Source organism: Micromonospora sp. DT41 (assembly GCF_049841715.1).
GTDB classification, from domain to species: Bacteria; Actinomycetota; Actinomycetes; order Mycobacteriales; family Micromonosporaceae; genus Micromonospora; species Micromonospora profundi.
In genome coordinates, this window is record NZ_JBNCKU010000001.1 from 372788 (window position 1) to 429578 (window position 56791).

A 56791-nucleotide genomic window follows, 5' to 3' on the forward strand; every position below is an offset into this window, starting at 1 on the left:
CGGTGGCGACACCCGGCCGCGTCTCCAGCAGAGCCTCAACGACCCGCTCCGCCAAAACCCCAAACTCTTCCACCAACCCACAGTACCGACCGCCACCCCCACACCTCGTTGATCAACGCCGAGGCGGGTGGCGGTTCATCACCGCCGCGCGGTGCGATCAGGGTTTGGGTTCGGACGCGCGGATGGCGTCGGCAGTGGTCAGAGTCGTGTGGCGGAGGGCCTTCTCGGGGTCCAGGTTCGCCTCGCGGGCCGCGGCGACAGTGGCCAGGAGGCTGGCACCCAGGCGGGTTTCCTCGTCCGGCTGGGCGGCCGGTGGCGGAAGCGCGACCGGTAGGCCGGCGCGGGCGGCGCGGTCCAGGATCTGGGTGGCCAGGGCGAGGGCGGGCTGGCTCAGCGCGATGCCGTCCAGCACCGAGTCACGCGCCTTCTCGACCTTCTTGATCCGTTCCCAGTTCTCGGTGATCTCCTCAAGCGTGCCGGCCTCCACGCCGGCGAAGACGTGCGGATTGCGCCGGATCATCTTGTCGACCAGGCCACCGGCCACATCGTCGATGGTCCACCGCTCGCCCTCGGGCAACTCCTCCGCGAGCCGGGCGTGCAGCACCACCTGGAGCAGCACGTCGCCCAACTCCTCGCGCAGCGCGTCGGTGTCGTCGGCGATTATCGCGTCGTACGCCTCGTAGCTCTCCTCAAGCAGATAACCCGCGAGGCTGCGGTGCGTCTGCGCCCGCTTCCACGGGTCACCGCCCGGCGATGCCAGCCGGTCCAGCACGGCGACCGCGTCGAGCAGCCGGGCGCCCGGCGGATCCCACGAGCCGTACATCAGCTCCATCTCGGCCAGCCCCGGCTCCCGCGCCAGCCGCAGACCCAGCTCCCGGGCCAGCGCCTCATCGCCCGCAGGACCGGCCAGCCAGACCACAGTGCCGTGCGCCGCCACCGCGTCCAGCAGCGGCTGCGTCGCCGGACCGTCCACCACCGTGACGTCGGCGCCCGCCTGACGCACCGCCGTGACCGACTCGCACTCCGCGCCGGTCAACACCGGATGCCGACGTACGACGTCCCAGGCGGCGGCGGTGAGCAGACCGGCCGGCAGCCGTGGCGATGTGACAAGCAGGACGATCCGTGCCGTCATGCTCAGCTGGCCGTGCCCTCGCCATGCGAGTGCGAGTCCGAGTCCGGGTTCGCGTTCGACGGGTCCGTCGTCGGGGTGGAGACATCAGTGACCGCGCCGGAATCCGGCTCGCCCAGGGGAACACTCACCGCGGCCACGTCGCCGGAGAAGCTGAGCAGCGGGAACTCCAGCGGACGGTACCGGGGGCTGATCGTCACGTCGTACCGCTCGACCGCCTCGGCCAGGACCCGCTTGGTCCCCAGCGCACCGCGCAGCTGCTCGCCGTCGAGCTGACGGGCGGCGTCCTCATCGGACACCTCGGGCGGGATGTTGCCTCCCCCGCGGCCGGCGGCGATCACGTCGGCCATCTCCTGCTCGGTCGGCTCGACGGGCTCGGCCGGCAACCCGGACAGGCAGGTGAAGAGCTTGGCCATCTCCCGCACGTACCCGGTGTCGGGGGTGAGGCCGAGCTGCTGGGCGGCCTGGTCGGCCGAGACCTGGCTGCGCGGCTGGTAGCCCTCCTCGGCGGAGACCTTCTCGCACACGTTCGTCAGCACCAACACCCGGACCACGTCCGCCAACTCGGGCAGCTGCGGCCCCGGCGCCGCCGGCTGGCCGCTGGCATCCGGCGCCGCGGTCGGCGTCGGGTTCTTCGTCCGCAGGTCGTTCATCGCGGCGGTGACCTCGCTGTCGGTGATGCGCTGGTCACCGATGTAGGCGGCGGTACCCGGCTCAGCACGGCAACCGGAGAGGGCGACGAGGCCCAGCGAGACACTGGCGACGGCGACAAGACGGCGAGCACGCATGGCTGCCACTCTCTCACGCCGTCACCGGGTGTTGTGACACCCCCCACCTCCGTCCGCCCGCCGGCCAGGGCAAGTGTCGGAGCGACACCAGCCCCGGCCGGCAGGAGACCACAGGGTCAGGCGGTCGCGGGCCGGTGGTCGCGGCCCGGCCAGACGGTCGCGGCCCGGCCGGACGCCGCCCGGTCAGACACGGCCCGGTCAGGCGGGCGCGGCCACGGCCGGGGCGCCCAACACGTCGGAGAGCAACTGGGCACACCATTCGAGCAGCGCCTGGTCGCGCAGCGGCTCGCCCCCGATCCGGCGGGTGCTCGGCCGGGGCACGCTCACCTGGTCGGTGGCCTGCTTGTAGACCGCGTCCGGGTGGTAGCGCTTGAGCCGCAACTGCTTCGAGTCAGGCAGCGGCAGCGGACCGAACCGGACGTGCTTGCCCTGCATCGACACGTCGGTCAGGCCGTACCGGCGGGCCAGCAGGCGGAACCGGGCCACCGCCACCAGGTTCTGCACCGGGGCGGGCGGCTCGCCGTACCGGTCGGTCATCTCGGCCACGACCTCGCGCAGACGCTCCTCGTCGCGGGCCTCGGCGAGCTTGCGGTACATCTCCAGGCGCAGCCGCTCGACGCTCACGTAGTCGTGCGGCAGGTGCGCGTCGACCGGCAGGTCGATCTTGACGTCGACCTCATCCTCCGGCCGCTCACCCTTGAACGCGGAGACCGCCTCGCCGACCATCCGCACGTACAGGTCGAAGCCCACGCCCTCGATGTGGCCGGACTGCTCACCGCCGAGCAGGTTGCCGGCGCCCCGGATCTCCAGGTCCTTCATCGCCACGTACATGCCTGCGCCCAGCTCGGTGTGCTGGGCGATGGTGGCCAGCCGCTCGTGGGCGTGCTCGGTGAGCGGCTTCTCCGGCGGATAGAGGAAGTACGCGTACGCCCGCTCGCGACCCCGGCCCACCCGGCCACGGATCTGGTGCAGCTGGGCCAGGCCGAGCAGGTCGGCCCGCTCCACGATCAGGGTGTTGGCGTTCGGGATGTCGATGCCGGACTCCACGATCGTCGTGCAGACCAGGACGTCGAACTCCTTCTCCCAGAAGCCGACCATCACCTTCTCCAGGGCGTCCTCGCCCATCTGGCCGTGCGCCACCGCGACCCGCGCCTCAGGCACCAGCTCCCGCAGCCGGCGTGCCGCCCGGTCGATCGACTCGACCCTGTTGTGCAGGTAGAAGACCTGCCCGTCGCGCAACAGCTCGCGGTGGATGGACGCGGCGACCTGCCGGTCGTCCTGCGCGCCGACGAATGTGAGCACCGGGTGCCGCTCCTCCGGCGGGGTGGCGATGGTGGACATCTCCCGGATGCCCGTGATCGCCATCTCCAGGGTCCGCGGGATCGGGGTGGCCGACATGCTCAGCACGTCCACCGAGGCACGCAGGGTCTTCAGGTGCTCCTTGTGCTCGACACCGAACCGCTGCTCCTCGTCGACGATCACCAGACCGAGCTGCTTGAACCGGGTGGCGGTCTGCAACAGCCGGTGGGTGCCGATGACGATGTCGACGGTGCCGTCGGCGACCATCTCCAGCGTCCGTTCGGTCTCCTTCGCGGTCTGGAACCGGGACAGCTGCCGGATCTGCACCGGGAACTGGTTCATCCGCTCGGCGAACGTGTTGTAGTGCTGCTGCACCAGCAACGTCGTCGGCACGAGCACCGCCACCTGCTTGCCGTCCTGCACCGCCTTGAACGCCGCCCGTACCGCGATCTCGGTCTTTCCGTAGCCGACGTCGCCACAGATCAGCCGGTCCATCGGGACGGTCTGCTCCATGTCCCGCTTGACCTCGTCGATCGCGGCAAGCTGGTCGGGCGTCTCCTGCCAGGGGAACGCGTCCTCCAACTCCCGCTGCCAGGGGGTGTCCGGCCCGAACGAGTGCCCCTTGGACGCCTTGCGGGCCGCGTACAGCTGGATGAGCTGCGCGGCGATCTCCCGGACCGCCTTGCGGGCCCGCGCCTTGGACTTCTGCCAGTCCGAGCCGCCCATCTTGTGCAGGGTCGGCTGCTCACCGCCCACGTAGCGGGACAGCTGGTCGAGCTGGTCGGTGGGGACGAACAGCCGGTCACCGGGCTGGCCCCGCTTGCTGGCCGCGTACTCGATGACAAGGTACTCCCGGCTGGCGCCGTTGACGGTGCGCTGCACCAGCTCCACGTACCGGCCGATGCCGTGCTGCTCGTGCACCACGAAGTCGCCGGCCTTGAGCTCCAGCGGGTCGATGGTGTTGCGCCGCCGGCTCGGCATCTTGCGCATGTCCCGCGTCGAGGTGCCCCGACCGCCTGTGACGTCGTTGCCGGTGAGCAGCACGAACCGGGACGCCTCGTCGACGAACCCGCTGCCCAGCGCGCCGCAGGTGACGATCAGCTCGCCGGGCGCGGGAGCGGTCGGCACCTCCTCGGTCAGGCGGGCGCCAAGCCCCGCGTCGCGCAGCACCTCCACCGCCCGCTGGGCAGGGCCGTGCCCCTCGAAGACAAGCGCTACGGACCAGCCCTCACCGGCCCAGCGCTTGATGTCGTCGACCACCCGGGCGGTCTCGCCGTGGTAGAGCGGGGCCGGCTGGGCGGCGAGGGTCACCGCGATGGCGTCGTCCGGCGTGACGCTTGCCTGCTCGGGCGCGTCCTCCCAGGGCTGACGCGTCTCGGCCGTCTCGGCCTCCACCAGGCCGAACGGGGACAGCGTCCACCACGGCTGGCGGAGCCTGCCGGCTGTCGCGCGGACCTCGGCGAGGGTGCGGAAGGCAGCGGCGCCGACGTCCACCGGGGCTTGGCCGCCGACAGCGGCCGCGGCCCAGCTGGCCTGGAGAAATTCCTCCGAGGTACGCACCAGATCGTGCGCCCGGGTGCGGATCCGCTCCGGGTCGCACAGCAGGACGTGGGTGCCGGCCGGCATCGCGTCCAGCAGCAACTCCAGCGAGTCGGGGCCGACAAGCACCGGGGCCAGCGACTCCATCCCCTCCACCGGGATGCCCTCGGCCAGCTTGTCGAGGATCTCGGCCAGCTCGGGGTGTTCCTGCGCGAGCGCGGCGGCCCTGTCGCGCACCGCCGGGGTGAGCAGAAGCTCGCGGCAGGGCGGTGCCCAGAGCAGCGGGACCTGCTCGATGGTCCGCTGGTCGGCGACGGCGAAGGTACGGATCTCCTCCACCTCGTCGCCCCAGAACTCGACACGCGACGGGTGCTCGTCGGTGGGCGGGAACACGTCGAGGATGCCGCCGCGCACCGCGTACTCACCGCGCTTGGTGACGAGGTCGACCCGGGCGTACGCCATGTCGGTCAACCGGCGGGCGACAGCCTCCAGGTCGGCCTCCTCGCCCGCGGCGAGCTGCACCGGCTCCAGGTCACCGAGCCCCTTGAGCTGCGGTTGCAGCAGCGAGCGGACCGGGGCGACGACCACCCGCAGTGGGCCGGTCCTGCCGTGCGCGTCGGCCGACCCGGGGTGCGCCAACCGGCGCAGCACAGCCAGGCGTCGACCCACCGTGTCCGAACGTGGGGAGAGCCGCTCGTGCGGCAGCGTCTCCCAGGAGGGGAAGACCACCACCTGGTCGGCCGGCAGCAACCCGCCCAGCGCGGCGGCCAGGTCGTCGGCCTCGCGGGTCGTGGCGGTCACCGCCAGCACGGGTCGGCCGGCACCCTCGTTGTCGGCGGCGACCGCCGCGACGGCGAACGGACGCAACGCGGCGGGAGCGGTGATGTCGAGGCCGTCGACCTGGGCGGCACCGGAGCGCGCCAGGTCACGCGCCCGGGCCAGCCCGGGGTCGGCCAGGGCGGCGGAGAACAGACCGGTGAGCAAGGGAATCCTTCCAGGGGGGTCGACGCACACGACGGCTGCCCCTCGTCCGGTCGGACGGGGGGTGCACGACGACAAGCCTATCCCCGCGCACCGACAGACGACCCATTCCGCCCATGCCCAAGCCGCACGCGCCGCGCCCCGCGCCCCGCCCCGCATCTCGCCCCCGCCCCCGCACGCCGCGCACTGCAACCCGCGCCCCGCGCCGCGACCCGCGCCCCGCCCCTGCGCCCCGCGCCCGCGCCCGCGCCCCGCGCCCGCGCCCCGCGCCCCGCGCCCTGCAAGATCCGCACAACTACAGGGAAGGTGTGGGCTCAGGTCGCGTGGAGGCAACAGTTTCAGTGAAGTTGCACGGATCTTGCGGCCGCCGCCGTCTCCGGGCTCCAGTCCGCGGGTGTCGCCGACAGCGCCGGGCACCCCCGCAGGGCAGCGCGGAAAACGCGCGTACCGCCAGCTATCGCGCGTACCGCCAGCTATGAGGATCTTGACTGTTCGTCTTCGGGCATGGTCGGGTTTGGGGATGGGTGAGCAGTGGCGGGCGCAGTTCGACGCGGAGGTGAGCTTCGCCAACGGTGGCGGGCTGCGGACCGAGGGGTTCCGGCTCGACATCCCGGGTCGGGAGATCACCGACGAGGAGCTGGCCGCGCTCTTCGTACGTCACCTCGGGCTGTTGATGGTCGCCGAGGTGCGGATCAGCGCGAAGACGATCATCGAGGAGCGGCACAAGGGCGGGCGGGGCGTCGCCGGTGAGCCCCGCACCGGGCGTCGGCTCGTCGAGCTGAGCCATGTGATCAGCGATGGGATGACCACCCTGCCCGGCTGGCCGGCGCCCCGGATCGACGACTGGCTGACCTTCGAGGCGTCCCGGGCGAACTACGCGTCGGGCACCGAGTTCCACGTGTCCCGGATCGACATGATCGCCAACACCGGTACGTACCTGGATACCCCCGCCCACCGTTGGGCCGGCGGCGACGACCTGACCGGGGTCTCGCTGGACCGGCTCGCCGACCTGCCCGGCGTGGTCGTCCGGGTGCCGGCGGGGACCCGTGCGGTGGACCGGCTGATGCTGGCGCCGTACGAGGTGACCGGGCGCGCGGTACTGCTGCACACCGGGTGGGGTGAGCACTTCGGCACCGAGCGGTACAGCGCGCCGGAGGCGCCCTACCTGACCGGGGACGCCGCGCAGGCGCTTGCCGACGCCGGCGCCGCCCTGGTCGGCATCGATTCGATCAACATCGACGACATGAGCCCGCAGGCCGGGGGCGTACGTCCCGCGCACAGCACACTGCTCGCCGCCGGCATCCCGATCGTGGAGCACCTGACCGGCCTGGACGCGCTGCCGCCGAGCGGGTTCCGGTTCACAGCGGCCCCACCGATGGTGCGCGGCATGGGCACCTTTCCGGTCCGCGCCTTCGCCGCCGTCGACGCCTGACGTCGCCCGTACCCCGGTCGGTCGGCCTGAGCAGTGCCGACCGACGCCCGGCGCGTAGCGGGGTGGACGGGGGATCTACGAGTCGACGACCATCGGTACGAATGGCCGCTGACGAGCACGTCGCGAGCAAGGAGGAACGATGCCCGCCGAGGGAGTCGGCAGTGATCCGCGTCGGCGCACCACGCCCGCACGGTGGCGCGTGCTGGGGCACCCGGACGGGATATTGATCTACCAGGTGCGGTGCATCGTGGAGAACCACGGATGGACGAAGCCCGCCGTGGAGGACCGCCACAAGATCCTCCTGGGCCGCTCCGGGGCGTACCGTCGCCGGCTCAACGGCCGGGTCGGGCTCTCCGACGCCACCTCCGTGATCCTCACCCGACCGGGCGACGAGATGGCGGTGGCGCACCCGTTCGGCTGCGGCGACTCGTACACCTGCTTGGAGATCGATCCGGCGGCGCTCGCGGACCGGCCGGACGCGGAGCACTGGATGGACCGCAGCGGCTGGGCCGGGACGTCGGACGCCCCGCTGGACCTGGCGCACCGGCTGTTGGTGGCCGAGTTCCGGCGCGGGCTGGACGGCTTCGAGATGGCCGAGCGGTTGCACCGGTTCCTGGCTCGCCTGCTGAACTACAGCCCGCTCGACACCGGCGACGTGGGCGGCGATGTCGATCGGGCCGTACGCCGGAGGCCGGCGACGCTCGCCGCGCACCGCCGGCTGGCCGACCGCGCCCGGGAGGTACTGGCGAACTCCGGCTTCACGCTCGGCCTGGACGAGGTCGCCCGGGAGGTCGGCAGCTCTCCACACCACCTCAGCCGGGTGTTCCAGCGGATGACGGGCAGCAGCCTGACGGCCTACCGCAACCGGCTGCGGGTGCGGGAACTGCTGGACACCCTCGCCGAGTCCGACGGCCGTCCACTCGGCGCGCTCGCCGCCGAGTACGGCTTCGCCGACCAAGCGCACCTGACCCGGGTGGTCCGGGAGCAGGTGGGTCACCCACCGGCCCGGCTGCGCCGGCTGCTCACCGCGTCGGACGCGGCCTGACCGCTGCCGCCCCCACGGCGATGGAGGTGCCGCACGGGGAGCGCGCGGCACCTCCTCGAGCGCCAGGGGGGCGCCACGGGGCCCGGTGGGGCGTCGGGCCTCCCCGAAAAGGTCCGCATGCCCCGCTCCGGTGCTGCACTGGTTGGCAACTCCCGGACCCACGCGAACAATCCTCGCCGTGGGCGTTCCCAGCGTCTTGAAGAAATTTGCTCGTCTCGGACGGCCTCCCCACGACGGGTGAGCGCGGGCGGGGCGGGTCAGTAACGCACCGCGATGCGGCGGGCCCGCGCGTCGACGCGGATCTCTCCGCCGTACGGGACGATCAACTGTGGGTCGGTGTGACCGAGGTCGACGTCGAAGACCACCACCGCCTCCGGGTTGTACGGCGCGAGCGCGCGGGTGATCGCCTCCCGCTGGGCCTCGCCCCACGCCACCCGTTCCGGCACCGACAGCGGTTTGTCGAAATCCCACGCCTTGGGCCGACCGACAACGACCGCCGGGAAGCTGGCGAGCAGCCCGCGCTCCCCCATGTTCCGTACGATCCGGAACACCTCCTGCGCGGTGGGCAGCTCGTTGGAGGTCTCGACGACCAGCACGGAACCGGCCAGCTCGTCGGCGGTCGGCACCCGGTCGGCGGCCATCAGCCAGTGCAGAGTCTCCAGACAGCCGCCCCAGGTACGCCCGCGCACCTCCCGCTGCGGGCCCTGCCAGCGCCAGCCCTCGCCGGCGAGCATCTCCGGCTCGTACGCCAACGAGCCGGGGTCGGTCCACGGGTTGGGCCGGTCACCCCACTCGGGCGCGGGCGACAACTCGTACCAGCCGGAGGTGAACAGGGCGGCCCGCAGCGAGTCGAAGGTCAGTGGGTGCGGCGAACCGGGCCGGCCGAGGTGCACCAGGACCGACCCGCCGTGGTACGCGACGATGCCCAGCCGATACAGGTGGTTGAGCACGTTCGTGTTGTCGGAGTACCCGAAGTAGGGCTTCGGATTGGCCCGCAGCACGTCGTCGTCTAGGTACGGGGTGACCGTGATCAGGTCGTCCCCGCCGACGGTGGCGAGCACAGCGGTGATTGTCGGGTCGGCGAAGGCGGCGGTCAGGTCGCGGGCCCGCTCGCGCGGCTCGGCCCCGCTCGCCCGGGTGGTCGGATACTCCACCGGCTCCAGGTGGAACTCCTCGCGCAGCCGGCGCAGCCCCAACTCGTACACGTGCGGGAAGAGGGCCGGCAGACCGGCGGAGGGTGAGACGACCGCGACCCGGTCGCCCGGTCGCGGCTTCGGGGGGTAGCTCGGCAGCACCATGAACAGAAGCTAGCCGGGCCGTCGAACGGGTTTCGGCGACTGAGCGCACGGCCGAGGTTGGCCCGCAAACCGGCTCGACTTGTGCGCTGGTGTACGCCTTATAGGCTGAGCGCCGCCGAAGTGGATCGAGAAGCGGAGCGCCCGTGACCACCCCGACCGGACATCCCTCCCAGCCCTTCTACGCTGGCCCGCCGTTCCACCACCCGCACGGCGGATACCCGGCACCTTCCGCGCCGGTGGCCAAGCGCATCCCGGAGAACGAGCCCTTCGTCGTACGCCCCAACGTCGCGAAGCGGGGCCTGCTGGCCGCGGGGATCGTGCTCATCCTGGTCCTCCCGGTCGCCTTCCTCGCCGGCCTCGGCATCCTGAGCTCGGCGGACCCGGAGGTGCGCTCCGCGGCCGTCCTCGGCATCCTCGGCGTGCTTGTGTGCCTGCTGGCCCTGATCGCCCTGCCGCTGGGGATCCAGCTGTGGCTGATCGGCTCAGGCGGACCGGTGCTGGCACTCAACCCGGCCGGGCTCTGGATCCGTACCCGGCCCACCAGGGGCCAGGCGATCTGGCTGCCCTGGGAGGGCGTCGCGCAGATCTCCCGCCGCCGGTGGAGCCTGGAAAAGATGGTGGTGGTCACGCCCCGTGACTCCCGGGCGCTCCAGAACGTCGGGATCTTCACGCGATTGGACAGCGCCGCATTGAACACCTTCTACGGCTCGGGCCTGGCCGCCACGCTCAACTTCGCGGACCGGCAGGAGGCCGAGATCATGGGGGCGATCGTCCACTACAGCGCGGGCCGCTGCCCGATCACCTGATCAACAGGGCACGACACCGGGCACCGGGAAACGACCGACACGGACACGGGGCCGCCCTAGGCTGACGGCGTGCACCGGGAGCCGCGTGACAGGCCGTCACGCTCCGTTCGGTGGCCCAACGCCCGCCATCTCGTCGGGGACGGGGCGGCCGGACCGTCGCCACGCCCACCATCTGGACTCCGCACGGCGTGCCGGGTGTGGTCAGCGCCACGTTGTTCCGTTCCGCCCACCACCTGGAGTCCACCCCCACCAGCGCGGAAACGCGTCCTGCCGGCAGAAATGCCCGGTGGTGCCCGTGCACGTGTCGAACGTGTCGGGAAGGGCACTCTCCTTACCGCCGGGGGACGCGGATACCATCCAGGAAGTCGGACAGCGCTGTCCTTCGTACCAACGTAAGGAGCGCATCGTGACCGACCAGCACGACCACGACGGCCCGGACGCCGCGCTGCGCGCCGACATCCGCAGGCTCGGCACCCTGCTCGGGCAGACCCTGGCACGCCAGGAGGGCCGCCCGCTGCTCGACCTCGTCGAGGAGATCCGCGCCCAGGTACGCACCGACGCGCCAGCGGCCGCCCAGCGGCTCGGCGGGCTGGACGTGACCACCGGCACCAAGCTGGCCCGCGCCTTCTCCACCTACTTCCATCTGGCCAACATCACCGAGCAGGTGCACCGTGGCCGGGACCTGCGGCGTCGTCGCGCCGTGCAGGGCGGCTGGCTGGACCAGGCGGCCAAGATGATCGCCGAGCGGGGGGTGCCGGCCGAGGAGATCGCCGCCGCGGCCCGCCGGCTTGCGGTCCGGCCGGTATTCACCGCCCACCCGACCGAGGCGGCCCGCCGCTCGATCCTGTCCAAGCTGCGCGCCATCGCCGACGAGCTGGACACGGAGACCGCAAACGCCATCCTGTACGGCGCCAGCGACGAGGGCCCCGCCAACCGCCGGCTCGCCGAACTGCTGGACCTGATGTGGCAGACCGACGAGCTGCGGCTGGACCGCCCCGACCCGACCGACGAGGCCCGCAACGCCATCTACTACCTGCGTGACCTGTACGCCGAGGCCGCCCCGCAGGTGCTCGACGACCTGGCCGACACGCTGCGCACACTCGGTGTGGAGACGTCGCCGACGGCCCGCCCGCTGAGCTTCGGCACGTGGATCGGCGGCGACCGGGACGGCAACCCGTTCGTCACCCCGGCGGTCACCCGCGAGGTGCTGACCATCCAGCACGAGCACGGCATCGCGGCCACCGAGAAGGCGATGGACCACCTCATCAACGAGGTCTCGGTCTCCCGCCGGCTGCGCGGGGTGTCACTGGACCTCTCCGCGAGCCTCGCCGCCGACCTGGACGCGCTGCCCGAGGTGGCACCCCGCTTCCGCAGGGTCAACGCCGAGGAGCCGTACCGGCTCAAGGCGCGCTGCGTGAAGGCGAAGCTCGCCAACACCCGGCAGCGGCTGCGTCAGGGCACCGCGCACGTGCCGGGCCGGGACTACCGGGGCTCCGCCGAGTTGATCGCCGACCTGGACCTGCTGCGCGCCTCACTGGCCCGCAACTCCGGGCAGCTCACTGCCGTCGGCCGGCTCGCCTCCACCATCCGTACGGTTTCCGCGTTCGGCCTGCACCTCGCGACGATGGACGTCCGTGAGCACGCCGAGGCGCACCACGCGGTGCTCGCCCAGCTGTACGAGGCCATCGGCGAGGTCACCGACTATCCGGCCCTGAGCCGGCTGGAGCGCACCAAGCTGCTCGCCGACGAGCTGACCGGCCGCCGGCCCCTGTCCACGGTCGACACCCCGCTCTCCGAGTCGGCCCGCAAGACGTTCGACGTGTTCAGCACCATCCGTGAAGCGCAGGACCGCTTCGGCGGCGAGGTGATCGAGTCGTACATCATCTCGATGACGATGGGCGTGGACGACGTGCTGGCGGCTGTCGTGCTGGCCCGCGAGGCCGGGCTTGTGGACGTGCACAGCGGGCGGGCACGGATCGGGTTCGTGCCGCTGCTGGAGACCCCGACCGAACTGAACGCCGGCGGTGAACTGCTCGACCAACTGCTGTCCCTGCCTGCGTACCGGGCGCTTGTCGCGGCCCGGGACGACGTGCAGGAGGTAATGCTCGGCTACTCCGACTCCAACAAGGAAGCCGGGATCACCACCAGCCAGTGGTCGATCCACCGGGCGCAGCGCGCGCTGCGCGACGTGGCTGCCCGGCACGGGGTGCACCTGCGACTGTTCCACGGCCGTGGCGGCACTGTGGGGCGCGGCGGCGGGCCGACGCACGAGGCGATCCTCGCCCAGCCGTACGGCACGCTGGACGGCGCGATCAAGGTGACCGAGCAGGGCGAGGTCATCTCCGACAAGTACAGCCTGCCCTCACTGGCCCGGGAGAACCTGGAACTCACCCTCGCTGCGGTGCTCCAGGCGACGCTGCTGCACACCGCTCCCCGACAGCCGGCCGAGATGCTTGAGCGCTGGGACGCCACGATGGACGTGGTCTCCGAGTCGGCCTACCGGTCCTACCGGTCGCTCGTCGAAGACCCGGACCTGCCCGCGTACTTCTGGGCGTCCACCCCCACGGAGCTGCTCGGCGCGCTGAACATCGGCTCCCGGCCGGCCAAGCGCCCCAACACCGGCGCCGGGCTGTCCGGATTGCGGGCCATCCCGTGGGTGTTCGGCTGGACGCAGACCCGGCAGATCGTGCCGGGCTGGTTCGGCGTCGGCTCGGGACTGGCCGCCGCGCGCGAGGCCGGGCTGGCGGACGTACTGGCCGAGATGCACCGCAACTGGCACTTCTTCCGGACGTTCCTGTCGAACGTCGAGATGATGCTGACCAAGACCGACCTGAGCATCGCCCGCCGGTACGTCGAGACGCTGGTGCCGAAGAAGCTGCACCCGATCTTCGAACAGATCGAGCAGGAGTACGAGCTGACAAAGCGGGAGGTCCTCGCCGTGACCGCCGCACCGGCCCTGCTTGACAACTCGCCGGTGTTGCAGCGCACCCTGGCCGTTCGGGACACCTACCTGGAGCCGCTGCACCACCTTCAGGTGGCACTGCTGCGGCAGTACCGCGATTCCGGTGCGGCCGGACGGGCGGTGGCCACCGCACCGGGCGGCCGGCGCGCGCCAAGCGACGGCACAGCCCTGGAGCGGGCACTACTCACAACGGTAAACGGCATCGCGGCCGGCATGCGCAACACAGGCTGACCCGGCCCCTCGCCCCGCCCCAACCGACTCAGTCGATCATGGAGTTGTGGTGCCGCACAAAAGCCCCTTGCGGGTGCTGACCGGCCACCACAACTCCATGATCGACGCTGCCGTCCGGGCTCACCAGTCTCCGCCGCCGAAATCGCCGCCGCCGAAGTCACCGAAGCCGCCGCCGCCGAAATCGCCGCCGCCGAAGTCACCGCCTGCGTAGTCGCCGCCGCCGAAGTCACCGCCCTGGTCGCCGCCGCCGAAGTCACCGCCCTGGTCGCCGCCGCCGAAGTCACCGCCCTGGTCGCCGCCGCCGAAGTCGCCGCCCTGGTCGCCGCCGCCGAAGTCCTGGTCGCCGCCGTCCATGCCCTGGTCGGCACCGGCCGCGTCGGCGCCGTACCCCGGGTCGGCGAAGGCCGGCGAGAACAACGCGTCGGCGATCAGGATGCCGCCGAGCACACCCGCGCCTGCACCCAGCGCGGTCTTCCACCACGGCGTCGAGTACCAGCCAGCCGGCACCGGCCGGCCCTGGTAACGGCCGCCGGGGTAGTAGTAGGGCGTGCCCCGGCCGGGCTGCGGGCCGGCCCGGAACGTCTGGCCCTGCACCTGCACCTCACGCTCCTTGGTGAGCTGCCCGACGCCCCGGGCTGCGGCCAGCGCCGGCAGCTCCGGGCCGGGGTCGATCCCCAGCGCGGTCCGCGCCGCCCGGATGTAGGCGAGCCCTTCCAGCGCCGTCTCCCGGGCCAGCGCGAACTGGTGCGGCGTACGCGCCTGCTCCAGCTGCGAACCCGCCGCGTTGTACCGCTCACCCGCGTCGGAGAGCGCCTGACGGACCGCCGGCTCGTCGCCCTGGAGGGTCAACAGCTGACCACCGAGGCGCTCGTACCAGCGTTGCGCCTCCGCGCGGGCATCGCCCAGCTCGGTACGCCGACGGGCGGTGGACTGGGCGCGACCGAGCGCCACGGCGCCCAGCCCCCCGATCAGCACGATGGCGAGGCACAACACAAGTTCCATGTCATCGAACGTACCCCCGAGTGTCACGTCGTAGACGTCTGGCAAGCTCCGGTGATGGACGTCTCGACGCTGCTCGTGGTGATCGTGTGCCTCGGCACCGGCGGCGCGGTGGGCTGGCTCGCGGCCCGGTCCCGCTCTGCTGCCGACATCGCCCGGCTGGATGCCACCCTCACCGCGACCCGCGACGGCGAGGGGCGGCTTGAGCAGTCCATGCGGGCGTTGAGCTACGAGGCCACCGCGCAGTCGCAGGAGGCGGTGGCCCGTGCCGTCGCGCCGCTGCACGAGACCCTGCGCCGCTACGAGCAGCGGGTCGCCGAGCTGGAACACGACAGGGTCGACGCGTACGCCGAGCTGCGCGAGCAGGTGCGATCGATGACCGCCGTCTCCGGTGAGCTGCGCACCGAGACCAAGCAGCTGGTTGCCGCGCTGCGTGCGCCGCAGGTGCGGGGCCGCTGGGGCGAGCACCAGTTGCGCCGGATCGTCGAGGCCGCCGGCATGCTTGAGCACTGCGACTTCTCCGAGCAGGTCACCGCCGCCACCGACGACCACGTCGTCCGCCCGGATCTGGTGGTACGGCTGCACGGCGGCCGGTCCGTGGTGGTGGACGCCAAGGCGCCGTTCGACGCGTACCTCACGGCTATGGAAGCCCGTGACGAGCGCGGCCGGGACACCCACCTCGACGCGCACGCACGGCACCTGCGGGGGCACGTCGACGCGCTGGCCGCCAAGTCGTACTGGTCGGCATTCGACAGCTCCCCCGAGTTCGTGGTGCTGTTCGTGCCCGCCGACCCGTTCCTCGACGTCGCACTCCAACGTGACCCGACGCTGCTGGAGCACGCCTTCGCCCGCAACGTCGTACTCGCCACGCCGGCGACCCTTGTCGCGCTGCTCCGCACCGTGGCCTACTCATGGCGGCAGGAGGCGCTGGCCCGCAACGCGCTGGCGGTGCACACCCTCGCCCGGGAGCTGTACGGCAGGCTCTCCACCCTCGGCGATCACGTGGGCAAGCTCGGGTCGTCGCTTGCCGGGGCGGTGACGGCGTACAACAGGGCTGTCGGCTCGCTGGAGGCCCGGGTGCTGGTCAGCGCCCGCAAGCTCGCCGAGCTTGGCGTCTCGGACGAGGAGCTGGCTGCCCCGGCGCAGGTCGAGCTGACGCCCCGCCAGCCGCAGGCGCCCGAACTGCTCGACGGCGTCGAGCGCGACCGCTGATCCGGCGCCGCTGCCGGTCACCCCTTGCGGGCGCCCTCCACGACGAACGGGGTGCCCTGCTGGCAGGTGGTCATCATGCCCGCCTCCACCCGGCCGGTGACAGTGACCCGCGACCCTGCGGCCAGCACGTCCCGGGGGCCGCCGATCAGCAGGTACCCGTCGAGCAACAGGCAGTTCGGCTCCACCCCGGCGGTGACGGTGCCGGTGAGTTCGGTGGCGCCGACCGGCGGTGGGAGGCTGGGGCCACCAGGTGGCTTGGGCGTCTCCGTCGCAGTCGACGGGTCAGGTCCGGTAGGCGGCAGCGCGGTGGGCTGCTCGGTCGCCGTCGTGGGTGCACCGGGACCGGCGGGTTCGTCGGTCGGCGCACCGCAGGCAGTCAGCGCCGCGCAGACGACCAGGGCGGGGACGATGAGCCGAAGGATCCTCATGCCGACTTCGACGCACCGGGACGCCCCGGCGTTCCCACAGTGATCGCCGAAACGACGCTCAGCCGCGCGCGGCTGCGGCGGCCTTCATGTCCCGCTTCAACTCCTGCGGCAGCGAGAAGGTAAGCCGCTCGTTTGCGGTGGTGATCTCCTCGACGTCGGCGAACCCACGCTCGGCAAGGTACGCGAGCACGTCCTGGACCAGATCGTCCGGAACGCTCGCGCCGGAGGTCACGCCCACGGTGCGGGCGTCGACAAGCCAGGCGTCGTCGATCTCGTGGGCGAAGTCCACAAGGTGACCGGCGCGGGCACCGGCGTCCAGGGCCACCTCGACCAGCCGGACGGAGTTGGAGGAGTTCGTCGAGCCGACGACGATCACCACGTCGCACTCGGGGGCGATCTCCTTGACGACGTGCTGCCGGTTGCTGGTGGCGTAGCAGATGTCGTCGCTGGGCGGGGACTGCAACAGCGGCAGCCGCTGCTTGAGCCGGGCGACGGTCTCCAGCGTCTCGTCCACCGAGAGCGTGGTCTGGGAGAGCCAGACGACCTTCGCCGGATCGCGCACGGTGATCTTGTCGGCGTCGTCGGGGCCGTCCACCAGTTGGATGTGGGCGGGAGCCTCACCGGCGGTGCCGATGACCTCCTCGTGGCCCTCGTGGCCGATCAGGAGGATGTCGTAGTCCTCGGCGGCGAACCGCTTCGCCTCGTGGTGCACCTTCGTGACAAGCGGGCAGGTCGCGTCGATCGCCTTCAGCGAGCGCGCCCTGGCCTGCTCGTAGACCTCGGGGGCCACACCGTGCGCGGAGAAGATGACTGTGGCGCCCTCGGGCACCTCCTCGTTCTCCTCCACGAAGATCGCACCCTGGGCCTCCAGGGTCTGAACGACATGCTTGTTGTGCACGATCTGCTTGCGGACGTAGATCGGGGCGCCGTAGAGCTTCAGCGCCTCCTCGACTGTCTGCACCGCGCGGTCGACGCCCGCGCAGTAGCCGCGGGGCTTGGCCAGGAGCACGCGCTTGCCGGTCCGGGAAGTCGCTTCAGCCTGAGTCACCCACTCATCCTACCCACCACCACTCCCGCCTCACCTGACGCGCGTTGATCATGACGTTGCTGCTGCGACAGGCCGAGCGGGCACGCGCCGAGGGCTGACGGGGGTGGGCCTTAGGGTGGGCCTGTGAGTGATTCCGCGCGGGTGGGGGCCAGCACCGCCGAGGAGCCGTGGCCGGTTCGGGTGGTCAGCCAGAAGGTCGGGGCGTGGATCGCCAAGCTCGGCTGGGTCTGGGTGGACGGGCAGGTGGCACAGATCAGCCGCCGGCCGGGCGCCACCACGGTCTTCCTCACCCTGCGGGACCCGTCGGCCGACCTGAGCCTCACCGTCACCACCAATCGGGACGTACTGGACGCCGGCGCACCCGAGCTGCGCGAGGGCGCCCGCGTGGTGCTGCATGCCAAACCGGAGTTCTACGCCGCCCGGGGCACGTTGAGCCTGCGGGCCGACGAGATCCGGCAGGTGGGCCTCGGCGAGCTGCTGGCCCGGCTGGAGAAGCTCAAGAAACTGCTCGCCGCCGAAGGGCTGTTCGACAGGGCCCGCAAGCGCCGGCTGCCGTTCCTGCCCGGCCGCATCGGGCTGATCACCGGCCGCGCCTCGGCCGCCGAACGGGACGTGCTGACGAACGCCCGGCGACGCTGGCCGGCCGTGGAGTTCCGGACGGTGAACGTGGCGGTGCAGGGCCCGTCCGCGGTTCCGCAGATCATCGACGCGCTAAAGGTGCTGGACGCCGACCCGAGCATCGACGTCATCATCATCGCCCGGGGTGGTGGCGGCATCGAGGACCTGCTGCCGTTCTCCGACGAGGCGCTCTGCCGCGCGGTGTTCGGCTGCCGTACCCCGGTGGTCAGCGCGATCGGCCACGAGACGGACGCGCCGCTCATCGACTACGTCGCCGACCTGCGGGCCTCCACCCCCACCGACGCGGCCAAGCGGGTGGTCCCCGACCTCACCGAGGAGGTACGCCTCATCGGCCAGGCACGGCACCGCCTCCAACGGGCGGTCCGCAACCTGGTCGACCGCGAGACCCACCGCCTGGACAGCCTGCGCTCCCGGCCGGTGCTGGCCCGGCCGCAGGTGATGGTGGAGCACCGCGCGACCGAGCTGGCCGCGCTGCGCCAACGGGCCGGCCGCTGCCTCGACCACCGGCTCACCGGCGCCGAAGCCGAGCTGCGGCACACACTGGCCCGCCTCCGCGCGCTCTCCCCCGCCGCCACCCTCGACCGGGGGTACGCGATAGTGCAGCGCGCCGACGGCCACGTGGTCCGCGCGGCGACCGAGGTCGGCAAGGGCGACCCCCTGCGGGTACGCCTTGCCGACGGCGAGCTGGCCGCGACAGTGGACGGCTGACCGACGACTGCGCGAAAGCAGCGACAGGGCGGCGGTGGCGACACGCTGACCGCGGGAGAGGTGTGCTGAGATGGACGCGATGACTGACGACACGAAGGCCGGGCCGGACGAGCGGCTCAGCTACGAGCAGGCGCGGGCCGAGCTGGCCTCCGTGGTCGAGCGGCTGGAGGCCGGCGGCACGTCCCTGGAGGAGTCGCTGGCGCTCTGGGAGCGCGGCGAGGCGCTGGCGGTGATCTGCCAGCGCTGGCTGGACGGCGCCCGGGCGCGCATCGAGGCCGCACGCCAGGAACCCGCCTCCTGAGAGCGCTCCTGAACGCGCCAGGATCCGCCGGTGGGGCGACCGGAGCCGCCCCACCCGCGTACGTCAGTTGAACAGGCTGTAGAGCTCGGCCGGCGCCTCGACGACCTGGTCCGCCGGCGGCTTCTGCGCGGCCGTGGCGGCACCGTAGTCCGAGTACGTCATCTTGATCTCCTGGGCGGCGGTCTGACCGGCGGCCGGGAGTTGCAGCACCAGCTCGCTGAGCCGGCCCTGCGGGTCCACCTTCGCGGTGAACGGGACGGTCTTCGCCTGGGTGCCAAGCGCGGCGATCGTGGCGGCGTTGAGCGAGCCGGCCTCGGCCGCCTTTGTGATGTCGATGGTGCCGGCGTACGTGCCGGTGCCGGTGCTGCGTACCTCGGTGATGCCCTGGGTCAGCACCGCGCTGCCGGCCGGGTCGACCTTGTCGAAGTCGAAGCCGAGGTTCTTGTTGCCCTTGATGCGGGCTTGGTCCAGGTGCTGGTACTTGCCGAGGTTGAGCTGCTTGATGGCGGGCAGGCTGTCGGCGGCGGGGCCGGTCAGCTCCAGCTTGACCCAGCTGTCCGGCTTGGCGTGGATCACGTCGAGCTTCATGGCCAGGTCAGAAGACGGGCCGCCGATGGCGAACTTCAACGCCGCGCTCTGGCTCGGCTGGTGCACCTGCCCCTCGGCCGTGGAGCCGGCGCCGGAGAGGGTGAACCGGAAGTTGCCGTTGCTGATCTCCTTGGTGGAGTCGAGCAGTGCCTGTTTGGCGTCGCCGGCCACGGGGGCGCCGGACGCGCTGGGCGTGCCGGACGCGCTCACCGTCGGGGTGGCTGTCGATCCGGCGGTGCCTGTCGTTCCGCCGGCGCAGGCGGCCAGGGCGGGCGTGAACAGAGCGGCGGCTACCAGGCCGGCACTGAGTCGTCGAACAGTCATGTGTGTCTCCCAAGGGGGTCACCCGACGACCTGGTCGGCGCCGGAAACCGGGCGACGCGGCAGCACCGTCGGCCGCGCCGCGCGACCCGGGCCGAGCATCGCGCCCGGGTCACTCCCTCTTTGTTCCCTGCCGATGGGTCGGACAATCACCCTTCTACGGGGTGTATCGATGTCGGCCCGATCAGCGCAGCGCTCCGGCCAGTTCGCGCAGCTCGTTGTCCCGGGCATCGCCGACGATGAGCACCGTTCGGGTCGGCTCCAGCAAGACCAGCGCCTGCTGGTTTCCCCTGGCGGTGTAGCGCTGCCAGGTGCGCCCGGCCAGCTCCGTCTGGCCCTGTGGCTGGCTCTCGGCGGTCAGTTCGGCGGGAAGCAGCTGTTCCGCCGGCAGGCTGCTCTGCAACAGCTGCACGCCCCGCCCCTCCGGCGTCAGGTAGCCGAGTCGCAGGTTCGCGCCGCCCTCGACGGTCTGGTAGCGGGCGCTCACCGTCCGCCAGTCCGAGCCGAGCCCCTGCGGCTGGCTCACCGGGAAGGTGTTCGCCGACTGGGCCTGCTCGATCGCCGGGGCGGGGTCGATCTCGGTGGCCTGGTCGCCACCGAGGAAGCCCCTGTAGAACGCCAGCAGCAGCGCGATCGGGATCAGCAGCACAAGCAGTGAGATCGCCATGTCCTTCGGCGACCGCTCGGACTTCGCGGCCGTCGCCCTCGGTGGCGGCGTGGGCCGCCCGCCCGCGCCAGCACCGCCGCCGGCTCCGGGCGGGGTCGGCCGGTCCACCGGAGGTTGCTCCGCCGTCTCCGAGGCGACCAGGGCAGGCTCCCCGGCGGCCGGCGTCGCCGGCCCAGTCGCGCCGGGCACCGTACCGGCAGGGGGGCCGGCCGGCGGCTGGCCGTCGGGCGGCGTGCGGTCAGCGGGTACGCGATCGGCTGGCTGTGCGGGTTCCACCTCCCCATCATCGCAGCCGCTCGACCGGCGGTATCCGGCCCATCACCGCCCCGCGCCGACCGCGGGTCGGCCATCGTGTGAGGATCAGCGACAAAGCCGACGGTGGGGCCGCCCTTTCGTCGGCTGTCCCCGCACCGTCGCGAGGAGGAGCACCCGTCATGACGAACACCAGGACGCGGATCCCACAGGATCTCGACCGCAACCTTGCCCTCGACCTGGTAAGGGTCACTGAGGCAGCGGCGATGGCCGCTGGCCGTTGGGTCGGCCGGGGCGACAAGGAGGGCGGCGACGGAGCCGCCGTCGACGCCATGCGCAAGCTGATCAACTCCATCCAGATGCGTGGCGTCGTGGTGATCGGCGAGGGCGAGAAGGACAACGCCCCGATGCTCTTCAACGGTGAACACGTCGGCGACGGCACCGGCCCGGAGGTGGACGTCGCGGTCGACCCTGTCGACGGCACCACCCTCATGAGCAAGGGCATGCCGAACGCGGTGGCGGTGCTCGCCGTGTCCGAGCGGGGTGCGATGTTCGACCCGAGTGCCGTCTTCTACATGGAGAAGCTCGCCGTCGGCCCCGCGTACGCCGATGTGGTGGACATCAACGCCGGGGTGGCCGAGAACCTGCGCCGGATCGCCAAGGTCAAGGGCACCGACGTGTCGGAGGTGACGGTCTGCGTGCTGGACCGTAGCCGCCACGACGACCTGGTCACGCAGATCCGCCGGGCCGGGGCCGGCATCCGGTTCATCTCCGACGGCGACATCGCCGGCTCCATCGCGGCGGCCCGGGGCGAGTCGGACGTCGACGTGCTGATGGGCATCGGCGGCACCCCGGAGGGCATCATCTCGGCCTGCGCACTGAAGTGCATGGGTGGCGCCATGCAGGCCAAGCTGTGGCCGCGCGACGACGAGGAGCGCGAGAAGGCGCTCGCCGCCGGGCACGACCTGGACCGGGTGCTGGGCACCGACGACCTGGTCACCGGCGACAACTGCTTCTTCGTGGCGACCGGTGTCACCTCCGGCGACCTGCTGCGCGGGGTGCGCTACCGGGCTGGCGGCGCGTACACCCAGTCGATAGTGATGCGGTCGAAGAGCGGCACGATCCGGGTGATCGACTCGTACCACCGTCTGGAGAAGCTGGCCCTGTACTCCGCTGTCGACTTCGACGGTCGTCCGCTCGCCGAACAGGAGTGACAGTTACCGCCACGGCGACGCCGCAGGCCCTGTCCGCCACCCGCCGGATCACCGGCGTCGCGCTGGCGTCGGTCTCCGGGGTCGCGGTGGCGGCGCAGTCCAAGATCAACGGCGAGTTGGGCGTACGCCTGGCCGACGGGTTCGCCGCCGCGCTGGTCTCGTTCGGGCTGGGTCTGCTGGTGCTGCTTGTGCTGGTGCCCGCCACCCCGGCCGGGCGGCGAGGGCTTGTCGCGCTGCGGTCCGCCCTGCGGACCGGTGTGCTGCGGCCGTGGCAGTGCCTCGGCGGCACGTGCGGGGCTTTCCTGGTTGCCACCCAGGGGCTCACCATCGGCAGGTTGGGTGTGGCGGTCTTCACCGTGGCGGTGGTCGCCGGCCAGTCCGGCAGCAGCCTCGCCGTGGACCGGGCGGGGATCGGGCCGATGGGTCGCCAGCCGGTCACCCGGCAGCGGCTGGCTGGCGCGGTGCTGACAGTGCTCGCGGTGGTCCTGGCGGTCGGCGACCGTCTGAACGATCCGGGCTCGCTGGCACTGGCGCTGCTGCCCATGCTGGCCGGGGTGGGCGTCGCCTGGCAGCAGGCAGCCAACGGCCGGGTCCGGGCGGCGACCGGCAACGCGTTGACCGCCACGCTCGTCAATTTCACAGTCGGCACTGTCGCACTGCTCGTCGCGTTCTCGATCGACCTGGCCGGACGCGGCCGGCCGGCCGGCCACCTGCCGAGCGAGCCGTGGCTCTACCTGGGCGGCCCGATCGGCGTCGTGTTCATCGCGATCGCCGCCGCCGTCGTGCGGTTCACGGGTGTGCTGCTGCTCGGCCTGGCCACCATCGCCGGCCAGGTCGTCAGCGCGCTCCTGCTGGACCTGGTGCTGCCCACCACGGCGTCGCACGCAGGCGTGACCACCCTGTTGGGAGCCGCGCTGACCCTGGTGGCCGTGCTTGTCGCCGCGCTCGCGCCGCAGGCCCGCCGCTGACCCGGTCCGCGCGCCGAGCGCTCAGCGGGGTGGCAGCCCCGCCGGGTAGGGCGGGTCAGGCACCGTCGGCGGGCGCACCGGGTGCCGACGCTCGTACGCGCGGGTCGCGTCGACCAGGCGGGCGTTCCGGACGGCCAGCCACAGGCCCGGCACCGCGGCCAGCAGGGCAAGCGTCACAGCGGCCCGGGTCCGCGCCGGCGTGCCGTACAGCCAGCCGATCAGCGGCAGCCCGGCGAGCAGCACGGTGAGCAGGAAAGTGCTCAGCGTCCTCCTGGTCCATCGGGGCGTTGCGCCCTGGTAGCGGGGTCGCACGAGCAGGGCTGTCGTGGCCAGGAAGCCCAGGGGCACGATGATGAACAGCAGCGCCATGAACGTGTCGGTGTCGTCGTCGCGGCCCCAGACCACCGTCAGCAAGGTCCCCGCGAGCAGCACCGACAGGCCGCCGGTGAACCCCCACCAGCCGGGACCCCGGCCGCGGCGGATCGCCAGGTGGCCGGCGAGCACGGTGACCATGGAGCCGAGGGTCAGCGCGAGCGCGACGGCGAGCAGCAGGTCCAGCTGACGTTGAGCGGGTCCGCCGCTCCCCAACGCGGGGGGAGCGCCCCGCGCACCGATGTACGCGTCGCCGAGGAAGCCGACACGCCGCCACCCGCCGTCCGACCAGCGATGTACGAAGCCGTCCCGGCCGTTGGCGACGAGCACCTCATGACCACCGCTGCCCGCGGGGTAGACGATCAGGTCGCGGGAGGCGAAGTGCCTTTCCACGTCGCCCGGACTCCAGGACCGCCGGGCCAAGTCCTCCCGTTGGGCGTCCGACACCTCCCAGGCCACATGCCAGGTCGTGCCGCCGTCGTCGCTTTGCTCCACCCGAAGGTGCCCGGCGACCGCCCGGTAGCACCGTCGGGGGTCGGCCGGCACGCACGCCTGCCGCTGGCCGGCGCTCTGGCTGGACAGTCGCCGTTGCTCGTCGAGGTCGACTTCTCGCCAGGTGGCACCTAGGTCGTCGCTGACCGACCAACGGCCGTCCGTCGCGCTCGTCGGCCACGGGGTGAGATCGGTACCGGAGCCGACCGAGACCGCCGGGTGGCCGTCGACAAGTGCCGTGCTGATCGCGTACGGGTAGTGGACAGCGCTCGTCGCCGCCACCGCCAACACCGCCGGCGGCAGCACCACCAGCAGCCGGACCAGCCGGGCGGTCCGTTGACGCACCGGCCGGCGAAGGGACCGCTTCCAGCTCCACCCGGCCAGCCCGAGCGCCGGCAGGGCGAGCAGGTCGGTCGGGTCGGCGCGGACCAGCGAGGGTCCGGCAAGCACGGTCCAAGCCGACGAGGCCAGCTCGGCGGCGTACCCGCTGGATTTGACGACCGCGAACCCGGCACCGACCGCGACCAGGCCGACCAGCGCGGCGATCCGGGCCGGCAACCGCGGCACCACGACGGTCAGCAGCACCGCGACCAGCGGTGGTGCGAGCACCAGGCCGGCGACGTCGCTCAACTTGCCGGTCAGCAGGCCCGGAAAGGCCTGCTTCAGCACATGGTCGTTGACGACCAGGACGAGCAGGGCTAGCAGGGTGCTGGGGTGGCAGAGCCACGCCAGTGTCGTCGGTGCGCCATCGCGCGGTGTATCGGTCCCCGTCATCCCCTCAGGGTCCGGTCGACCCGTCTCGATCCGCACACGGACCGGTCAGGGTCCGGTACCGACGGTCAGCCGGCGTCGGAGGAGTGCCCGGGGAACAGGTGTGCGCTGGGATCGATTGCCACCGCCGCGTTGTTCACGGCCGTGGCGGCCTCGCCGAACCCGGTGGCGATGAGCCGGACCTTGCCCGGATATTCGGTGATGTCACCGGCCGCGAAGACCCGGGGCAGGTTCGTCGCCATCGCGCTGTCGACAAGGATGTGCCGGCGGTCCAGGCGCAGGCCCCACTCGGCGAGCGGGCCCAGGTCGGCCGTGAAACCGAGGGCGGCGACCACGGTGTCCACCGGCAGCGTCTCGGCGGCGCCACCGCGCACTGTCACCTCCGCACCGGTCACGGTGCCCTCGCCGAGCAGCCGGGTGACCTCGGCGTTGACCACCACCCGTACCGGCAGCGACAGCACCCGGGCGACAGTCGAGGCGTGCGCCCGGAACTTCTCCCGCCTGTGCACGAGCGTCACCGAGCGGGCAAGCGGTTGCAGTGCCAACGCCCAGTCGAAGGCGGAGTCCCCGCCGCCGACGATCAGCACGTCCCGGTCGGTCAGCTCGGTCGGGTCGGTCACGAAGTAGACGATCCCGGTGCCGGGCGCGCCGTCGGCGCAGGGCAACGGTCGTGGGCTGAAGCTGCCCAGCCCGCCGGTGATCACGACCGCACCGCAGGCGAGCTGGTCGCCGCCGGCGAGGCCGAGCACCGGCCGGCCGTCGGCGTAGGAGAGCTTCTCGGCCCGGGTGCCGAGCAGGTACCGCGGGCCGAACGGGGCCGCCTGGGCGACCAGATTGGACACCAGGTCGCGGCCCTTGATTGAGGGAAACCCGGCCACGTCGAGGATCAGCTTCTCCGGGTACATGGCGCTGACCTGGCCGCCCGGCTCCGGCAGCGCGTCGATCACCGCCACCGACAAACCACGGAAACCGGCGTAGTACGCGGCGAAGAGCCCGGACGGGCCGGCCCCGATCACGGCAACATCGACCTCGTGCATGGCGTACCGTCGCTTTCCGCTCACGGATCAACGCGTGCTGATCACGACGGTAAGCGGGTGGCAGCGGTCGGGCAAGCACGTCCCAGAGGCGCGCCGACGAGCAGGTCAGGGCAGGCTGAGGGTGGACCCCGAATAGTCCGGCCCGTCCACTGTCGGACGGCGGCGGCGGAACAGGATCGCCGCCACGACGCCACCGAGCAGCCCGAACAGGTGCCCCTGCCAGGAGATCCGCTCGTCGGTGGGGAGGATGCCGACCAACTGCCACCCGTAGAGCAGGCCGACAAGCAGGAAGACGGCGAAGTTCCACCAGCTGCGCTCGACGATGCCCCGGGTGAGCAGGATGCCCAGGTAGCCGAAGATCACCCCGCTGGCGCCGACCACCACCGAATTGGGCGAGCCGGTGAACCACACGCCGAGCCCGCTCACCAGGATGATGATCAGAGTCGACCAGAGGAACCGGCGGGCCCCGGCGGCCAGCACGAAGGTGCCGAGCAGGATCAGCGGGATGCTGTTGCTGTAGAGGTGGTCGAAGCCGTGGTGCAGAAACGGCGAGAAGAAGACCCCGTCGAGCCCGTCGATACGCTGCGGGATGATGCCGGCCGTGGCATCCAGGCCGAAGTCGAGGCCCTGGTCGACGGCCTCGATGAAGAAGAGGAACGGGACCACCGCGCACATCGCGACGAAGGCCCGACCGAGCGCAGCGTAGAACGCCTCGGTGCCGAATCGGAACGGGTCGCCGCTTGACGGGTGCAGGGTCACCCCCCAACTGCTATCAGCAAAAAGGGCCGACCGCCACTCACGTCCCGTCCGAGCAGTCAGGTGTACGACGACGGCGGGGCGGATGGTCGCCCACCCGCCCCGCCGTGGAGATCGTCAGTACGTGTTGTTGTTCTGGAAGTACGTCCAGGCACCGCAGGGCGTCTTGTACCTGCCCTTGATGTAGCCAAGCCCCCACTTGATCTGCGTGGCGGGGTTTGTCTGCCAGTCGGCGCCGGCGGAGCCCATCTTGCTGCCCGGGTACGCCTGGGGGATGCCGTACGCGCCGGACGAGGAGTTGCGGGCCTTGTGGTTCCAGCCGCTCTCCTTGGTCCAGAGCTTCTCCAGGCAGGGGAACTCGGAGATGCCGAAGCCCGCGTCGATCATCATCGCGCAGCCGATCTTGCGGTTGCCGCTGTACTCGGCGCAGGATGCCGGGATCGGCCCGTCGTACGGCTTGGCGGCCTGCGTGGCAGCCTTCTCGGCGGCCTTCCGCTCGGCCTTGCGGGCGGCTGCGGCTGCCTCGGCCTTGCGGGCCCGCTCGGCGGCCTCCTTGGCGGCCTGCTCGGCCCGCAGCTTGGCCTGGTATTCGGCGGCCCGCTGCTTGGCGAACGCGACCTGGTGGGTGGCCTGCCGTTCACGCTGGTAGGCGAGGTCCGCCCGGTCTACCTCAAGGCCGACCTGAGCGGTCAGGCCCTGTTGCTGAGTTTCCCGGTCTTCGCCCAGGTAGAAGCCACCGGCAACGCCCACGGAGAGCAGCGCGACAGCAGCCGTACGGGCGCCCAACCGGCTCCACAGCCGACTCACGAAGTGGTCCCTTCGTCGGGGGCAAGGACACGGCGCGACGCCGGGCCACAGGGGCCGTCAGCCGTGCCGCGAGCGCCCCGACCGGTGTGCCGGTCGCGCCGACGCACCGATCGTCACCGACGTTGCCCATCCCTGGACAACGATCACCAGCGATCCCAGTGGTGCGTGGGCGCTCGTTGGACACCATCGCGCACAGTGAGGCTGATGGGAAACCAACAAGCCGCTTTGTGATCTGCGCCACAAATAAAATATGGACGAAGCCCTACAAACCACCCATCAAAGCGGGATGTCCTCCAGAAGATCCGTCACCATCGCGGCAATCGGCGAGCGCTCCGAACGGCTGAGCGTGACATGGGCGAAGAGGGGATGGCCCTTCAGCGCCTCGATGACGGCAGTCACACCGTCGTGACGGCCGACCCGCAGATTGTCCCGCTGCGCCACGTCGTGGGTGAGCACCACCCGCGAGCCCTGCCCGATCCGGGACAGCACTGTCAGCAGCACCCCGCGCTCAAGCGACTGGGCCTCGTCGACGATCACGAAGGCGTCGTGCAGGCTGCGCCCCCGGATGTGGGTCAGCGGCAGCACCTCGAGAATGCCGCGCGAGGTGACCTCCTCCAGCACGTTCTCGTGCACCACAGCGCCGAGCGTGTCGAAGACCGCCTGCGCCCACGGCGACATCTTCTCCGACTCCGACCCCGGCAGGTAGCCCAACTCCTGGCCACCCACGGCGTACAGCGGACGGAACACGATCACCTTCTTGTGCCGGCGGCGCTCCATGACCGCCTCCAGCCCGGCGCAGAGCGCCAACGCCGACTTGCCGGTGCCGGCCCGACCGCCGAGCGAGACGATCCCGATCGCCTCGTCGAGCAGCAGGTCGAGAGCGACGCGCTGCTCTGCCGAGCGGCCGTGCAGACCGAACGCCTCCCGGTCGCCCCGCACCAGCCGGACAGACTTGTCCGGCAGCACCCGGCCGAGCGCGGAGCCGCGCGTCGAGTGCAGCACCAGGCCGGTGTGGCAGGGCAGTCCGGCGGCCTCGTCGACGTCGAGCGTCTCCCCGGCGTACAGCGAGGAGATCTGCTCCTCACTCAGGTCCAGCTCGGACATGCCGGTCCAGGTCGGGTCGCTGGCCTGGCCGTGCCGGTACTCGTCGGCCCGCAGGCCCACCGAGGCGGCCTTGACCCGCAGCGGCATGTCCTTGCTGACGAGCGTGACGTCCCGGCCCTCGGCGGCGAGGTTGAGCGCCACGGAGAGGATGCGGGCGTCGTTGCTCTCGGTACGGAAGCCCGGCGGCAGCACCCCGTCGTCGGTGTGGTTCAGCTCCACCCGCAGCGTGCCGCCGGCGTCGTTGGCGGGCACCGGCGTGTCCAGCCGGCCGTGCCGGATCCGCAGCTCGTCGAGCATCCGCAGCGACTGCCTGGCGAACCAGCCCAGCTCCGGATGGTGCCGCTTGCCCTCCAACTCGGTGATGACCACCAGCGGCAGCACCACCTCGTGCTCGGCGAACCGGTGGAACGCCGCGGGATCGGACAGCAGCACGGACGTGTCCAGAACGAACGCCTGCCCGGCTGGTCGCGGCTCCTCGGGCTCGACCGGCGCGACGGCCGGCGCACGGCGGCTCCGGGTGGCGCGGCGGGTCGTGGCAGTCGCGGCCGGGGTCTGGTCGGCACCGGCGGTGATACGGCGAGTCGTCACAGGCCTGCTCCGACGGATGGGCACCCGCCACCCGCGTTCCGCCTCGTCCGGTGCCCGGGGACACGGGGTCGGATGCGGAACCCCGTGTGCGAGGTCGCAGATCCGGGCGGACCGGCTGGCCCGGGAGAACCCCGCGCCATGCCTAGACGCTAGCGGCGGCGGCCCGTCCCGGCTAGTGCCGTGATCGTGGATCTCCGGAGACAGCCGTGTGAACGACTGCGCCGCCGGGTCGACACCACGTGCCGGCGGCGGGGCGCGGCGAGCCGGCCGGGATGCATGCCCCCTGCGCGCATCCCGGCCGGCGGGGCCACCGTCACCGGTCTGACGTGACCCCCGACGGTGCGTGTCCGCCGCGGACGACGCACCGCGTTCGTGGCGCCGGTCGGCGGACCGCTCCCCCCGAAGCGGTCCGCCGACAGGCTCAACCGGTGCGTCGAACGAGCGTGCCGGTCGGGTGCCGCCCGGTGATCGGGGCGGCCGGCGCGGTGAACGACGAGCCGGTGTAGGTGGTGCCGGGGCGGGCCACGGTGCCGGAGCGTGCCACGGTGCCGGCGGAGCGGACGGCGCCCGCCGAGGAGACCGACAGGGCGGAGGCGATCGCCGCCTGGGCGTCACGCCGCCGTCGGTTCCAGGCACCCCTGTCGCCGTCGAAGTAGCCCTGCCGGTAACCGAAGCGGTAGCCGATGCGATAGCTCAGCTGCCCGTGCAGTCGACCAGCCGCATAGCTGGTGGCGGCGAGCACCAGGACGAGGAAGACCGCGAGGAAGGGGCTCATCGGGCGGCCCCGGCGCGGCCCGTACGCCGTTTCATCGTTCCTCCGGCTCGACCGCGGTCGGGTCCACGACGAGGAGCCGGTCCAGGTCGTCAGTACTGACCTCCTCGACCAGCTCGACGCTGATCCGGCAGCCGTCCAGCACGACCTCGGCCACAGAGGAACGGCGGATCTCCCCGCCGGCGTCGTAGACCCGGACGCTCAGCTCCGGGCAGCCGAGGTGGGTACGCCAGGCGTTCCACTCGGTGCGGTCGCTGACGCTCAGCGACAGGTATCGGCAGCCTCGGGCGAGGTAGAGGCGCCACGGGGCGCTCAGCCCTGCGGCCACCCCGTCGGCGATCAGCCCGAAGGCCTGGGCTCGGGTGGCGAGCTCGGTCACCACACCCCCCTGGCACCGGGGGCGTGACGCATGCGAGCACCAATCGTCTCATGCACGTGACACACCGTAGATTGTCCCATGGGCGTGACAGTATCAGCTTTTCGTCTGTTTACCTTCGCCACTACGGGCATCTATTCTGCCCGGGTGACACCCCTCAAGAGTGGCCCTGGATCGTTTACCGGAGATCCGAGGAGCCCGTCACGTCTGCGTGACAACAGCGTGCCTGGTCGCACGCCGGTTCCCGCTTGGCCGTACCGTCACGGGGTGACCGAGACGGCCAATGCGCGAAAGATCGCCTTCGCCACCTTCGTCCGGCGCGCCCTCGACGAGGCGCGAGCCACCCGGGCCTGGAGCGGCACCGAGGTGTCCCGACGTACCGGCGTCTCCCGGCAGACCATCAACAGGTGGGTCCGTGGCGACTGGGCCAGCGACCCCGAGGCCGAACGGGTGGTGGCCTTCTGCGAGGGCCTCGGGTTGAACCCCGCAGCCGCCTTCGCCGCGCTCGGTTGGGACCGCACCGCGAGCGGTCCACGGGCCAACCAGCCTGCCCCTCCGATGGACCCGGACGTGGAGGCTCTGTTGCGCCGGCTGATCGACCCCGACGTGTCGGACGCGGAGAAGTTCCACATCCGCGAAACCATCAGATACCTCGCGTATCGCCCGACGTTGCCGGTCGATGTCCGAAATAGAGGGAATCAAGCAGGCTAGTTCCTCAGATGGCGAAAGAACGCCTGGTCAGGTTCATTCGTTTCGCTCCGGGGCCGGAACGGGCACGCTAGCGTCCCTAGTCGTACTGCTTGGGCTCGTCGTCGGCGGGGGGACGGGACAAGGCCGAACCCAGCCCTGCGGGACAGAAGGAGGGGTCTGTCCATGACCCTGAAGTGGTTGGCAGTCGTGGTCGCCACGGTGTCGATGACACTGTGGGCGACCGGCAACGTGGTGACCCTCGTGGTCAGCGGCGGGCAGCTTCCGCTGCTCGTCAACCTCCTCGCGCTCATCAGCGCCGGCACGGCCGTCATCCTGGCCGTCATCGCGGAGCTGCACGAGCGCCTCAACAACCGGCTCAGCGCCCTCACCGAGTTCCTGGTGGCGCGGCTCAACGAGATCGAGACCCGCACCGGAGATCGCAACACCGGGTTCGTGGAGGGCTACCTGTTGAGCCACGGCCAGGACGCGACGGTGGTGCCGTTCGGCCGGCGCGGACGAGGAGCCGCCGAACGCTGACGGCACCCAGCCAGGCCGGGTGCGCTCGGCCAGGAATAGGCCCACATCGCCGGGGTACGCTGACGCGCGTGCCGCCGTTGAATCTGGGCAACCAGCAGCCGAAGACCCCGTTGAACGCCGACCAGGCCTGGCAGATCACCGCAGGCCGGGCCGCCGGAACGGTGCTCTTCTTCGACTTCGACGGGACACTCGCGCCCGTCGACGATGACCCGACCGCTGTGCGGCCCGCCCCCAAGGCGTTGGCCGCTATCGAGGCGTTGGCCCCGGTGGTCCGGCGGATCGCCATCGTCTCCGCGCGACCCGTCGACTTCCTCCGCGAGCGCCTCGGCGAGCTCAGCGGCGTCGACCTCTACGGCCTCTACGGCCTGGAGCACAGCCACTCCGGCGGCGAGACGGTCACCGAGCCGGCCGCCCTGCCGTGGGTGCCGACGATGGAGGAACTGGCCGACCTGGCCCGAGCGGAGCTACCCCCCGGCACGCTCGTCGAATACAAGCGGCTCTCCGTCGCTCTGCACTGGCGTACCGCGCCGCAGCTTGGCGCGACAGTGCAGGAGTGGGGGCAGGCGCAGGCCGACCGGCTGGGGCTGCGGGTGCAGGCCGGGCGGATGGTGCTGGAGCTCAAGCCGCCCGTCGACCGGGACAAGGGCATGGTGATCGGCGAGGTCGTCCAGGAAGCCACCGGCGCCTGGTACTTCGGCGACGACGTCTCCGACATCAAGGCGTTCGCAGCGCTGCGGGCCCGCGGCGAGGCGGACCCGGACTTCTTCGGTGTGTGCGTGGCAGTCGCCAACTCCGAAACCGGTCAGGAGGTGGCGAACGCTGCCGACCTGACAATCGAGTCTCCGGCCGCGCTTGGCGACTTCCTCACCCGGGCGCTCACCCACCTACCCTGAGCCGGCGCGGGCGCGCCCGCTCAGACGCCGTAGCGACGCTGACGGTTGGCGTACGAGCGCAGCGCCCGCAGGAAGTCGATGTGCCGGAAATCCGGCCAGTTGAGTTCGCAGAAGTAGAACTCCGAATGCGCCGACTGCCAGAGCATGAAACCGGACAGCCGCTGCTCGCCGCTGGTGCGGATGACCAGGTCGGGGTCGGGCTGGCCGCGGGTGTAGAGGTGCTCGGAGATGTGCTCGACGTCCAGCACCTCGGCCAGCTCTTCGAGGGTGCCACCGGACGCGGCGTGCTCCAGCAGCAGCGAACGGACCGCGTCGGTGATCTCCCGTCGCCCGCCGTAGCCCACCGCGATGTTGACCACGGCGCCATCACTGCGGTCCCGGGTGCGTTCCTCCGCGCCCTTGAGCGCCACAGCCGTCTGGGCGGGCAGCAGGTCCAGGGCACCGACGATGCGCAGCCGCCACGGATTGCCCTCCTCCGCCAACTCCACCACCAGGTCTTCGATGATCTGGAGCAGCGGGTCCAGCTCGCTTGCCGGACGACGGAGGTTGTCGGTGGCCAGCAGATAGAGGGTGACGTGCCCGATACCGGCCTGGTCACACCAGCCCAGAACGTGTTTGATCTTCGCGGCGCCGACGCGGTGCCCGTCGTTCGGGTCGACGAACCCCATCTCCCGCGCCCAGCGGCGGTTGCCGTCGCACATCACCCCGACGTGCCGTGGCACCGGTTTGCCCGCGAGCTTCGCCGTGAGCCGGCGCTCGTAGACGGAGTAGATAAGGTTCCGCAGCGTCATCACCTAGCAGCGTAGCGACCCGCCGGTCAGCTCACCGCCTCGGAGGCCGATCCCCGGCCGGCAATTCCATGCCGATCAAGCCCAGCGTACGGGCAGTGAGCCGACCGTCGCCGAGCCCCAACTCCACCACATCGTCGAAGACCTGGTCATCCCGGCGGGCCGCCCGGACCGCCGCGTCGACCACCCGTCGACGCCGGGCCAGCCAGGCCGCAACCGAACTGTGCCGCAGGTGGATGCCGAGACGACGGCGAAGCCCGTGGGCGTAGCGGCGGGCGGCGTTCTCGGGCTCACCGGCCGCCGCGGCACCGGCCAACGCCCCGGAGAGCAGCGCGTAGAAGATGCCCTCGCCGGTGAACGGGTTGATCAACGACAGCGCGTCCCCGGCCAGCAGGGTGCGGCCCCGCCCAGGCGCCGGCCGATGCGTGGACAGCGGCAGATGGTGTGCCCGCAGCGCGGTCACCGTCGACAGGTCGGTACCGGGCAGCAACGCGACCAGCCGATCCAGGAGGTAGCCGCGACTCAACGGCTCGCCACGCAGCACCTCCCCGTACCCGACGTTCGCCCGCCCGTCGCCGATCGGAAACGACCAGGCGTACGCCGGCCAGCGCGCCTTCGAGGTCACGATGAGCTGCTCGGGCGGGCCGGGCAGCGCCGGCGCGTACCCCCGGATAGCCAGCGCCAGGTGTCGATCCGGGTTGACCGGATGGCCGAGAGCCCGGCGCACCACCGACCCGGCGCCGTCCGCGCCCACCACCACCCGGCCGGAGATCTCCCCGTCGAGCACCACCCGGTCGGCACGCGCCTCGACCTGGCGGACCGTGTGCCGACGCAACTGCGCGCCGGCGGCCACCGCCGCGGCGACCAGCCGCGCGTCGAAAACCTCCCGGGGCACTGTGTACGCCGGCCGGGGCAGCGCCCGGGCAACCGATCCGCCGCCCGGGGCGACCATGCGTAGTGCGGGCAGCGGCGCGTAGCCGGCCACCGCTTCGGTGACCCCCAGCTCGACAAGCACGTCGACGGAGTGCGCGGCAATCCCGTCACCGCACGCCTTGTCGCGGGGGAAGTCAGACCGGTCCAGCAGCAGCACGCTGGCACCGGCCCGGCGTGCCGTCAACGCGGCGGCCGCACCGGCTGGCCCTGCCCCCACCACCACCACATCGAACTCGTCACCCACCACGCGCCCCCTCCCGCTCACACGGCACTGTCACCCGGCCCCCGCCCCGATCACCACTGCTGGGCTGCACGCCGCCACCCACCCACCCCAATTCAAAGCCGATCCCCCGTGACCGACACCACAGCCATCCTGCACCAGCCCACCGAAAACCAACCGCTCCAAAGGCCACCCGCCCCTCGCCCTCCACCCCCGCCCACCCACCCCGCTGGCCCACCCACCCCGCTGGCCCACACACCTAGCTCGCCCGTCCACCTCGCTGGCCCACCTGCCCACCCCGCTCGCCCACCCCTCGCCGTCCCACCGCGCTCGCCCACCCACATCCGCCCGGCCACCCCAACCCCGCCCCACACGTCGATCATGGAGTTGTGGTGCCTGTCGTATCCCGGTTAGCCACTTTCATCCCCCACCACAACTCCATGATCGACGCGGCGAGGCGGGCTAGACGGCCGAGCGAGGGCCGGACGGCCGAGCGAGGGCCGGACGGCCGAGCGGGGTCGTATCCAGCACGGCGGGACCGGGTCGCCCCGAGCGAGGGCGGGGCGCTAGGGCATGGCTGAGGCACGGACGGACTCGCTCCCGCGCGATCTTGCACTTTGGGTCGCCGATTTGCGCCTTTCATTGCCTTACGCACCGGCAGGAAGTGCAAGATCGCGGGCGAAGGCGAAGGCGAAGGCGGGAGGTGGGCCGCGCGGGGGTGCGGGGGTGCGGGGGTGCGGGGGTGCGGGGGTGCGGGGGTGCGGGGGTGCGGGGGTGCGGGTGGATTCAGGTTGGGGGTGCTTCCGGGGCGCGGGATGCTCGGTGGAGGCCGTACAGGGTCAGGGTGGCTGCGGCGAGTAGCGGGGCGCCGTCGCGGACCAGGCCGTCCACGCCGAGCAGCCACCAGCACAGCGGCAGGTCCACGGCGAGGACGGCAACCGTGACGATGACCAGCAGGCGACCCGCCCACTGCTTGCCGCGCATCAGGAACGCCGTGCAGAACAGCACCGCGTAGCTGACCGTGATGCCAGCGCAGAACCAGAAGAGCACGGCGGGTACGGCGGACAGCCGGCCGTCCAGGATGGACCCGCCGGCGACCAGTGCCGGCACCAGCATCAGCGGGCTGTAGGTGAACGCTGCCGCCCGACTGGTCAACAGCCAGCCGCTGGCCTCGGGGCGGCGCGGTGGGGTTTCCCGCCAGGAGATCCCGGCTCTGTCGATGACCAGCCGTTGCCGGTACCGGACGAGATGCCCGGCCAGCGCCGACGAGCGGTAGAGCAGCCAGACCACCGACACACAGAGCCCGGTGAGTACGGCGAAGCCGAGCAGCCCGGGCAGCGGCGGCACCCCCTGCCGGGGCACTATCAGCCGGCCGACGGCGAAGACTGTGGTGACGGCGAGGATCAGGCCGAACGGGCGGGCCAGCGTCCGGCCCCTGCGCACATGCCCGATCAGCAGCAGGAAGCCGAACGAGCGCAGCATCGCCCAGCCGGTGCGTACGGCCAGACCGAAGCCCTGCTCCGGGGCGTACCACCAATTGATCAGCTCGACCACGACGGTGGCCGCCGCCGTGGTCGCCAGCAGGATGGTGAGCGCCCGGACGGCGGACGGCCGCCGGACCTCGGTCTCGGCGGCCGTCCTCATGGAATCCGATGATGCCCGTGGCGGGCGGTTTTCACACCTACCGTTGGGGCTGCGCGGCGTCCAACCGGGCCCGCAGGGCGTCCAGTTCGGCCCAGAGCACGCCGGGCAGCTTGTCACCGAACTTCTCGAACCACTCGGTGATCAGCGGCAGCTCGTTGCGCCACTCGTCCGGGTCGACCTTGAGCGCGATCCGGACGTCCTCCGGGGTCATGTCCAGGCCCTCGACGTCGAGCGCGTCGGGTGCCGGCACCATGCCCACGGGGGTCTCGACCGCGTCGGCCGTGCCCTCGATCCGCTCGACGACCCACTTGAGCACCCGGGAGTTCTCCCCGAAGCCGGGCCAGAGGAACGAGCCGTCCGGGTCCTTGCGGAACCAGTTGACGTAGTAGATCTTCGGCAGCTTGGACTCGTCGCCGTCGGCGCCCTTGCCCATCTCGATCCAGTGGCGGAAGTAGTCACCGGCGTTGTAGCCGATGAACGGCAGCATCGCCATCGGGTCGCGGCGGACCACGCCGACCGCGCCGGACGCGGCGGCGGTGGTCTCCGAGGACAGCGTGGCACCCATGTAGACGCCGTGCACCCAGTCGCGGGCCTCGGTCACCAGCGGGATGGTGTCCTTACGACGACCACCGAAGAGGATGGCGTCGATCGGCACGCCGTTGGGGTCGAAGTACTCGTCGGCGAGGATCGGGCACTGGGTGATCGGCGTGCAGAACCGGCTGTTGGCGTGCGAGGAGAGGCTGTCGCTCTCCGGCGTCCAGTCGTTGCCCTTCCAGTCGATCAGGTGCGCCGGCGGCTCGCCCATGCCCTCCCACCAGACGTCCCCGTCGTCGGTGAGGCCCACGTTGGTGAAGACCGAGTTGCCGCGGTCCAACGTGCGCATGGCGTTGGCGTTCGTCTTCCAGTCGGTGCCGGGCGCGACGCCGAACAGGCCGTACTCCGGGTTGACCGCGTAGAGCCGGCCGTCCGCGCCGAACCGCATCCAGGCGATGTCGTCGCCGATGGTCTCGACCTTCCAGCCCGGGATGGTCGGCTCCACCATGGCCAGGTTGGTCTTACCGCAGGCCGACGGGAAGGCGCCGGCGATGTGGTAGACCTTGCCCTCCGGAGAGGTGATCTTGAGGATGAGCATGTGCTCGGCGAGCCAGCCCTCGTCGCGCCCCATCACGCTGGCGATCCGCAGCGAGTAGCACTTCTTGCCCAGCAGCGAGTTGCCGCCGTAGCCGGAGCCGTACGACCAGATCTCCCGCGTCTCCGGGAAGTGCGAGATGTACTTCGTCTCGTTGCACGGCCACGCCACGTCCTGCTCGCCCGGGGCAAGCGGGGCGCCGATCGAGTGCAACGCGTGCACGAAGTCCGCGTCGTCCCCCATGGCCTCGAGGACCTTGGCGCCCATTCGGGTCATGATGCGCATCGACGCGACCACGTACGGGCTGTCGGTGATCTCGACACCGAACATGGGCTTCTCGGCCTCGACCGGGCCCATGACGAACGGGATGACGTACATGGTCCGACCGCGCATCGAGCCGCGGTACAGATCGGTCATCGTCCGCTTCATTTCGGCCGGCGCCATCCAGTTGTTGGTGGGGCCGGCGTCCGCCTCGTCGACGGAACAGATGTAGGTGCGTTCTTCGACCCGGGCGACGTCCGTCGGGTCGGTACGCGCGTAGAACGAGTTCGGCTTCTTTTCGGGGTTCAGTCGGACGAGCGTGCCGGCATCGACCAGCTCATCTGTGAGGCGACGCCATTCCTCGTCGGATCCGTCGACCCAGACCACCCGGTCAGGGGTGGTCAGTTCCGCCACCTCACGAACCCAGGCGAGCAGTTTCGGATGGGATGTCGGGGCCTGATCGATACCCCGCACAACAGCCGGAGCAACCATGACACATCTCCTTGTGGTCGACGCTGACCGATCTATGGGGTGCACGAGTCTCAGCGGCGCCGATGCGTCGCCTTCGTGGAAACCTGGGATTGGCCTCAGCGTAAACCGGGCAGCCTTCCGAGTCAGTGGGACTGGTTGTGAAGAACTGCACAAGGTACGGCTTAGCTGCGGTATCACGAGCTGATACCCGCTTTCCTGCGCAGTTTCACGCAAATCTTGTCGTGCGCCCCGGCCGACGTGCGTTGCGGTCGGGCCGTGAACCCGCCTCGCCGACCGGTTCGCGGATTCCCGTTCCGAGCCGCCTCAGTCCTGCGAATTGGTTACGCTGCGTTCAACGTCACACACCCGGCGACAGGGCCACCCGCGCGGGGGCGTCGGCTCGCGTTGCTCCCCCTCTGACTGGTCGGCAGCCGGTAGGCTCGGGCCTGTGGCCGCCACGATGACCGGGGAGCAACCGGGTCCCCGGCAGACCAGACCTGGTCTGGTCCGCGCACTGCGCGACCGTTTCGGTCACCTCGTCCGCGAGCTGAGCAAGTTCGCCACGGTCGGCGGGATCGCTTTCCTCATCGACTTCGCCCTGTTCAACTACCTGACGACAGTGCGCGGGGTCGAGCAGGTGACGGCGAAGACGATCTCCACGGTGATCGCCGCCACGTTCGCCTTCCTCGGCAACCGGTTCTGGACCTGGCGGCATCGCCAGCGCAACAACCCGGCGCGCGAGTACGCGCTTTTCTTCTTCTTCAACGCCGTCGGCCTCGGAATCGCGGTCGCCTGCCTGGCGGTCAGCCGCTACGGGCTCGGCAGCATCTGGCCGGCCGTGTTCCAGACGCAGCTGGCCGACAACATCGCGAGCTTCGTGGTCGGTACGGGCCTCGGCACGTTGTTCCGGTTCTGGTCCTACCGGCGGTTCGTCTTCGTCGAAGCGGGAAGTCAGCCCGTTCCGCAGGGGGAGCACGACCGCGACTACGGGGCGTGACCTGCCGCCCACCCCGTCCGGCCGGTGACCGCCGGCTTCATCGACTGCCTTAAGGTGTTTCGCATGCGTCTTGTCCGTCTGCTGCCTGAGCGCTGGCAGAAGTTCATCAACGAGGCGCTCAAATTCGGCATCGTCGGTGGCATCAACACTGTCATCAATTACGCGGTGTTCAACGCTCTTGCACTTACCGTCTTTGCCGACGGTCAGTTGAAGGCGACTGTCATCGCGACGATCGTGGCGACGATCACGTCGTATCTGATGAATCGCCATTGGACGTACCGAGATCGCCCGAAATCTGCACTTCGGCGCGAGTACGTCCTATTCTTCCTGTTCAACGCGACGGGTCTGCTCATCGAGTTGGGCGTCCTGGCAGCCGCCAAGTACGGCCTCGGCATGAACAGCCTGTTGGCACTGAACGTGGCAAAGACCGTCGGCGTCCTGCTGGCCACGCTGTTCCGCTTCTGGTCGTACCGGACCTTCGTCTTCCAGCCCATCGCACCTGTCGAACCCGACGTCAAGCCCGAATCCACCTGGCACAGCATCCCGCGCGACGAATGGGACACGATGGCTGAGATGGACCCGGTCGCCGAGCTGGCCGAATCCGTCTCCGAACTGGAAGAGGCACAGTCCAGTGACCGCCCAGAGGCCACTCCCGGCCCGGCCGGCGGCGCTCCAGCCCAGGGACGACACACACCGCTGACCCCCGGCATCCCCGCGGACCTGTCCGCGGAACTCGCCGCGGAGCTGCACGCCGGCACCCGTCGCGCGCCCCGCCGGTGACGACTCCTGACACCCGCTCCGGCACCGGGGCGCCCGCCGAGCTGTTCTTCGAGGACCTCGTTCCGGGGCTCACCGTCGACCTCGGCACGGTGACCGTGGACGGTGACGAGATGCTGGCGTTCGCCCGCCGCTTCGACCCGCAGTGGTACCACGTCGACAGCGCCCTGGCTGCAGCGAGCCGGCACGGCGGCGTGATCGCCAGCGGCTTCTACACGGTGAGCCTGTTCATGCGGGCGTACGTCGATCGCCTGCTGTCCCGCGCGGCGGCCGACGCCTCCCCCGGTCTGGAGGAATTGCGGTGGCTCGCCCCGGTACGCGCCGGAGACCGCCTCGCCGTCCGCGTGGACGTGATGGGCGCTCGACCGTCGACGGCCCGTCCGGGGCTCGGCACCGTCAGCCTCACGGGAACGATGCTCAGGCTCGGCCCGGACAACCGGCCGGAGCAGGAGGTCATGCGGACCCGCTTCCGTGGCTGGTTCGCGCTGCGCCCGACGGAGCCGACGCCCGAAGGCAGCCCGACGGAAGCCGGTCGAAGCGGAGGCAGCCCGACGGACGCCAGTCAGCCCGGAGGCAGCCCGGCGGGGACCGACCAGCGCGAGGGCGGCGCGGTGGCGATCAGCTGGCCTGAACCTGGCCCGTCCGAGCGCGGCACGGCGGAGACCAGCCAGTCCGCAGGCGGCTCGGCCCAGGCCGGACGGTCCGAAGGCGTACCGGCCCCGCGGCCGGACAGCGACCGCCCTGGGACGAAAACGCCCCACTGACCGGCCAAGGCGTAAAGCGCCCCCAGGACCGGTCCGCCCCGGCACGTCGGCCGGGGCGGTCGCGGACTGCCGGGATCAGCTGGTGGTATCGCGCAGTGGCTTGCCCTCCCGCATGTCGGCGAGGATGTCGCGCATCTCGCCGTCACCAAGCGAGTGCTTGTCGTGTTGCGCCTCGATCAACTCGTACAGGGTGGTCTGCACCCGGCTGACCCCGGGCACGTCGACGAGCACCGACTGGCCGCGCTCACCGGCGGACTCGATGGTGAGCGTGCCGCAACCGACAAGGCGCTCGATGAAGCGCTGGCTCATCGAGTGGTCGTTGACCCGGGTGAGCGGGAGGTCCCGCCGGTCGCGGGAAAAGACACCGTGTTGCAGCAGCACCCGTTCGTTTGTGAACAGGTAGTGCGTGGTGCGCCAGACCAGGAACGGCCACAGCCCGAACCACAGCACCGCGACCAGCGCGATCGCACCGATCACGGCCAGCGTGATCGAACCACCACCGCTCTGGGGCAGCATGAGCACACCGACCACCACCGCAGCGATGGCCAGCACCAGCACCGCGATCGGCCGGATCAACGCCTTCCAGTGCGGGTGCAGGTGCAGCACGACGTGCTCGTCTTCGGTGAGCACGTCTTCGGGAAACGCCACGGAAACCTCCATCGCCGTTTTTCTGCCGCGCAGACGGTAAACCCCCCAGGGCCTCCGACAACATCCGCCACGCGGCCCACCCGAAGTCTGCGCGATCTTGCACTTTCGGTCGCCGTTTCGCGGCCTTCGCCCGTTCCGCCCGACAGCAACTGCAAGATCGCGGCGAAGGGGAGCTAGCGCACGTGAAGGACGTCTCCTGCGGCTATTGCTCGGAGGCCGGCGGGGGTGGTCAGCAGGAGCTGGCCTCCTGGGTCCACTCCTGTTGCGGTGCCGGTCAGCTCGTCGCCGTTGGGGAGCAGCACGCGCACCTCGCGGCCGACTGTGGCGCAGGACGCCAGGTAGGCGTCGCGCAACCCGCTGGCCACGGCGTCTCCGCCAGCGGAACGCCAACGGGCGTACCAGTCGGCGAGCGCCCGCAGCAGTGCCCTCAGCAACGGGTCCCGGTCGGTGGCCGCCGCGCCGGACAGTTGCAGCGAGGTCGCGGGCAGCCCGGTCGGGTTCACCGGCAACTCGTCGGCGCGCAACGTCACGTTGAGGCCCATGCCGAGCACGATTGCCGGCGGCTGGGCGGGCGCACCTCCCGGCACCGCCTCGGCAAGCACCCCTGCGCACTTCGAGTCGCCGATCAGCAGGTCGTTCGGCCACTTCAGAGCGGCCTCCAGCTCGGCCAGTCGGGCCACCGCCTCGACAAGCGCGACGCCGGCCAGCAGCGGCAGCCACCCGTACCCCGTGGTCGGCACCGCAGGCCAACCGCGGTCCGGCACGGCATCCCCGGGCCGCAGCAGCACGCTCGTGGCGATCCCCGCTCGCGCCGGCGACTGCCACACCCGGCCGCGGCGACCGCGCCCGGCGGTCTGCCGCTCGGCGACCACGACCAGACCCTCCGGCTCGCCGGCCGCCGCCGCCTCGGCCACGTCGGCGTTCGTGGAGCCCGTCTCGGTGCGCAGTTCCAGCCTGGCCCACGGGCCGTGCGGCGCGACAAGCGCGCGCCGCAGCCGGGCCGCCGACAGCGGCGGGCGGTCCAGATCGGTGTACGGGGAGCCGGGCATCCCGCCAGCCTACGGCGCTGGCAGCGCCGACAGTGAGGCGTACTGCACAGCCGCATTGCCCTTAACCATCGTTATATTCCCAGGGTGACTACCGAGACCGGGACCAACATCCACAGCACGGCGGGCAAGCTGGCGGACCTGGAGCGCCGGGTCGACGAGGCGGTGCACGCCGGGTCGGCTCGCGCGGTCGAGAAGCAGCACGCGCGGGGCAAGAAGACCGCCCGCGAGCGGATCGAGATGCTGCTCGACGAGGGCTCCTTCGTCGAGCTTGACGAGCTGGCCCGCCACCGCTCCACCGCCTTCGGGCTGGACAAGAGCCGGCCGTACGGCGACGGTGTGGTCACCGGCTACGGCACCGTCGACGGCCGGCAGGTGTGCGTCTTCGCCCAGGACTTCACTGTCTTCGGTGGCTCGCTCGGTGAAGTCTTCGGCGAGAAGATCGTCAAGGTGATGGACCTCGCCATGAAGATCGGCTGCCCGGTGGTCGGCATCAACGACTCCGGCGGGGCGCGCATCCAGGAGGGCGTGGTCTCGCTCGGCCTGTACGGCGAGATCTTCTTCCGCAACGTCCGGGCCTCCGGCGTCATCCCGCAGATCTCGCTGGTGATGGGGCCCTGCGCCGGCGGCGCCGTCTACTCCCCCGCTGTCACCGACTTCACTGTGATGGTCGATCAGACCTCGCACATGTTCATCACCGGCCCGGACGTGATCAAGACGGTGACCGGCGAGGACGTCGGCATGGAGGAGTTGGGCGGGGCGCGCACGCACAACTCGCGCAGCGGCAACGCGCACTACCTCGCCTCCGACGAGGACGACGCGATCGACTACGTCAAGGCGCTGCTGTCGTACCTGCCGTCGAACAACCTCGACGAGCCGGTGGTTGTCGAGGCCCCCGCCTCGCTGGAGATCAGCGACGAGGACCGGGAACTGGACACGCTGATCCCGGACTCGGCAAACCAGCCCTACGACATCCAGAAGGTCATCGAGCACGTCCTCGACGACGGGGAGTTCCTGGAGGTCCAGCCGCTCTACGCGCAGAACATCGTTGTCGGCTACGGCCGCGTCGAGGGGCGCCCGGTCGGCGTGGTTGCCAACCAGCCGATGCACTTCGCCGGCACCTTGGACATCGCCGCCTCGGAGAAGGCCGCCCGGTTCGTCCGCACCTGCGACGCGTTCAACATCCCGGTGCTTACCTTCGTGGACGTTCCCGGCTTCCTGCCGGGCACCGGCCAGGAGTGGGACGGCATCATCCGCCGCGGCGCGAAACTCATCTACGCGTACGCCGAGGCGACAGTTCCCAAGGTCACCGTGATCACCCGCAAGGCGTACGGCGGCGCGTACGACGTGATGGGTTCCAAGCACCTGGGCGCGGACCTGAACTTCGCCTGGCCGACCGCGCAGATCGCGGTGATGGGAGCGCAGGGCGCGGTGAACATCCTCTACCGGTCGGACCTGGCCGGTGCCGAGGACCCGGCGGCGGTCCGGGCCGAGAAGATCGCGGAGTACGAGGACACCCTTGCCAACCCGTACGTGGCCGCCGAGCGTGGCTACATCGACGCGGTGATCCCGCCGCACGAGACGCGTACGCAGATCGTCCGGGCGCTGCGCGTCCTGCGTACCAAGCGCGAGACCCTTCCGCCGAAGAAGCACGGAAACATCCCCCTCTGACCCGTCGAGCCGCCCCTGGCCGTGGTCAGGGGCGGCCCCGGTCAGCAGGAGGGGACTGCGGCGCCGCACATCCGCTTGGCGGCGGCCCGGCCGAGTGCCTTGAGATCCGTGTCGCTCAGGCTCAGGTTGATGCCGGGCACCAGCACCGTGACCAGGTCGCCCACCCGGAGCACGAGGGTGGTGTCGACCCGTCCGCCGGGCCGCAGCTTCCTTCCGGCGGGCGGGCCGAGCGGGGCGGATGGCACGTGCCGCATCAGGATCGACTCGTCGCCGGCGAAGTTACTCGCCGCCGTCTCCCAGGAGTGGGCGATCTCGGCCGGCATCGTCTCGCCGTCGACCATTATGGACCCGGCGTAGTGCCACTTGCGGCAGGCGTCGAGCAGTGCCCTCAGCTGGACGAAGAGCTGGCCGCTTTCGGCCGGGTCGAGCCGGTAGACGTCCTGGCTCAGCTCCGCTCGCACCGGCCCGCCGCCGTCGGTGCTCGGTGACAGCAGGGTCTGCGACCGCGAGTAGCGGGAGTACGCGCGCACCTCCGGCACGCCGCGGTCGTCGCCGCACCGTTGCAGCATCGGGTCCAGCCGGACGACCTCGCCGAGGCCTGCGTCGCCGAGCTGCACACCGGTGACGACGGGAACCTCGCTCGGCGTCAGCAGCGACTCCTGTGGGATGTCCCCCGCGCTGGCAATGGTTCCGGAGGGTATCGGCACCGCCGTCTCGGCCGGTGTCGTCGTCCGGACCGTCAGTGCGTACGCCGGGCCGGTCACCGCCGCGAGCACCGCGACCGCCGCCAGCGCGGCCGTACGCCGGCTGCGCCGCCGGGCCCGGGCACGGATCTCCTGCGGCTCCGCCCACCGCACGTCGTTCAGGTCCCGGTGGACCCGTTCGACGAATGTCATGTCGTCACGCATCGGTTGCCTCCTCCAGGTCAGAGACGGCGAGCAGGCCGGCGAGCGCGGCGCGCCCCCGGGAGAGTCGGGCCTTGACGGTGCCCACCGGGGCCTCGGTTTCCCGGGCCACGTCGGCGACGGGCATGCCGACCAGGTAGTACAGCGCGATGGCGGTGCGTTGCTCCTCGGGCAGCCGGCGCAGGGCGGCGACCACCTCGACGGTGTCGGTGCCCGGCCCGGGGACGGCTTCGACGGCCCCGTGCCGCAGGTACGCGCGGGCGCGGCTGCGCAGGCTGCGCCACCGGCTGACCGCGACCCGGCTGGCCACCACACGTACCCACGCTTCGGGGTCGTCATACCTGCCGACGGTCGACCAGCGCTGCCAGGCACGGATGTACGCCTCCTGCACGGCGTCCTGCGCCTCGACCCGGTCCCCGGTCAGCGCGTAGACGAAACCGAGCAGCCGTTGCCGGCTTCCGCGGTAGAACTCGTCGAACCCGTCGACGTCCGGCACCCCGCTACCTCCCCGTGTCGGTCGCAGGGAACACGCGTCGGGGAGGTCGATCGGTTGCCCTGGCCAGCCGACCATCTGCCCCGGCCACTCTTTCCCGGGAAACGGGTCAGATGGTCAGACCTGCGTCGGTGAGGATCGGGCCGGCGAGCAGCAGGGCCCCGGCTACCAGGGCGGCGAGGTTGACGAGTGCGAAGACGCCGACCCAGAAGAGGGCCGGAAACGGGGTCAGTCCGGCGAGCTGGTCGGCGTCCGAGGCGGGCATCCGGCCGCGCGACCGCAGCCGCTGCAGCTCCACCACCGGCCGAACGCCGCCGAGCAGCAGGAACCACACCCCGGCGTACGCGAACGCGGCCTGCACCTGCGGAGTGGCGTACCAGGAGACGGCGAACACCACTGCGCCGGTGACCAGCAGCGACACCACGCCGAAAGCGTTGCGGATCATGACAAGCATGGCGAGCAGCAGCACCACCGCGACCCAGAGCAGCAGTGTGATCCGGTTGCCGCCGAGCAGCCAGGCGCCAGCCAGCCCGACAAGCGGCGGGGCGACGTAACCGGCGAGCAGGGTGAGGATCATTCCTGGTCCGGTGGGACGGCCGGCGGACAGCGTCAGCCCGGAGGTGTCCGAGTGCAGCCGGATGCCGTGCAGCTTCCGGCCGGTGAGCAGGGCGACGAGCGCGTGCCCGCCCTCGTGCGCGATGGTGATGGCGTTACGGGCGATCCGCCACGGCAGCCGCGTCGACACCACCACCAGCGCGACGGCGGCGGTGATCAGCACCAGCAGTGGGGGCGGGTCCGGCTGCGCGCCGAACAGCGTGTCCCACTTCTCGCCCAGTCCGTCGATCGACATCATGGGGCGCGAGCCTACCGGCGGCGTTCCGGTGTCGATTCCCGGCCACCGGCTCGTACGGTGCAGGGCTGCCGTCAACGGGGCGCACTGCGCCGTCGATGAAAGTTTCTTCTACGGGTCTTGCGATCTAGGGCACTTAGCTCCAAAGATGGGCATCAATAGCTGCGTCCATTGGAGGCACTCATGGCCCGTACCAGATCACCGCTGCGCCGCGTGCTCGCGGCCAGCCTCACCGTCCTCGCCACCGCGGCGACGGCTCTGGTCGCGACCGCCGGACCGGCGGCCGCGGCAACCACGCCCGGCATCGACGTGTCCCGCTACCAGGGCTCCATCAACTGGACAAGCGTCCGCAACGCCGGCATCCAGTTCGCGTTCATCAAGGCGACCGAGGGTACGAGCTACAAGGACCCGAACTTCAACGCGAACTACGTCAACGCGTACAACGCGGGGGTGATCCGCGGGGCGTACCACTTCGCCCGCCCGAACATCTCCGCCGGCTCGACCCAGGCCAACTACCTGGCTTCCAACGGCGGCGCGTGGTCGGCGGACAGCCGCACCCTGCCGGCCGCGCTGGACATCGAGGGCAACCCGTACAGCGGCGGCTACTGCTACGGCCTCAGCACCACGGCGATGCGCAACTGGGTGCAGGACTTCCTGAACACCTACCGCGCCCGCACCGGCCGGTACGCGGTCATCTACACCACCACGAGCTGGTGGAACCAGTGCACAGGCAGTTGGTCCGGCCCGTGGGGCAACCACCCGCTGTGGCTGGCCCGCTGGGCGAGCGCGCCGGGAACACTGCCGGCCGGCGCTCCAGTGTGGAGCTTCTGGCAGTACACCAGCACCGGCGCCGTCTCCGGGATCAGCGGCAACGTGGACCGCAACTACTGGAACGGTGACCGGAGCCGACTGATCGCGCTGGCCAACAACACGGCCTGACCGGGTCAGTTCGCCTGATCCGCCTGAACTCGCCTGGGGAGGCGGTTGGCGGCAGCGGGATCGGCTGTCACCACACGGTTGACAGTCGGTCCCGCTGCCGCCTTTTTCGCCAGTATCAGGTCAGGCTCGCCGCCGGCTCATCGCCGGCACCACAGGTGCGTCCTCACGGGCCAGGGCGGCCCGGCGGCTGAGCCGCCACGCAGCCACCCCACATGCGGCCACTGTCACGACGCCGAGCAGCGCGACGAGGACCGGCATTCCCACGCTGACCAGCAGCAGAACCGCGTCGCCGAGCGCGACGAGCATCCACAGTGCCAGCCGGGGCCGGGCGTCCCTCCGTCGGTGACCCATGTCGCGCCTCCTTCCGTCGTCGAAGGTCAGATACCCCGAACGACGCAAGAACATGCGAGAGAGGTTCGCGCAGGTGCGGAACGGGGGTCAGTTGACCCGGTCGGGCTCGAAGCCCTTGACGATCTGGTCGAAGTTGGCGAGGTTGGCCTGCCAGTCCTTCTCCGCGATCTCCCACCGGATGGCGTAGCCCCGGTTGCTGGCGGTTACGAAGCCCCGGTTGCGCACGTGGATACGGGTGTTGTCCCGGGTCTCCAACCACTCCCAGTCGGCGCAGGTCCGATACCAGTCGCAGGCCTTGATGCTGCCCACCAACTGGTAGTTGCTGACCAGATTCCGACGGTACGGTTCCTGGCCCCTCCAGTCGACGACCGCGTCCTTCTTCGGGCTGGGGGTCCACTGGACCAGCATCTTGCCAGGCCCGCCGGACTGGTTGAAGACGACCGTGTCCGAGCTGGTCTGACGGCCGCTCCAGCCGGGCGGAAGCGGGATGGAGAAGGTCGGCCCCCTGTGCAGCTTCCAGCCCGCCGGCAGGGCGTTCGGGTCGGCCGAGGGCGTGGCCGACGCCGTCGGACTGGGCGCGCCGGTGGTCGGCGGGGGTACGGCGGGAGCGGACGTCGGCGCCGGAGCGGTCGTCGCGGCATCGCCGGTCTGGCCGGCCTGCGGGGTGTCCGGGTCGTCGCCCCCGCCCAGTCTCGGCACGATCACCGCGAGACCGATCAGCAGGAGGGCCACCACGGCCCCGATCAGCACGTTGCGTCGGGTGTTGTTCGGCTTCGCACCTGTCGACGGCGGCACCGTGGCCCGCCCCGCCGGGCTGGCCGAGGGCATGACCGACGTCGGCGTGGACGGCGGCTTACGCTGCTCCGGCGCCACCGCCGCGCCGTCGACGGCCGTCGGCTCGTCGTCGCCCTTCGTCGTACCGTCACCGGTGTTGTCGCTCGCGGCCGCGACCTTCGCGGTCGGGTCCGCGTCGGACGTAGCCGTGCCGTCGATCTTCGCAGTCGGCTCGGCCGGCACCAGCGCGGTCGGCTCGGCATCCGCACCGGACGACACGGTCGCAGTCGGCGCGGCCTCGGCGGGGGCCGCGGCGACGGACGTGGCGGCGGCGACCGGCGGCGGAACCGACCTGTCCGCGGTGGCCTCGGCGGGCCGGGGCACCGGCACGTGCGGCGGGCGCGGCTCGCGCGGACCGTTCGGCCCCGGCCGGCGTACGCCATCAAGCAGTGAGATCCCGCGCGACCGCCTGCCGCCGGCGCGGCGCAGCATCCGCTCCGCGACCTCGGCGGTGATCCGCTCGTTCGGGTCCTTGCGCAGCAGCCCGTTGAGCACCGGCTTGAGCGGGCCGGCGTTCTTCGGCGGCGGCATCGGCTCGGTGGCCAGCGCGGCCAGCGTGGCGATTGCCGACGGCCGCGCGTACGGCGACTTGCCCTCCACCGCCGCATACAGCGTCGCGCCCAACGACCACAGGTCGGCCTCCGGCCCGGCGGTGCCCTCCCGGGCGCGTTCCGGAGAGATGTACGCAGGTGAACCGAGCACCATTCCGGTGCGGGTGACGTTGGGGTCGCCCGGGATGGTGGCGAGACCGAAATCGGTCAACACGACCCGCCCGTCGTCACCGAGCAGCACGTTGCCGGGCTTGACGTCGCGGTGCATGACGCCCGCCTTGTGGGCCGCGTTGAGCGCACCCAGGACGCCGAGCCCGATCTCGACCGCGCGGGCCGGCGTGACAGGGCCGTCCTCGGCGAGAGTGTCCTGCAACGACTTCGACGCCACATACTCCATGACGATCCACGGATCGCCATCCGTGCGCAGCACGTCGAAAATGCGCACCACGTTGGCGTGGTTGAGCCGGGCGATCGCCCGCGCCTCGCGCAACGAACGCTCCCGCATCTCGCGGCGTTCCTCGTCGGTGAGGCCCGGCGGCGGCACCAACTCCTTGATCGCGACGTCCCGGTGCAACACCTCGTCGCGCGCCTTCCACACCCGGCCCATGCCGCCCTGGCCGAGCGGCGATAGAAGCCGGTATCGGTCAGCGACGAGTTGGGGAAGCGCGTTCGACATCGGTGTGACGGTACCCGGACCCGCCGACGCTCACACCGCCGGCACGCCACTGTGCGCATCAGGTGACTTCGGGCCGCGTACCCTGGCGGCATGTCTGCCGACCAGCCACTGTTCCGGGTCGTCCGCGGCGTGCCCACCGCCGAGGAACTGGCCGCCCTGGTGGGGGCGATCATCGTCCGCTCCCGCCCGTCCGCCACCCCTCCGCCGGTGGCCACGTCCGCCTGGGCACACAGCGGACGCCCGGCCGCCCGCACCACGTGGCGCACCGCCGGCCTCCCCCGCTGACACGGTCGCCTGGCGGGGCTGCCAGGGGCGAGCGGAGCCGTTAATCTCACTCAGGGAAACGGTGCCGTGACGGTAGGGAGGATCGATGATCCCCGAAGAAGACGCGCCAGCGCCCTGGCTGCGCAACTACGGCGGCATCGAGGCCGACATCCGACAGCTCCGGGACTTCGCCGACCGGCTCGCCGCTGAGGTCCACCGCAACTACGCGCCCCACCTGTCGTACATCGCCGACGACATGTCCGCGAAAGTGCCGAACCCCTGCGACGCCTTCGTCGAACTGGTCACCTTCCTGCAAGCCCACCACGAGACGCAGCAGGCCACCACCGACATGGTGTACGCCGTCCGGGGCGCCACCGGCCACCTCGCCGCCGTCGCCGACCGGGTCGCCACGCAGTACGCCGACTCCGACGCCTTCTCCGCAGCACGCGCCTCGGACGTCCAGCGAGCCCTCGCCGACCCGAGCACCGCCCTGCACGGCAGCCGAACACCGACACTGAGCGACCCCACAGGCCCCGACAGCCAGAAGCCGGTGATCCTACCGTGATCGAACGGGGCAGCGGCCGCACCTCCGGCCTCACCGACTGGCAACTGATGGACGTCAACAGCATGTGGGCGTGCCTCCAGGACCACGACACCACAAACCACTGGAAGCAGGTCGCCGGCTGGCGCAAGGTCTGCGACCTCGCCCAGATCCACCTCGGCCGGCTCCAGGAATACCGCCGCGGTCTCGCCGAAGCCTGGCCACCCGAAACCAGCGCCGCCTCCAGCACGTACCTCGCCCAACTCGACGAACTCATCGACAAGGTGCGGCACACCCACGACGCAGCGGCAGCCAACTACACCGCGCTGTCCGCCGCCACCCAGGCCATCGGCACCACCCGCGCCGCGCTCCGCAAGGTCCACGAGGAGTACGCCGCCAAACTCCAGCGGAAGCAGGCGTTCGAGACCATCGCCGCCGACCCCAAAGCGGTAATGGGCAACCGGGCAACCGAGTCACCGGTGACCGATGCGGAGCTGGAGCGGCTGAATGTGCGGGCGCGGGCGATGATGTTCAGCTTGAGCGGCGAACTCCAACAAGCCCAAGCCACTCTCCAAAAACCTCCAGCGCCACCGAAGAGTTCAAGGCAGCAAGGGGACCCTGATGTATACGGCGAACATGCCGTCCCGGCCATTCCTCCAATCACGCCAGTACCTCTGCCCAACATCACGTCCAGCTCGGGGAAGACGCACAAAGGAGGGCCCCTTCCACCTGCAGTTCCTTCAGTATCAGCCATTGGCCCCGTACTAGGCGGAGCTGCCGCTGGCCCGGGTTCACCCTCCGGCATCGCAGCCTTACCCAGCATTCAGACGTCGGGAGTGGTTGGATCCTCCACCTCAATCGGGCCTGGAGCCTTGCCCGATTCAGCTCTAGCGCCCGGAGGCCCGCCAGCCTCCGCAAAGATCAGGCCGACCCCGCCCGGGTCGCCTGGGTGGTCGAACAGCGCGAACCCTCCCCGCCCCACACCGCCGGCTCGATCAGCGCTTCCTCCTGGAGGCATCATCGGGGGAATTCCTGGATTGACGCACGGTCAGCCCATCAACAACTCCACTCCGGCTCGACGGGTTAATCCCATCGGAGGGGTCATTGGTGGCGGCGCCGGCACTGCCCCGAGTGGCGCAGCGGGGTCCCGACCAGGTGGAGCCCGCGCCATTAGTGGCTACCCTAATCCTCCAATCGGCGGGGCACCGGGGTTGAACGGGGGCACCAGTCGACCGAGTGCCTACTCAGATGCCAAAGAGCAGCCACGCCGGTGGGATCCGGATCATCCTTGGGAGTTAGATTCAGGGGTGGCCCCGGTAGTGTTCCCACCGAAAGAGGACGGACCGATAGACCCCGGCCCAGCTATCGGCTTCCAGAGGTGATCCGAATCGGGCAGAGCGTTTTGCCGCTCGCTCTAGTCGCGATATTAATTCCCGGAGGGCATGCACACCTGCCGCTAGCTGCGGATAGAATTCGCGGGGATCAGTGGCATCTCCTTTCTTTGCAGGCCTCCGCAGCGCATTTAGTTAGCCAAGGATCCGGCGTAGTGGTGGCGGTGCCGGATACCGGGGTCGACCCTCACCCCGACCTACGCGAGAACCTCCTTCGAGGAATCGATTTAGTCACAGGAGGAGATGGCGACGGCCACGAAGATCGAGACAGCCATGGAACATCGATGGCTGGCCTCATAGCTGCGCATGGGAGACCGAACAACCGTGGCGCACTTGGAATTGCACCGAGGGCAAAGATCCTTCCAATCCGCGACACTCCGCCCGGCGGAACCGGCGACCCCGACGCCTTAGCCGCCGGTATCGAGTTCGCGATCGAAAGCGGCGCAGACGTCATAAGCATCTCGGCTACTGCCGGAGCAACTGTCCGGCTTCAGCAAGCGCTAAGAGCGGCACAAGATGCCGACATTGTCCTGGTAGCCGCAGCTGGCAACTCGCCCCCAGATGTCGCCGTGTGCTACCCAGCGAGCGAAGAGGGTGTTATCGCCGTTGGCGGTGTCGACCGTGATGGGCGGCACGCTGCTATCTCTGTAACCGGCCCGGAAGTCGACCTCGTCGCACCGGCGGTCGACATCTACAGCACCAGCTACAACGGGAAGTATTCGAAAGGCACCGGCACCTCGAGTGCGACGGCGATTGTCGCGGGGGCGGCGGCGTTGATCAGGTCGAAGTATCCCCACCTGCCCGCGCAGGAGGTAGCGCACCGGCTCACCGCTACCGCCATCGATAAGGGTCCGCCCGGACGGGACGACGAGTACGGGTACGGGGTTATCGACCTCGTGGCAGCGCTGACGGCAGACGTACCCCCGCTGGGGTTTGAATCGGTGAGCGCTCCAGCCGGGGGCGGCGCGAGTACGACGGCCGTTGCCCAGCCGGGTGATGACGGCCCGGCGACCGTACGTGGGCTCGTCACTCTCGGCGTGATCGTGGCCGCCGGTGTCGGATGGGCGCTGGTGCTGCGCCGCAGGCGTCGTGGCGACGATCCGCCGCCGAGGATCAGTCGCTGACGTGGTGATCGACTCGGGTTCCTTGAAATCGGGCTATCCCACAGCCCCAGACACCGCGATATCAAGGAGCCCGAGTGGATCAAGGGGTTTCGCGGGCTGGCGCCGGCGGTTGGCACCGTGTCGGCTGTGCGGGCGGCGCGGGGGGAGGCGGTAACGTCGGGCGGGTGTCTGATTCTCTGCCGCTCCGCCTTGTGCTCGCTTCGGCTAGCCCTGCCCGCCGAAAGTTACTCCAGGCCGCCGGTATTGAGCCGGATGTGCTGGTCAGCGGGGTTGACGAGTCACTGGTGGTGACCGACCGGGCTGAGGACCTGTGCCTGGAGCTGGCACGCCTCAAGGCGCAGGCGGTGTTGACCAGGCTGAGCCCGGCCACCCCGCCCACCAGCCCGAGCCCTGGTACCGACCCCGGCCTCAGCGCCAGCCCCGGCACCGGCACCGGCACCGGCACCGATCAACGGACACTGGTGATCGGTTGTGACTCGGTGCTCGCGTTCGACGGGGAGATCCTCGGTAAGCCTGCGGATCCGGCGGACGCCACCCGACGCTGGCAGCGGATGCGAGGGCGCAGCGGTGTACTGCACAGCGGGCACTGTCTGATCGACGTGGCGGCTGGGCGACGCGCGGAGGCCGTCGCTTCGACGACTGTCCACTTCGCGGACATCAGCGACGACGAAATCGCCGCGTACGTCGCCAGTGGGGAGCCGCTGGCGGTGGCCGGCGCGTTCACCATCGACGGGTTGGGTGGGCCGTTCGTGGAGCGGATCGAGGGTGATCCGGGAACGGTCGTCGGCCTGTCGATGCCGCTGCTGCGTCGCCTTCTCGCCGAGTTGGGCCTACAGATCACCGACTTGTGGACAAAGGTCGCGCCGGGCGGTCAATCGGTCGAGCCGCTCGGTAACGTCCGGGCATGACCACCAAGTCGATCCCGCTCACCGACGAGCTGCACACGTACCTGGTCGCGCACGGCGCCCCACCCGACGAGATCATCCGGGATCTGGCCGAGGAGACCCGGTCGGTGCTGCCGGACCAAGCGACAATGCAGGTAGCGCCGGAGCAGGCCGCGTTCCTGACCTTCCTGACCAGGCTGCTCGACGTACGGCAGGCGGTCGAGGTCGGCACGTTCACAGGGCTGTCGTCCCTCGCGATCGCCCGGGGTCTGCCCGACGGTGGCCGGTTGACCTGCTTCGACATCTCCGAGGAGTTCACCGGCATTGCCCGGCGTTACTGGGCTCGGGCCGGCGTGCAGGACCGGATCGACCTGCGGATCGGCCCGGCCGCAGACCGGCTGCGGGAGTTGCCGCATGAACGGCACCTGGACTTTGCGTTCATCGACGCGGACAAGACGGGGTACCCGGTCTACTGGGCGGAGTTGGTGCCGCGGATGCGCCCCGGCGGGGTGATCGCTGTGGACAATGTGCTGCGCGGCGGCCGGGTGATCGCCCCGCAGGACGAGAGCGACCGGGCCATCGCCGCGTTCAACGACGAGGTCCTCGCCGACGTACGGGTGGACCCGGTGATGCTTCCGATCGCAGACGGCCTGACCCTCGCCCGGGTGCACTGAGGAAGGCCACCACCACGCGGCAATCGGGGTGCCCCGAACGAACGACAGGGCACCCCGAGAACCTGAGCGTCAGCGGACGCTGCGGGCGAACTGGCGGGCCGCCCAGAAAACACCAAGGGCGGCGAGTACGGCGGTGATGGCAAGGCCCTGCCAGACCTTGTCGCTGCCCAGGTCACCGGCGAACAGCGCCCGGGTGCCGTCGACCGCCCAGGAGAACGGGTTCCAGTCGGCGATGCCCTGCAACCAGCCGGGTGCGAAGGTCAGCGGCAGCAGGATGCCGGAGAGCAGCAGCACGGGCTGTGCCACCGTGTTCATCAGCGGAGCAAGGGCATCCTCGCTCTTGACCTTGAGCGCGACGCCGTACGAGACGGCCGAGGTCATGAGGGCGATCAGGGCGAGCATCAGGTACGCCAGCAGCAGGTCACCGATGAACACCCGCAGGTCGAACAGGAGCGCCAGCAGGGTGATGATGACTGCCTGCACGAGGAGCGAGACCACGTCGCGCAGCGAACGACCGAGCAGCAGGGCGAGCCGGCTGATCGGGGTGACCCGGGAGCGTTCGATGATGCCGGCGCGCAGCTCGGCGATCAGGCCGAAGCCCTGGAACAGGCCGCCGAAGATGGCAAGCAGCACCAGCAGGCCCGGTACGAAGATCTTGTAGGCGGCGGCCTGGGTTGGCGCGTTGAGTGCCGGCTTGAGCAGCGGGGCGAAGAGCAGCAGGTACATCACCGGCTGGAACACGCCGACGAAGACCCAGACCGGGTTGCGCAGCAGGAGTTGGGTCTGCCGCTCGAAGATCAGCCACGTGTCACGGGCGAGTTTCATGAGTCGTCTCTCCGGTGGTCAGGACTCGCGCAGCGAGCGGCCGGTCTTGGTCAGGAAGACGTCGTCCAGGCTGGGTCGGTGCAGCTCGATCGAGCGCAGCTCCAACCCGGCGTGGTCGAGTCGGCGCAGCACCTGCGGGATGACGGTGGCGCCCTCGTCGACGTAGAGACGCAGGCCGCCTTCGTCGGCGGTTTCCAGCTTGTTGACGTACGGCTCGCCGTCGAGCGCCTGAGCGGCCTGCGGTGTGGCGGCCAGGTCGAGACCGACAAGGACCACGTCGCCGGAGATCTCGCGCTTGAGCTCGGCGGGGGTGCCCTCGGCGACGACCTCGCCGTTGTCCATGATCGCGATGCGGTCGCAGAGCGCGTCGGCTTCGTCGAGGTAGTGCGTGGTGATGAAGACGGTCATCCCGTCGGCGCGCAGCCGCCGGATCTCGTCCCACATGTGCGCGCGGCTCTGCGGATCGAGGCCGGTGGTCGGCTCGTCCAGGAAGACGATCTTCGGCTCGTGGATGATGCCGAGCGCGATCTCCACACGCCGTCGCTGGCCGCCGGAGTAGGTCTTGCACTTGCGGTCGGCGTACTCGGTCAGTTGGAAGGCGGCAAGGGCGCGGGCGGCGCGCTGCTGCGCGTCGGCCTTGCTGATGCCGTACATCCGGGCGTGCAGCACCAGCTCCTCGCGGGCTGTGGACTCGTCCCAGGTGCTGCCGCCCTGCGGGACGTAGCCGATCCGGCGGCGCACCTCGGCGGGAGATTTGCGCAGGTCGGCGCCGGCGATTGTGGCGTCGCCGCCGTCGGGCTCGATGAGCGTGGCGAGCATCCGCAGGGTGGTGGTCTTGCCGGCGCCGTTGGGGCCGAGGAAGCCGAAGATCTCGCCCTCGGCGACCTTGAGGTCGACACCGCGTACGGCGTCCACCGTCTTCGTCTCTCGACCCGCGCGGGAGCGGAACGACTTCCGCAGCCCCCTGGTCTCGATCATTTCTGCTCCTGGTCGTTCGGGCCGGTCAGCCGGCTGCCGAGTGGGACCACGCCGGACGGCGCACTCCCCCGCTGTGCCGTCAGCAGGTTAACGCGATATAACTTTTGTAGTCAACGTTGATTATTACGCGTTAGGTGCGGGCCTCTCCTCGCCGTCCCGCCACCCCGGCCAACCATCCGCGTTCTCCAGCTCAGCAGGCAGGTACGACACTCCGGACTCGACACGTTCCGCGATCCGCTCGCACCAGGCGATCTCCGCCTCCGCGCGGGCGGACCAGAGTTCCATCATCCAAGTGACGTGCACCGGCTTGGCGCTGCGAATCCAGTCCGAGTCGAGCGAGGCACGCATCGAGGCGACGTTGGCGCGGAGGAGGTTGGCCCGGTTCCGCAGGGCCGCGGCCGCCTCGGAACGGGGCATCGCCGGCAGGAAGGAGAACGCCGCCGTGAAGGGGTCGGGCGGCTCGCTGAGGTTCCACCAGAGGTTGCGCAGCAACGTCTCGAACTCATCGTCCCCCTTGGGGGTCACCTCGTATGTGGTCCGCGCCGGACGAGCGCCGACCTGCTCGGTCGCGACGGCCTTGAGCAGACCCTCCTCGGTGAGTTTGCGCAGTGCGTGGTAGATCGACCCAGGCTGCACGTTGGCCCACTTGTCCGCGCTCCAGCTGAGCAGCTCACGGCGCACGTCGTAGCCGTGCACGGGCTGCATCCACCGCACCAGACCGAGAATCATCATCCGAGTCGCAGACACTCGATAAGCGTAATAGACAAGTTTGACTACTGCCCTAGGTCAACAGTGCGGCATCCCACACTGAGCGCCCGTTAGGGTTGCCTGCGTGACCGCTAAACTCCCGGTCAGTAACCTGCCGGGAGGAGTCACAAAGGTGCGCAAGGTACTGATTGCCAACCGCGGAGAGATCGCTGTCCGGGTTGTCCGCGCCTGCCGTGACGCCGGCCTGAGCAGTGTCGCGGTGTACGCGGACTCCGACCGCGACGCCCTGCACGCCACTCTGGCCGACGAGGCGTACGCCCTCGGCGGAGACAGCGCCGCCGACACGTACCTGCGCATCGACAAGCTGCTCGACGTCGCCGCACGGGCCGGCGCTGACGCCGTAC

Annotated in this window: 54 protein-coding genes (2 of these 54 cut by a window edge); 23 read left to right on the top strand and 31 right to left on the bottom strand. The window is 70.7% G+C overall.

Going from position 1 to position 56791, the window contains the following annotated elements:
- From ACLQ23_RS01655 to mfd, 4 genes are all read right to left on the bottom strand, one after another.
- Positions 1-73 carry the 5' end (the start) of a DUF885 domain-containing protein gene (locus tag ACLQ23_RS01655; RefSeq protein WP_425880259.1) on the bottom strand. It extends 1547 nt beyond the left edge of the window, so only the first 73 of its 1620 coding nucleotides appear in the window; its start codon is at positions 71-73; its stop codon lies off the left edge, out of view.
- Positions 74-157: 84 nt separating this feature from the next.
- Complete coding sequence (locus ACLQ23_RS01660; RefSeq protein ID WP_425880260.1) at positions 158-1132, bottom strand: nucleoside triphosphate pyrophosphohydrolase; 975 nt, start codon at positions 1130-1132, stop codon at positions 158-160.
- Positions 1133-1134: 2 nt separating this feature from the next.
- The gene (locus ACLQ23_RS01665; RefSeq protein WP_425880261.1) at positions 1135-1917 is read right to left on the bottom strand and encodes a hypothetical protein; all 783 of its coding nucleotides are present in this window, start codon (positions 1915-1917) and stop codon (positions 1135-1137) included.
- Positions 1918-2115: 198 nt separating this feature from the next.
- Positions 2116-5739 (bottom strand): transcription-repair coupling factor, encoded by a 3624-nt coding sequence (gene mfd, locus ACLQ23_RS01670; protein WP_355596835.1) that lies wholly within the window; start codon positions 5737-5739, stop codon positions 2116-2118.
- A 517-nt stretch (positions 5740-6256) separates the two neighbouring features.
- Here mfd and ACLQ23_RS01675 point away from each other — a divergent pair.
- A complete protein-coding gene (locus ACLQ23_RS01675; protein ID WP_355596833.1) occupies positions 6257-7168 on the top strand; it encodes a cyclase family protein in 912 nt (303 codons plus the stop codon).
- A gap of 139 nt (positions 7169-7307) precedes the next feature.
- Positions 7308-8213 (top strand): helix-turn-helix domain-containing protein, encoded by a 906-nt coding sequence (locus tag ACLQ23_RS01680; protein ID WP_355596831.1) that lies wholly within the window; start codon positions 7308-7310, stop codon positions 8211-8213.
- A 257-nt stretch (positions 8214-8470) separates the two neighbouring features.
- Here the strand turns inward: ACLQ23_RS01680 and ACLQ23_RS01685 are convergent, their stop codons facing one another.
- On the bottom strand, positions 8471-9511 hold the full coding sequence (locus ACLQ23_RS01685) for a S66 family peptidase (protein WP_355629396.1): 1041 nt from the start codon (positions 9509-9511) through the stop codon (positions 8471-8473).
- A gap of 143 nt (positions 9512-9654) precedes the next feature.
- Here ACLQ23_RS01685 and ACLQ23_RS01690 point away from each other — a divergent pair, with 143 nt between their 5' ends.
- Positions 9655-10317: a hypothetical protein gene (locus tag ACLQ23_RS01690; RefSeq protein ID WP_355596827.1), complete on the top strand. Its 663-nt coding sequence runs from the start codon at positions 9655-9657 to the stop codon at positions 10315-10317.
- Positions 10318-10723: 406 nt separating this feature from the next.
- Positions 10724-13510, top strand: coding sequence for a phosphoenolpyruvate carboxylase (gene ppc / locus ACLQ23_RS01695; RefSeq protein ID WP_355596825.1), 2787 nt, complete (start codon positions 10724-10726; stop codon positions 13508-13510).
- A 120-nt stretch (positions 13511-13630) separates the two neighbouring features.
- Here the strand turns inward: ppc and ACLQ23_RS01700 are convergent, their stop codons facing one another.
- A complete protein-coding gene (locus tag ACLQ23_RS01700) occupies positions 13631-14512 on the bottom strand; it encodes a hypothetical protein (RefSeq protein WP_425880262.1) in 882 nt (293 codons plus the stop codon).
- 54 nt (positions 14513-14566) lie between these two features.
- Here ACLQ23_RS01700 and ACLQ23_RS01705 point away from each other — a divergent pair, with 54 nt between their 5' ends.
- The gene (locus ACLQ23_RS01705) at positions 14567-15721 is read left to right on the top strand and encodes a DNA recombination protein RmuC (protein WP_355596823.1); all 1155 of its coding nucleotides are present in this window, start codon (positions 14567-14569) and stop codon (positions 15719-15721) included.
- A gap of 17 nt (positions 15722-15738) precedes the next feature.
- On the opposite strand, the gene ACLQ23_RS01710 is transcribed toward ACLQ23_RS01705, so the two are convergent.
- Positions 15739-16149 (bottom strand): hypothetical protein, encoded by a 411-nt coding sequence (locus tag ACLQ23_RS01710; RefSeq protein WP_355596822.1) that lies wholly within the window; start codon positions 16147-16149, stop codon positions 15739-15741.
- 58 nt (positions 16150-16207) lie between these two features.
- Positions 16208-17197 carry a 4-hydroxy-3-methylbut-2-enyl diphosphate reductase gene (locus ACLQ23_RS01715; RefSeq protein WP_355596820.1) on the bottom strand — a complete coding sequence of 330 codons (990 nt, stop codon included), beginning with the start codon at positions 17195-17197 and terminating at the stop codon, positions 16208-16210.
- Between the two features lie 123 nt (positions 17198-17320).
- Here ACLQ23_RS01715 and xseA point away from each other — a divergent pair, with 123 nt between their 5' ends.
- Together xseA and ACLQ23_RS01725 are read left to right on the top strand one after the other, a co-directional pair.
- A complete protein-coding gene (gene xseA / locus ACLQ23_RS01720; protein ID WP_355596819.1) occupies positions 17321-18544 on the top strand; it encodes an exodeoxyribonuclease VII large subunit in 1224 nt (407 codons plus the stop codon).
- Between the two features lie 79 nt (positions 18545-18623).
- Complete coding sequence (locus ACLQ23_RS01725; protein WP_053655421.1) at positions 18624-18845, top strand: exodeoxyribonuclease VII small subunit; 222 nt, start codon at positions 18624-18626, stop codon at positions 18843-18845.
- A 63-nt stretch (positions 18846-18908) separates the two neighbouring features.
- Here ACLQ23_RS01725 and ACLQ23_RS01730 read toward each other — a convergent pair whose 3' ends face one another.
- Positions 18909-19757, bottom strand: a complete 849-nt coding sequence (locus ACLQ23_RS01730; RefSeq protein ID WP_355596817.1) for a hypothetical protein — start codon at positions 19755-19757, stop codon at positions 18909-18911.
- Between the two features lie 181 nt (positions 19758-19938).
- Positions 19939-20697 (bottom strand): DUF4245 domain-containing protein, encoded by a 759-nt coding sequence (locus ACLQ23_RS01735; RefSeq protein ID WP_355596815.1) that lies wholly within the window; start codon positions 20695-20697, stop codon positions 19939-19941.
- 158 nt (positions 20698-20855) lie between these two features.
- On the opposite strand from ACLQ23_RS01735, the gene glpX reads away from it, so the two are divergent.
- Both glpX and ACLQ23_RS01745 read left to right on the top strand, forming a co-directional pair.
- Positions 20856-21887 (top strand): class II fructose-bisphosphatase, encoded by a 1032-nt coding sequence (glpX, locus tag ACLQ23_RS01740; RefSeq protein WP_355596813.1) that lies wholly within the window; start codon positions 20856-20858, stop codon positions 21885-21887.
- A complete protein-coding gene (locus ACLQ23_RS01745) occupies positions 21884-22855 on the top strand; it encodes a DMT family transporter (protein WP_425734713.1) in 972 nt (323 codons plus the stop codon). The genes glpX and ACLQ23_RS01745 overlap by 4 nt, the downstream gene beginning before the upstream one ends.
- Positions 22856-22876: 21 nt before the next feature.
- Here the strand turns inward: ACLQ23_RS01745 and ACLQ23_RS01750 are convergent, their stop codons facing one another.
- The 7 genes from ACLQ23_RS01750 to ACLQ23_RS01780 form a co-directional block, all read right to left on the bottom strand.
- Positions 22877-24493 carry a hypothetical protein gene (locus ACLQ23_RS01750; protein ID WP_355596811.1) on the bottom strand — a complete coding sequence of 539 codons (1617 nt, stop codon included), beginning with the start codon at positions 24491-24493 and terminating at the stop codon, positions 22877-22879.
- 65 nt (positions 24494-24558) lie between these two features.
- Positions 24559-25527: an NAD(P)/FAD-dependent oxidoreductase gene (locus ACLQ23_RS01755; protein ID WP_355596923.1), complete on the bottom strand. Its 969-nt coding sequence runs from the start codon at positions 25525-25527 to the stop codon at positions 24559-24561.
- A gap of 105 nt (positions 25528-25632) precedes the next feature.
- Positions 25633-26286, bottom strand: a complete 654-nt coding sequence (locus tag ACLQ23_RS01760; protein ID WP_355596809.1) for a rhomboid family intramembrane serine protease — start codon at positions 26284-26286, stop codon at positions 25633-25635.
- A gap of 114 nt (positions 26287-26400) precedes the next feature.
- Positions 26401-27090 (bottom strand): lytic transglycosylase domain-containing protein, encoded by a 690-nt coding sequence (locus ACLQ23_RS01765; RefSeq protein ID WP_355629407.1) that lies wholly within the window; start codon positions 27088-27090, stop codon positions 26401-26403.
- A gap of 276 nt (positions 27091-27366) precedes the next feature.
- Positions 27367-28782, bottom strand: coding sequence for a PhoH family protein (locus tag ACLQ23_RS01770; protein WP_355596805.1), 1416 nt, complete (start codon positions 28780-28782; stop codon positions 27367-27369).
- Between the two features lie 421 nt (positions 28783-29203).
- Positions 29204-29557: a hypothetical protein gene (locus tag ACLQ23_RS01775; RefSeq protein WP_355596803.1), complete on the bottom strand. Its 354-nt coding sequence runs from the start codon at positions 29555-29557 to the stop codon at positions 29204-29206.
- A gap of 31 nt (positions 29558-29588) precedes the next feature.
- Positions 29589-29933: a hypothetical protein gene (locus ACLQ23_RS01780; protein WP_053655423.1), complete on the bottom strand. Its 345-nt coding sequence runs from the start codon at positions 29931-29933 to the stop codon at positions 29589-29591.
- A gap of 264 nt (positions 29934-30197) precedes the next feature.
- Here ACLQ23_RS01780 and ACLQ23_RS01785 point away from each other — a divergent pair, with 264 nt between their 5' ends.
- The 3 genes from ACLQ23_RS01785 (at position 30198) to otsB (ending at position 32050) form a co-directional block, all read left to right on the top strand.
- The gene (locus tag ACLQ23_RS01785) at positions 30198-30641 is read left to right on the top strand and encodes an XRE family transcriptional regulator (protein WP_355596801.1); all 444 of its coding nucleotides are present in this window, start codon (positions 30198-30200) and stop codon (positions 30639-30641) included.
- Positions 30642-30803: 162 nt separating this feature from the next.
- Entirely contained in the window at positions 30804-31157 is a 354-nt protein-coding gene (locus tag ACLQ23_RS01790) for a hypothetical protein (RefSeq protein WP_355633144.1), read from the top strand.
- Positions 31158-31225: 68 nt separating this feature from the next.
- Positions 31226-32050 carry a trehalose-phosphatase gene (gene otsB / locus ACLQ23_RS01795; RefSeq protein WP_355596797.1) on the top strand — a complete coding sequence of 275 codons (825 nt, stop codon included), beginning with the start codon at positions 31226-31228 and terminating at the stop codon, positions 32048-32050.
- 20 nt (positions 32051-32070) lie between these two features.
- Here the strand turns inward: otsB and ACLQ23_RS01800 are convergent, their stop codons facing one another.
- The 4 genes from ACLQ23_RS01800 to ACLQ23_RS01815 all read right to left on the bottom strand — a co-directional run bounded on the left by ACLQ23_RS01800 (position 32071) and on the right by ACLQ23_RS01815 (position 37517).
- Positions 32071-32841, bottom strand: a complete 771-nt coding sequence (locus tag ACLQ23_RS01800; RefSeq protein ID WP_355596795.1) for an isoprenyl transferase — start codon at positions 32839-32841, stop codon at positions 32071-32073.
- A 31-nt stretch (positions 32842-32872) separates the two neighbouring features.
- Entirely contained in the window at positions 32873-34015 is a 1143-nt protein-coding gene (locus ACLQ23_RS01805; protein ID WP_425734712.1) for an NAD(P)/FAD-dependent oxidoreductase, read from the bottom strand.
- A 762-nt stretch (positions 34016-34777) separates the two neighbouring features.
- Positions 34778-35635: a hypothetical protein gene (locus tag ACLQ23_RS01810; RefSeq protein WP_355592482.1), complete on the bottom strand. Its 858-nt coding sequence runs from the start codon at positions 35633-35635 to the stop codon at positions 34778-34780.
- 37 nt (positions 35636-35672) lie between these two features.
- On the bottom strand, positions 35673-37517 hold the full coding sequence (locus ACLQ23_RS01815; protein WP_355592484.1) for a phosphoenolpyruvate carboxykinase (GTP): 1845 nt from the start codon (positions 37515-37517) through the stop codon (positions 35673-35675).
- Positions 37518-37956: 439 nt separating this feature from the next.
- Here ACLQ23_RS01815 and ACLQ23_RS01820 point away from each other — a divergent pair, with 439 nt between their 5' ends.
- The 3 genes from ACLQ23_RS01820 to ACLQ23_RS01830 all read left to right on the top strand — a co-directional run bounded on the left by ACLQ23_RS01820 (position 37957) and on the right by ACLQ23_RS01830 (position 40034).
- On the top strand, positions 37957-38493 hold the full coding sequence (locus ACLQ23_RS01820) for a GtrA family protein (protein WP_355592837.1): 537 nt from the start codon (positions 37957-37959) through the stop codon (positions 38491-38493).
- 63 nt (positions 38494-38556) lie between these two features.
- Positions 38557-39273 (top strand): GtrA family protein, encoded by a 717-nt coding sequence (locus ACLQ23_RS01825; RefSeq protein WP_355630169.1) that lies wholly within the window; start codon positions 38557-38559, stop codon positions 39271-39273.
- Positions 39270-40034 carry a MaoC/PaaZ C-terminal domain-containing protein gene (locus tag ACLQ23_RS01830; protein WP_425734711.1) on the top strand — a complete coding sequence of 255 codons (765 nt, stop codon included), beginning with the start codon at positions 39270-39272 and terminating at the stop codon, positions 40032-40034. Before ACLQ23_RS01825 ends, ACLQ23_RS01830 begins: the two co-directional genes overlap by 4 nt.
- Before the next feature lie 75 nt (positions 40035-40109).
- On the opposite strand, the gene ACLQ23_RS01835 is transcribed toward ACLQ23_RS01830, so the two are convergent.
- Together ACLQ23_RS01835 and ACLQ23_RS01840 are read right to left on the bottom strand one after the other, a co-directional pair.
- Positions 40110-40682 (bottom strand): PH domain-containing protein, encoded by a 573-nt coding sequence (locus ACLQ23_RS01835; protein ID WP_355592488.1) that lies wholly within the window; start codon positions 40680-40682, stop codon positions 40110-40112.
- Positions 40683-40855: 173 nt separating this feature from the next.
- Positions 40856-41731, bottom strand: a complete 876-nt coding sequence (locus ACLQ23_RS01840) for a biotin--[acetyl-CoA-carboxylase] ligase (RefSeq protein ID WP_355630139.1) — start codon at positions 41729-41731, stop codon at positions 40856-40858.
- A gap of 84 nt (positions 41732-41815) precedes the next feature.
- On the opposite strand from ACLQ23_RS01840, the gene ACLQ23_RS01845 reads away from it, so the two are divergent.
- Positions 41816-43399: an acyl-CoA carboxylase subunit beta gene (locus ACLQ23_RS01845; protein ID WP_355592492.1), complete on the top strand. Its 1584-nt coding sequence runs from the start codon at positions 41816-41818 to the stop codon at positions 43397-43399.
- A gap of 41 nt (positions 43400-43440) precedes the next feature.
- Here the strand turns inward: ACLQ23_RS01845 and ACLQ23_RS01850 are convergent, their stop codons facing one another.
- The 3 genes from ACLQ23_RS01850 to ACLQ23_RS01860 form a co-directional block, all read right to left on the bottom strand.
- Positions 43441-44307 carry a hypothetical protein gene (locus tag ACLQ23_RS01850; protein ID WP_355592494.1) on the bottom strand — a complete coding sequence of 289 codons (867 nt, stop codon included), beginning with the start codon at positions 44305-44307 and terminating at the stop codon, positions 43441-43443.
- Positions 44300-44800, bottom strand: a complete 501-nt coding sequence (locus ACLQ23_RS01855) for a sigma factor-like helix-turn-helix DNA-binding protein (RefSeq protein WP_053659387.1) — start codon at positions 44798-44800, stop codon at positions 44300-44302. The genes ACLQ23_RS01850 and ACLQ23_RS01855 overlap by 8 nt, the downstream gene beginning before the upstream one ends.
- Before the next feature lie 106 nt (positions 44801-44906).
- Entirely contained in the window at positions 44907-45650 is a 744-nt protein-coding gene (locus ACLQ23_RS01860; RefSeq protein WP_355592496.1) for a M50 family metallopeptidase, read from the bottom strand.
- A 180-nt stretch (positions 45651-45830) separates the two neighbouring features.
- Between ACLQ23_RS01860 and ACLQ23_RS01865 the strand changes: the two genes are divergently transcribed.
- Positions 45831-46586, top strand: a complete 756-nt coding sequence (locus ACLQ23_RS01865; protein WP_355592498.1) for a GH25 family lysozyme — start codon at positions 45831-45833, stop codon at positions 46584-46586.
- Between the two features lie 120 nt (positions 46587-46706).
- Here the strand turns inward: ACLQ23_RS01865 and ACLQ23_RS01870 are convergent, their stop codons facing one another.
- Together ACLQ23_RS01870 and ACLQ23_RS01875 are read right to left on the bottom strand one after the other, a co-directional pair.
- The gene (locus ACLQ23_RS01870) at positions 46707-46937 is read right to left on the bottom strand and encodes a hypothetical protein (RefSeq protein WP_355592500.1); all 231 of its coding nucleotides are present in this window, start codon (positions 46935-46937) and stop codon (positions 46707-46709) included.
- A gap of 87 nt (positions 46938-47024) precedes the next feature.
- Positions 47025-48998 (bottom strand): serine/threonine-protein kinase, encoded by a 1974-nt coding sequence (locus tag ACLQ23_RS01875; RefSeq protein ID WP_355592502.1) that lies wholly within the window; start codon positions 48996-48998, stop codon positions 47025-47027.
- A 90-nt stretch (positions 48999-49088) separates the two neighbouring features.
- Here ACLQ23_RS01875 and ACLQ23_RS01880 point away from each other — a divergent pair, with 90 nt between their 5' ends.
- The 5 genes from ACLQ23_RS01880 to ACLQ23_RS01900 all read left to right on the top strand — a co-directional run bounded on the left by ACLQ23_RS01880 (position 49089) and on the right by ACLQ23_RS01900 (position 53876).
- Positions 49089-49283, top strand: a complete 195-nt coding sequence (locus tag ACLQ23_RS01880; RefSeq protein WP_355592504.1) for an acyl-CoA carboxylase subunit epsilon — start codon at positions 49089-49091, stop codon at positions 49281-49283.
- An 85-nt stretch (positions 49284-49368) separates the two neighbouring features.
- Positions 49369-49827 carry a hypothetical protein gene (locus ACLQ23_RS01885; protein WP_425880263.1) on the top strand — a complete coding sequence of 153 codons (459 nt, stop codon included), beginning with the start codon at positions 49369-49371 and terminating at the stop codon, positions 49825-49827.
- 1399 nt (positions 49828-51226) lie between these two features.
- Positions 51227-52318 (top strand): type VII secretion-associated serine protease mycosin, encoded by a 1092-nt coding sequence (mycP, locus tag ACLQ23_RS01890; protein WP_355630172.1) that lies wholly within the window; start codon positions 51227-51229, stop codon positions 52316-52318.
- A 164-nt stretch (positions 52319-52482) separates the two neighbouring features.
- On the top strand, positions 52483-53226 hold the full coding sequence (locus tag ACLQ23_RS01895; protein WP_425880264.1) for a Maf family protein: 744 nt from the start codon (positions 52483-52485) through the stop codon (positions 53224-53226).
- Complete coding sequence (locus ACLQ23_RS01900) at positions 53223-53876, top strand: O-methyltransferase (protein ID WP_355592512.1); 654 nt, start codon at positions 53223-53225, stop codon at positions 53874-53876. Before ACLQ23_RS01895 ends, ACLQ23_RS01900 begins: the two co-directional genes overlap by 4 nt.
- 69 nt (positions 53877-53945) lie before the next feature.
- Here ACLQ23_RS01900 and ACLQ23_RS01905 read toward each other — a convergent pair whose 3' ends face one another.
- The 3 genes from ACLQ23_RS01905 to ACLQ23_RS01915 form a co-directional block, all read right to left on the bottom strand.
- Positions 53946-54701 carry an ABC transporter permease gene (locus ACLQ23_RS01905; RefSeq protein WP_053659366.1) on the bottom strand — a complete coding sequence of 252 codons (756 nt, stop codon included), beginning with the start codon at positions 54699-54701 and terminating at the stop codon, positions 53946-53948.
- 18 nt (positions 54702-54719) lie between these two features.
- Entirely contained in the window at positions 54720-55679 is a 960-nt protein-coding gene (locus ACLQ23_RS01910) for an ATP-binding cassette domain-containing protein (RefSeq protein WP_355592514.1), read from the bottom strand.
- A 123-nt stretch (positions 55680-55802) separates the two neighbouring features.
- Complete coding sequence (locus ACLQ23_RS01915) at positions 55803-56411, bottom strand: PadR family transcriptional regulator (RefSeq protein WP_355592843.1); 609 nt, start codon at positions 56409-56411, stop codon at positions 55803-55805.
- A 148-nt stretch (positions 56412-56559) separates the two neighbouring features.
- Here ACLQ23_RS01915 and ACLQ23_RS01920 point away from each other — a divergent pair, with 148 nt between their 5' ends.
- Positions 56560-56791, top strand: the beginning of a protein-coding gene (locus ACLQ23_RS01920) for an acetyl/propionyl/methylcrotonyl-CoA carboxylase subunit alpha (protein ID WP_355592516.1). Its footprint extends 1520 nt past the window's final position; 232 of the gene's 1752 nt are visible here — the first part of the coding sequence; the start codon lies at positions 56560-56562; its stop codon lies beyond the right edge, outside the window.

Coding starts and splice junctions, on each gene's coding strand:
- ACLQ23_RS01790 (WP_355633144.1), top strand. CDS start 30,804: ATGACCCTGAAGTGGTTGGCAGTCGTGGTCGCCACGGTGTCGATGACA.
- ACLQ23_RS01700 (WP_425880262.1), bottom strand. CDS start 14,512: ATGGAACTTGTGTTGTGCCTCGCCATCGTGCTGATCGGGGGGCTGGGC.
- ACLQ23_RS01860 (WP_355592496.1), bottom strand. CDS start 45,650: ATGATGTCGATCGACGGACTGGGCGAGAAGTGGGACACGCTGTTCGGC.
- ACLQ23_RS01665 (WP_425880261.1), bottom strand. CDS start 1,917: ATGCGTGCTCGCCGTCTTGTCGCCGTCGCCAGTGTCTCGCTGGGCCTC.
- ACLQ23_RS01870 (WP_355592500.1), bottom strand. CDS start 46,937: ATGGGTCACCGACGGAGGGACGCCCGGCCCCGGCTGGCACTGTGGATG.
- ACLQ23_RS01710 (WP_355596822.1), bottom strand. CDS start 16,149: ATGAGGATCCTTCGGCTCATCGTCCCCGCCCTGGTCGTCTGCGCGGCG.
- ACLQ23_RS01915 (WP_355592843.1), bottom strand. CDS start 56,411: ATGATGATTCTCGGTCTGGTGCGGTGGATGCAGCCCGTGCACGGCTAC.
- ACLQ23_RS01730 (WP_355596817.1), bottom strand. CDS start 19,757: ATGACTGTTCGACGACTCAGTGCCGGCCTGGTAGCCGCCGCTCTGTTC.
- ACLQ23_RS01820 (WP_355592837.1), top strand. CDS start 37,957: ATGACCGGGGAGCAACCGGGTCCCCGGCAGACCAGACCTGGTCTGGTC.
- ACLQ23_RS01900 (WP_355592512.1), top strand. CDS start 53,223: ATGACCACCAAGTCGATCCCGCTCACCGACGAGCTGCACACGTACCTG.
- ACLQ23_RS01685 (WP_355629396.1), bottom strand. CDS start 9,511: ATGGTGCTGCCGAGCTACCCCCCGAAGCCGCGACCGGGCGACCGGGTC.
- ACLQ23_RS01725 (WP_053655421.1), top strand. CDS start 18,624: ATGACTGACGACACGAAGGCCGGGCCGGACGAGCGGCTCAGCTACGAG.
- ACLQ23_RS01910 (WP_355592514.1), bottom strand. CDS start 55,679: ATGATCGAGACCAGGGGGCTGCGGAAGTCGTTCCGCTCCCGCGCGGGT.
- ACLQ23_RS01675 (WP_355596833.1), top strand. CDS start 6,257: ATGGGTGAGCAGTGGCGGGCGCAGTTCGACGCGGAGGTGAGCTTCGCC.
- ACLQ23_RS01875 (WP_355592502.1), bottom strand. CDS start 48,998: ATGTCGAACGCGCTTCCCCAACTCGTCGCTGACCGATACCGGCTTCTA.
- ACLQ23_RS01750 (WP_355596811.1), bottom strand. CDS start 24,493: ATGACGGGGACCGATACACCGCGCGATGGCGCACCGACGACACTGGCG.
- ACLQ23_RS01885 (WP_425880263.1), top strand. CDS start 49,369: ATGATCCCCGAAGAAGACGCGCCAGCGCCCTGGCTGCGCAACTACGGC.
- ACLQ23_RS01850 (WP_355592494.1), bottom strand. CDS start 44,307: ATGCGTGACGACATGACATTCGTCGAACGGGTCCACCGGGACCTGAAC.
- ACLQ23_RS01865 (WP_355592498.1), top strand. CDS start 45,831: ATGGCCCGTACCAGATCACCGCTGCGCCGCGTGCTCGCGGCCAGCCTC.
- ACLQ23_RS01660 (WP_425880260.1), bottom strand. CDS start 1,132: ATGACGGCACGGATCGTCCTGCTTGTCACATCGCCACGGCTGCCGGCC.
- ACLQ23_RS01880 (WP_355592504.1), top strand. CDS start 49,089: ATGTCTGCCGACCAGCCACTGTTCCGGGTCGTCCGCGGCGTGCCCACC.
- ACLQ23_RS01800 (WP_355596795.1), bottom strand. CDS start 32,841: ATGACGCTGCGGAACCTTATCTACTCCGTCTACGAGCGCCGGCTCACG.
- ACLQ23_RS01680 (WP_355596831.1), top strand. CDS start 7,308: ATGCCCGCCGAGGGAGTCGGCAGTGATCCGCGTCGGCGCACCACGCCC.
- ACLQ23_RS01810 (WP_355592482.1), bottom strand. CDS start 35,635: ATGAGGACGGCCGCCGAGACCGAGGTCCGGCGGCCGTCCGCCGTCCGG.
- ACLQ23_RS01775 (WP_355596803.1), bottom strand. CDS start 29,557: ATGAGCCCCTTCCTCGCGGTCTTCCTCGTCCTGGTGCTCGCCGCCACC.
- glpX (WP_355596813.1), top strand. CDS start 20,856: ATGACGAACACCAGGACGCGGATCCCACAGGATCTCGACCGCAACCTT.
- ACLQ23_RS01825 (WP_355630169.1), top strand. CDS start 38,557: ATGCGTCTTGTCCGTCTGCTGCCTGAGCGCTGGCAGAAGTTCATCAAC.
- ACLQ23_RS01755 (WP_355596923.1), bottom strand. CDS start 25,527: ATGCACGAGGTCGATGTTGCCGTGATCGGGGCCGGCCCGTCCGGGCTC.
- ACLQ23_RS01815 (WP_355592484.1), bottom strand. CDS start 37,517: ATGGTTGCTCCGGCTGTTGTGCGGGGTATCGATCAGGCCCCGACATCC.
- ACLQ23_RS01905 (WP_053659366.1), bottom strand. CDS start 54,701: ATGAAACTCGCCCGTGACACGTGGCTGATCTTCGAGCGGCAGACCCAA.
- ACLQ23_RS01840 (WP_355630139.1), bottom strand. CDS start 41,731: ATGCCCGGCTCCCCGTACACCGATCTGGACCGCCCGCCGCTGTCGGCG.
- ACLQ23_RS01705 (WP_355596823.1), top strand. CDS start 14,567: ATGGACGTCTCGACGCTGCTCGTGGTGATCGTGTGCCTCGGCACCGGC.